At 66.4% G+C, this 55,698-nt stretch carries 50 protein-coding genes and 2 pseudogenes (2 of these 52 running past the window's edge); 14 read left to right on the forward strand and 38 right to left on the reverse strand.

Features of this window, described 5'->3' with window-relative positions; all coding sequences use genetic code 11:
• A protein-coding gene (gene lptC, locus ACZY0R_RS17535) for an LPS export ABC transporter periplasmic protein LptC (protein ID WP_488859946.1) crosses the window boundary here: on the reverse strand, positions 1–542 show its 5' portion. It extends 82 nt beyond the left edge of the window; 542 of the gene's 624 nt are visible here — the first part of the coding sequence; its start codon is at positions 540–542; its stop codon lies off the left edge, out of view.
• Between the two features lie 15 nt (positions 543–557).
• Positions 558–1,541, reverse strand: coding sequence for a KpsF/GutQ family sugar-phosphate isomerase (locus tag ACZY0R_RS17540; protein ID WP_488859948.1), 984 nt, complete (start codon positions 1,539–1,541; stop codon positions 558–560).
• A gap of 150 nt (positions 1,542–1,691) precedes the next feature.
• Between ACZY0R_RS17540 and ACZY0R_RS17545 the strand changes: the two genes are divergently transcribed.
• Positions 1,692–3,671 carry a monovalent cation:proton antiporter family protein gene (locus tag ACZY0R_RS17545; protein WP_045241332.1) on the forward strand — a complete coding sequence of 660 codons (1,980 nt, stop codon included), beginning with the start codon at positions 1,692–1,694 and terminating at the stop codon, positions 3,669–3,671.
• Positions 3,672–3,695: 24 nt separating this feature from the next.
• Here ACZY0R_RS17545 and ACZY0R_RS17550 read toward each other — a convergent pair whose 3' ends face one another.
• On the reverse strand, positions 3,696–4,079 hold the full coding sequence (locus ACZY0R_RS17550; protein ID WP_045241331.1) for a ribbon-helix-helix domain-containing protein: 384 nt from the start codon (positions 4,077–4,079) through the stop codon (positions 3,696–3,698).
• Between the two features lie 61 nt (positions 4,080–4,140).
• Positions 4,141–4,719 (reverse strand): DJ-1/PfpI family protein, encoded by a 579-nt coding sequence (locus ACZY0R_RS17555; protein ID WP_035868352.1) that lies wholly within the window; start codon positions 4,717–4,719, stop codon positions 4,141–4,143.
• A 166-nt stretch (positions 4,720–4,885) separates the two neighbouring features.
• Between ACZY0R_RS17555 and ACZY0R_RS17560 the strand changes: the two genes are divergently transcribed.
• Complete coding sequence (locus tag ACZY0R_RS17560; RefSeq protein WP_045241330.1) at positions 4,886–5,458, forward strand: adenine phosphoribosyltransferase; 573 nt, start codon at positions 4,886–4,888, stop codon at positions 5,456–5,458.
• Positions 5,459–5,678: 220 nt separating this feature from the next.
• Positions 5,679–7,364, forward strand: a complete 1,686-nt coding sequence (locus tag ACZY0R_RS17565) for a Na/Pi cotransporter family protein (RefSeq protein ID WP_045241329.1) — start codon at positions 5,679–5,681, stop codon at positions 7,362–7,364.
• A 21-nt stretch (positions 7,365–7,385) separates the two neighbouring features.
• Here the strand turns inward: ACZY0R_RS17565 and ACZY0R_RS17570 are convergent, their stop codons facing one another.
• From ACZY0R_RS17570 to uvrA (ACZY0R_RS17580), 3 genes are all read right to left on the reverse strand, one after another.
• The gene (locus tag ACZY0R_RS17570; RefSeq protein WP_045241328.1) at positions 7,386–7,871 is read right to left on the reverse strand and encodes an adenosine-specific kinase; all 486 of its coding nucleotides are present in this window, start codon (positions 7,869–7,871) and stop codon (positions 7,386–7,388) included.
• Between the two features lie 106 nt (positions 7,872–7,977).
• Positions 7,978–8,331, reverse strand: a complete 354-nt coding sequence (locus ACZY0R_RS17575; RefSeq protein WP_488859952.1) for a hypothetical protein — start codon at positions 8,329–8,331, stop codon at positions 7,978–7,980.
• 9 nt (positions 8,332–8,340) lie between these two features.
• The gene (gene uvrA, locus ACZY0R_RS17580) at positions 8,341–11,205 is read right to left on the reverse strand and encodes an excinuclease ABC subunit UvrA (RefSeq protein ID WP_488859954.1); all 2,865 of its coding nucleotides are present in this window, start codon (positions 11,203–11,205) and stop codon (positions 8,341–8,343) included.
• A 466-nt stretch (positions 11,206–11,671) separates the two neighbouring features.
• Between uvrA (ACZY0R_RS17580) and ACZY0R_RS17585 the strand changes: the two genes are divergently transcribed.
• Together ACZY0R_RS17585 and ACZY0R_RS17590 are read left to right on the forward strand one after the other, a co-directional pair.
• Entirely contained in the window at positions 11,672–12,928 is a 1,257-nt protein-coding gene (locus ACZY0R_RS17585; protein WP_488859956.1) for an MFS transporter, read from the forward strand.
• Between the two features lie 192 nt (positions 12,929–13,120).
• Positions 13,121–13,666 carry a single-stranded DNA-binding protein gene (locus ACZY0R_RS17590; protein ID WP_488859958.1) on the forward strand — a complete coding sequence of 182 codons (546 nt, stop codon included), beginning with the start codon at positions 13,121–13,123 and terminating at the stop codon, positions 13,664–13,666.
• Positions 13,667–13,791: 125 nt separating this feature from the next.
• Here the strand turns inward: ACZY0R_RS17590 and ACZY0R_RS17595 are convergent, their stop codons facing one another.
• From ACZY0R_RS17595 to ACZY0R_RS17635, 9 genes are all read right to left on the reverse strand, one after another.
• Positions 13,792–15,411 (reverse strand): IS66 family transposase, encoded by a 1,620-nt coding sequence (locus tag ACZY0R_RS17595; RefSeq protein ID WP_488858764.1) that lies wholly within the window; start codon positions 15,409–15,411, stop codon positions 13,792–13,794.
• Between the two features lie 13 nt (positions 15,412–15,424).
• A complete protein-coding gene (locus ACZY0R_RS17600; protein WP_488857125.1) occupies positions 15,425–15,604 on the reverse strand; it encodes a hypothetical protein in 180 nt (59 codons plus the stop codon).
• A gap of 259 nt (positions 15,605–15,863) precedes the next feature.
• Complete coding sequence (locus tag ACZY0R_RS17605; protein ID WP_488859960.1) at positions 15,864–17,051, reverse strand: MFS transporter; 1,188 nt, start codon at positions 17,049–17,051, stop codon at positions 15,864–15,866.
• Between the two features lie 12 nt (positions 17,052–17,063).
• A complete protein-coding gene (gene arsH, locus ACZY0R_RS17610) occupies positions 17,064–17,828 on the reverse strand; it encodes an arsenical resistance protein ArsH (protein ID WP_488859962.1) in 765 nt (254 codons plus the stop codon).
• Positions 17,825–18,247, reverse strand: coding sequence for an arsenate reductase (glutaredoxin) (gene arsC / locus ACZY0R_RS17615; RefSeq protein WP_488859964.1), 423 nt, complete (start codon positions 18,245–18,247; stop codon positions 17,825–17,827). Before arsC ends, arsH begins: the two co-directional genes overlap by 4 nt.
• A 9-nt stretch (positions 18,248–18,256) precedes the next feature.
• Positions 18,257–19,321 (reverse strand): ACR3 family arsenite efflux transporter, encoded by a 1,065-nt coding sequence (arsB, locus tag ACZY0R_RS17620; RefSeq protein WP_488859966.1) that lies wholly within the window; start codon positions 19,319–19,321, stop codon positions 18,257–18,259.
• Positions 19,318–19,830 carry an arsenate reductase ArsC gene (locus ACZY0R_RS17625; protein ID WP_488859968.1) on the reverse strand — a complete coding sequence of 171 codons (513 nt, stop codon included), beginning with the start codon at positions 19,828–19,830 and terminating at the stop codon, positions 19,318–19,320. The genes arsB and ACZY0R_RS17625 overlap by 4 nt, the downstream gene beginning before the upstream one ends.
• A gap of 70 nt (positions 19,831–19,900) precedes the next feature.
• Positions 19,901–20,389, reverse strand: coding sequence for an ArsI/CadI family heavy metal resistance metalloenzyme (locus ACZY0R_RS17630; RefSeq protein ID WP_488859970.1), 489 nt, complete (start codon positions 20,387–20,389; stop codon positions 19,901–19,903).
• Between the two features lie 2 nt (positions 20,390–20,391).
• Positions 20,392–20,721 (reverse strand): ArsR/SmtB family transcription factor, encoded by a 330-nt coding sequence (locus tag ACZY0R_RS17635; RefSeq protein WP_045241318.1) that lies wholly within the window; start codon positions 20,719–20,721, stop codon positions 20,392–20,394.
• A gap of 525 nt (positions 20,722–21,246) precedes the next feature.
• On the opposite strand from ACZY0R_RS17635, the gene ACZY0R_RS17640 reads away from it, so the two are divergent.
• Positions 21,247–22,017 (forward strand): sulfite exporter TauE/SafE family protein, encoded by a 771-nt coding sequence (locus ACZY0R_RS17640; protein ID WP_488859972.1) that lies wholly within the window; start codon positions 21,247–21,249, stop codon positions 22,015–22,017.
• Positions 22,018–22,038: 21 nt separating this feature from the next.
• Here the strand turns inward: ACZY0R_RS17640 and ACZY0R_RS17645 are convergent, their stop codons facing one another.
• The 9 genes from ACZY0R_RS17645 to ACZY0R_RS17685 all read right to left on the reverse strand — a co-directional run bounded on the left by ACZY0R_RS17645 (position 22,039) and on the right by ACZY0R_RS17685 (position 30,433).
• On the reverse strand, positions 22,039–23,664 hold the full coding sequence (locus ACZY0R_RS17645) for a thiamine pyrophosphate-binding protein (protein WP_488859974.1): 1,626 nt from the start codon (positions 23,662–23,664) through the stop codon (positions 22,039–22,041).
• A gap of 8 nt (positions 23,665–23,672) precedes the next feature.
• A complete protein-coding gene (locus ACZY0R_RS17650; RefSeq protein WP_488859976.1) occupies positions 23,673–24,659 on the reverse strand; it encodes a Bug family tripartite tricarboxylate transporter substrate binding protein in 987 nt (328 codons plus the stop codon).
• Between the two features lie 26 nt (positions 24,660–24,685).
• Positions 24,686–26,413 (reverse strand): L-aspartate oxidase, encoded by a 1,728-nt coding sequence (locus ACZY0R_RS17655; protein ID WP_488859978.1) that lies wholly within the window; start codon positions 26,411–26,413, stop codon positions 24,686–24,688.
• Positions 26,410–27,024 (reverse strand): fumarate hydratase C-terminal domain-containing protein, encoded by a 615-nt coding sequence (locus ACZY0R_RS17660; protein ID WP_488859980.1) that lies wholly within the window; start codon positions 27,022–27,024, stop codon positions 26,410–26,412. Before ACZY0R_RS17660 ends, ACZY0R_RS17655 begins: the two co-directional genes overlap by 4 nt.
• 2 nt (positions 27,025–27,026) lie before the next feature.
• Entirely contained in the window at positions 27,027–27,902 is an 876-nt protein-coding gene (locus ACZY0R_RS17665; protein WP_488859982.1) for a fumarate hydratase, read from the reverse strand.
• A gap of 57 nt (positions 27,903–27,959) precedes the next feature.
• Positions 27,960–28,955, reverse strand: coding sequence for a Bug family tripartite tricarboxylate transporter substrate binding protein (locus tag ACZY0R_RS17670; protein WP_488859984.1), 996 nt, complete (start codon positions 28,953–28,955; stop codon positions 27,960–27,962).
• Positions 28,956–29,019: 64 nt separating this feature from the next.
• Entirely contained in the window at positions 29,020–29,373 is a 354-nt protein-coding gene (gene sdhC / locus ACZY0R_RS17675) for a succinate dehydrogenase, cytochrome b556 subunit (RefSeq protein ID WP_156177325.1), read from the reverse strand.
• Complete coding sequence (locus ACZY0R_RS17680; protein WP_276286534.1) at positions 29,370–29,723, reverse strand: succinate dehydrogenase; 354 nt, start codon at positions 29,721–29,723, stop codon at positions 29,370–29,372. Before ACZY0R_RS17680 ends, sdhC begins: the two co-directional genes overlap by 4 nt.
• Entirely contained in the window at positions 29,720–30,433 is a 714-nt protein-coding gene (locus ACZY0R_RS17685; protein ID WP_488859986.1) for a succinate dehydrogenase/fumarate reductase iron-sulfur subunit, read from the reverse strand. The genes ACZY0R_RS17680 and ACZY0R_RS17685 overlap by 4 nt, the downstream gene beginning before the upstream one ends.
• Before the next feature lie 183 nt (positions 30,434–30,616).
• On the opposite strand from ACZY0R_RS17685, the gene ACZY0R_RS17690 reads away from it, so the two are divergent.
• On the forward strand, positions 30,617–31,549 hold the full coding sequence (locus ACZY0R_RS17690; protein ID WP_488859988.1) for a LysR family transcriptional regulator: 933 nt from the start codon (positions 30,617–30,619) through the stop codon (positions 31,547–31,549).
• Positions 31,550–31,583: 34 nt separating this feature from the next.
• Here the strand turns inward: ACZY0R_RS17690 and ACZY0R_RS17695 are convergent, their stop codons facing one another.
• The 5 genes from ACZY0R_RS17695 to ACZY0R_RS17715 are packed head-to-tail and all read right to left on the reverse strand — an operon-like array spanning position 31,584 to position 36,065.
• A complete protein-coding gene (locus ACZY0R_RS17695) occupies positions 31,584–32,567 on the reverse strand; it encodes a Bug family tripartite tricarboxylate transporter substrate binding protein (RefSeq protein WP_488859990.1) in 984 nt (327 codons plus the stop codon).
• A 56-nt stretch (positions 32,568–32,623) separates the two neighbouring features.
• Complete coding sequence (locus tag ACZY0R_RS17700; protein WP_488859992.1) at positions 32,624–33,628, reverse strand: Ldh family oxidoreductase; 1,005 nt, start codon at positions 33,626–33,628, stop codon at positions 32,624–32,626.
• Positions 33,625–34,560 (reverse strand): hydroxyacid dehydrogenase, encoded by a 936-nt coding sequence (locus tag ACZY0R_RS17705; protein WP_488859994.1) that lies wholly within the window; start codon positions 34,558–34,560, stop codon positions 33,625–33,627. The genes ACZY0R_RS17700 and ACZY0R_RS17705 overlap by 4 nt, the downstream gene beginning before the upstream one ends.
• On the reverse strand, positions 34,560–35,735 hold the full coding sequence (locus ACZY0R_RS17710) for a UxaA family hydrolase (protein ID WP_045241303.1): 1,176 nt from the start codon (positions 35,733–35,735) through the stop codon (positions 34,560–34,562). The genes ACZY0R_RS17705 and ACZY0R_RS17710 overlap by 1 nt, the downstream gene beginning before the upstream one ends.
• 48 nt (positions 35,736–35,783) lie before the next feature.
• Positions 35,784–36,065 carry a UxaA family hydrolase gene (locus tag ACZY0R_RS17715; RefSeq protein ID WP_045241302.1) on the reverse strand — a complete coding sequence of 94 codons (282 nt, stop codon included), beginning with the start codon at positions 36,063–36,065 and terminating at the stop codon, positions 35,784–35,786.
• A gap of 163 nt (positions 36,066–36,228) precedes the next feature.
• On the opposite strand from ACZY0R_RS17715, the gene ACZY0R_RS17720 reads away from it, so the two are divergent.
• Positions 36,229–36,981, forward strand: a complete 753-nt coding sequence (locus ACZY0R_RS17720; RefSeq protein WP_447433510.1) for a GntR family transcriptional regulator — start codon at positions 36,229–36,231, stop codon at positions 36,979–36,981.
• Positions 36,982–37,155: 174 nt separating this feature from the next.
• Here the strand turns inward: ACZY0R_RS17720 and acpA are convergent, their stop codons facing one another.
• Positions 37,156–39,309 carry an acid phosphatase gene (acpA, locus tag ACZY0R_RS17725; protein WP_488859997.1) on the reverse strand — a complete coding sequence of 718 codons (2,154 nt, stop codon included), beginning with the start codon at positions 39,307–39,309 and terminating at the stop codon, positions 37,156–37,158.
• A gap of 229 nt (positions 39,310–39,538) precedes the next feature.
• Between acpA and ACZY0R_RS17730 the strand changes: the two genes are divergently transcribed.
• The gene (locus ACZY0R_RS17730; RefSeq protein WP_488859999.1) at positions 39,539–40,888 is read left to right on the forward strand and encodes a cytochrome-c peroxidase; all 1,350 of its coding nucleotides are present in this window, start codon (positions 39,539–39,541) and stop codon (positions 40,886–40,888) included.
• Positions 40,889–40,989: 101 nt separating this feature from the next.
• Here ACZY0R_RS17730 and ACZY0R_RS17735 read toward each other — a convergent pair.
• Positions 40,990–41,218: pseudogene (locus ACZY0R_RS17735) on the reverse strand (LysR family transcriptional regulator); the annotation flags it as partial.
• 122 nt (positions 41,219–41,340) lie between these two features.
• Here ACZY0R_RS17735 and ACZY0R_RS17740 point away from each other — a divergent pair.
• Positions 41,341–41,454 (forward strand): annotated as a pseudogene (locus ACZY0R_RS17740) (DNA-binding response regulator); the annotation flags it as partial.
• 210 nt (positions 41,455–41,664) lie between these two features.
• Here ACZY0R_RS17740 and ACZY0R_RS17745 read toward each other — a convergent pair.
• Positions 41,665–41,787 (reverse strand): hypothetical protein, encoded by a 123-nt coding sequence (locus tag ACZY0R_RS17745; RefSeq protein ID WP_488860001.1) that lies wholly within the window; start codon positions 41,785–41,787, stop codon positions 41,665–41,667.
• Between the two features lie 298 nt (positions 41,788–42,085).
• Between ACZY0R_RS17745 and uvrA (ACZY0R_RS17750) the strand changes: the two genes are divergently transcribed.
• The 3 genes from uvrA (ACZY0R_RS17750) to ACZY0R_RS17760 all read left to right on the forward strand — a co-directional run bounded on the left by uvrA (ACZY0R_RS17750) (position 42,086) and on the right by ACZY0R_RS17760 (position 49,931).
• Positions 42,086–47,965, forward strand: coding sequence for an excinuclease ABC subunit UvrA (uvrA, locus tag ACZY0R_RS17750; protein ID WP_488860003.1), 5,880 nt, complete (start codon positions 42,086–42,088; stop codon positions 47,963–47,965).
• Positions 47,966–48,161: 196 nt separating this feature from the next.
• Complete coding sequence (locus ACZY0R_RS17755) at positions 48,162–48,458, forward strand: hypothetical protein (protein WP_488860005.1); 297 nt, start codon at positions 48,162–48,164, stop codon at positions 48,456–48,458.
• A gap of 279 nt (positions 48,459–48,737) precedes the next feature.
• Positions 48,738–49,931, forward strand: coding sequence for a pyridoxal phosphate-dependent aminotransferase (locus ACZY0R_RS17760; protein ID WP_488860007.1), 1,194 nt, complete (start codon positions 48,738–48,740; stop codon positions 49,929–49,931).
• Positions 49,932–50,031: 100 nt separating this feature from the next.
• Here ACZY0R_RS17760 and ACZY0R_RS17765 read toward each other — a convergent pair whose 3' ends face one another.
• Genes ACZY0R_RS17765 through ACZY0R_RS17785 form a run of 5 tightly spaced genes read right to left on the reverse strand, consistent with a single transcriptional unit; the run spans position 50,032 to position 55,440 of the window.
• Complete coding sequence (locus tag ACZY0R_RS17765) at positions 50,032–51,528, reverse strand: efflux transporter outer membrane subunit (protein WP_488860009.1); 1,497 nt, start codon at positions 51,526–51,528, stop codon at positions 50,032–50,034.
• An 11-nt stretch (positions 51,529–51,539) separates the two neighbouring features.
• The gene (locus ACZY0R_RS17770; protein WP_488860011.1) at positions 51,540–52,703 is read right to left on the reverse strand and encodes an ABC transporter permease; all 1,164 of its coding nucleotides are present in this window, start codon (positions 52,701–52,703) and stop codon (positions 51,540–51,542) included.
• Positions 52,700–53,707 (reverse strand): ABC transporter ATP-binding protein, encoded by a 1,008-nt coding sequence (locus ACZY0R_RS17775; protein WP_488860012.1) that lies wholly within the window; start codon positions 53,705–53,707, stop codon positions 52,700–52,702. Before ACZY0R_RS17775 ends, ACZY0R_RS17770 begins: the two co-directional genes overlap by 4 nt.
• Positions 53,704–54,714: an HlyD family secretion protein gene (locus ACZY0R_RS17780; protein WP_488860014.1), complete on the reverse strand. Its 1,011-nt coding sequence runs from the start codon at positions 54,712–54,714 to the stop codon at positions 53,704–53,706. The genes ACZY0R_RS17775 and ACZY0R_RS17780 overlap by 4 nt, the downstream gene beginning before the upstream one ends.
• Before the next feature lie 27 nt (positions 54,715–54,741).
• Positions 54,742–55,440, reverse strand: coding sequence for a TetR/AcrR family transcriptional regulator (locus ACZY0R_RS17785; RefSeq protein ID WP_488860016.1), 699 nt, complete (start codon positions 55,438–55,440; stop codon positions 54,742–54,744).
• A gap of 209 nt (positions 55,441–55,649) precedes the next feature.
• On the opposite strand from ACZY0R_RS17785, the gene ACZY0R_RS17790 reads away from it, so the two are divergent.
• Positions 55,650–55,698: the start of a carbohydrate porin gene (locus ACZY0R_RS17790; protein ID WP_488860017.1), read on the forward strand. 1,367 nt of this gene lie beyond the right edge of the window; 49 of the gene's 1,416 nt are visible here — the first part of the coding sequence; it begins with the start codon at positions 55,650–55,652; the stop codon falls past the right edge of the window.

Consider the following 55,698-nt stretch of genomic DNA (forward strand, 5'->3'; position numbering starts at 1 on the left):
TTGAAGATCAGCCCGTTTGCCGTCATCACCGACGGGCCGCGGGTCAGCTTGACGGCTTTATCGGTCTTCACGATGTCATCATTGATCAGCACCTGGAAGTACTCCGAGGCGGCTGTCATCCGGGGATCCTTGGCCGGGTCCGGCCCTTGGGCGCGCACGATAAAGGCATTGCCGAACAGGTCGATCACCGAGCCTTCCGCGTTCATCGTGCCGCGATCGGAGTGGCCCGTGACGGGCGGCCGGTCGATTTCGTATGCCCGCATGGCCGGACGCGTCACTTCGTAGGTCTGGTCATCCTCGAAGTGGATCATCTTGTCGCCGGTGAACCGCATCTTGGTGTTGCCGTCCTCGGCCAGTTCGGTGGCGGAGAAGCGGATCATGTAGTAATCGGGCTCATGCTTCTTGCCCACCGGCCCGGTGGCGGCTTCTTTCGGGGAATTGACCTGCACCAGCCAGAAAGTGCTGCCCGCCACTAGCGCCATCAACAGCAGCGGCAAGGCGCGCATTCCTAGCCGGCTCAGGGAGGACAGGATATCCCGCATAGTTTGTGCGTGCCCTCAGATGACCTTGGCGCGGGTCAGGTCGTGGATGTGCAGGGCACCGACCAGGCGCTGGTCGGCATCGACCACCAGCATCTGGTTGATGCGGTTCGCCTCCATGACCTGCACGGCTTCCACCGCCAGCTGGTCCGGCCCCACCGTATGCGGCGAGCGGTGCATCACCTCGCTGATGGGCACGGTCTTCCAGTCGCGAGGGGTTTCCAGCAGGCGGCGCAGGTCGCCGTCGGTGAAGACGCCGATCAGGCGGTCGTCCGGATCCACCACCGCAGTCATGGCCATGCCCTTGCGGGTGATTTCCATCAGGGCCTGCGCCAGCGGCGTGCTTTCGCGTACCTTGGGCACCGCGTTGCCGCTGCGCATGACGTCGCGCACATGGGTCAGCAGCTTGCGCCCGAGCGCGCCGCCCGGATGCGAGCGGGCAAAGTCTTCCTCGCCGAAGCCGCGCGCGTCCAGCACCGCCACCGCTAGCGCATCGCCCATCGCCAGCGCGGCGGTGGTGCTGGCGGTGGGGGCCAGGTTAAGCGGGCAGGCCTCTTTCTCCACTCCGGCGTTGAGGTGGGCGTCGGCCAGCTTGGCCAGCGTGGAGGCGGGGTTGCCGGTCACGGAGATCAGCTTGGCGCCGATGCGCTTGACGATTGGCACGATCGACAGCAGTTCGGCGGTCTCTCCGGAATTGGAAAAGGCAATCAGCACATCGTCGCGCGTGACCATGCCCAGGTCGCCATGGCTGGCCTCGGCCGGGTGCACGAAAAAGGCCGGCGTGCCGGTCGATGCCAGCGTGGCCGCGACCTTGCGGCCGATGTGTCCCGACTTGCCGATGCCCGACACGACGACGCGTCCGCTGCAATTCAGAGTGAGTTGCACGGCCTGCGCAAATTCGCCGTCCAGGCGGCCCGCGAGGGCGGCGACGGCATCGGCTTCGATCTGGAGGGTCTCGCGAGCGAGCCGAAGTGCTCGATCCGCATTGAAATTAGCTATCATGGCGACGAAGTATACCAACGAATGCGATGGCGCTTGGGCTGTTCCTGGGATCGGGCGGCCGGGGCGGCTGCCGTGCTTGCCGCAATCCGCCGGCAGGGCCGCCCGAGCCGGGTTGTCCTGGCCCGGTGGTGGCGTACCCTGATCCTTCCGATGCACTCTCCGCTGGACCTGACCCTTGTGCTGCTGGCCGCCGCCGTGTTCGGCGTGGTCGCCTTTCGCATGCTGCAATTGCCGCCGATGCTGGGGTACCTGGTCGTCGGCATCCTGATCGGGCCGCACGCGCTCGGCCTGGCCAGCGATACCGCGCAGACCAAATACCTGGCCGAGTTTGGCGTGGTCTTTTTGATGTTCTCGATCGGGCTGGAGTTCAGCCTGGGCAAGCTCAAAGCCATGAAACGGCAGGTATTCGGCCTGGGCGGCTCGCAGGTGGTGCTGTCGCTGCTGGTGGTGATACCGGCGAGCTGGGCGTTCAACTGGCTGTTTCCGCTGTCCTGGCAGGCTTCGGTGGCGCTGGGCGGCGCGCTGGCCATGTCGTCCACCGCGATCGTCTCCAAGATGCTGTCGGAGCGGCTGGAGCTGGAAAGCGAGCACGGGCGCAATATCATCAGCATCCTGCTGTTCCAGGACCTGGCGGTGGTGCCGCTGCTGATCGTGATTCCGGCGCTGTCGCGCGAACCCGGCGACATGGCGATGGCGCTCGGCCTGGCCACGGTCAAGATCGTGGCGGCCCTGAGCCTGATCTTTTTTGTCGGCAAGCGGGTCATGAGCCGCTGGTTCCATGTGGTGGCGGCGCGCCGGTCGCAGGAACTGTTCATGCTCAACCTGCTGCTGGTCACGCTGGGCATGGCGGCGCTGACCGAGCGGCTGGGCCTGTCGATGGCGCTGGGGGCCTTCATCGCCGGCATGCTGATCTCCGAGACGCCGTACCGCCATCAGGTGGAGGAGGACATCAAGCCCTTCCGCGATGTGCTGCTGGGGCTGTTCTTCGTCACCATCGGCATGTTGCTCAATATTCACGTGGTGCTGGATCACCTGTGGCTGGTGCTGGTGTTGCTGATCGTGCCGATCATCTTCAAGCTGCTGCTGATCGCCGGCCTGGCGCGCCTATTCGGCTCGCGCCAGGGGGTAGCGATCCGCACCGGCCTGGGGCTGGCGCAGGCTGGCGAGTTCGGTTTCGTGCTGCTTAACCAGATCGACGGCCTGAACCTAGTCGATCCGGTGCTGATCCAGGTCATCCTGGCCTCCATGCTGCTGTCGATGCTGGCGGCGCCGTTCCTGATCCAGTACAGCGACGCCATCGTGCTGCGCTTTGCCGCCAACGAATGGCTGATGCAGTCGCTCAATATGACGCGCATCGCGGCGCAGAGCCTGCAGACCGAAAAGCACGCCATCATCTGCGGCTTCGGCCGCAGCGGCCAGAACCTGGCGCATATGCTGGAGCGGGAGGGCATCACCTACGTGGCGCTCGACCTTGACCCGGATCGGGTGCGCGAGGCCGCCGCCGCGGGCGACACGGTGGTGTACGGCGACGCGGGCCGGCGCGAGGCGCTGATCGCGGCGGGCCTGCATCGGGCGGCTGCCTTGATCGTCACTTATAACAACACGCCCTCCGCCCTCAAGGTGCTGCACCACGTGCAGGAGCTGGAGCCGGCGCTCCCCGTCATCGTGCGTACCATGGACGACTCGGAGCTCGACATCTTGCAGAAGGCGGGCGCCACCGAGGTGGTGCCGGAAAGCATCGAGGGCAGCCTGATGCTGGCCTCGCACGCCCTGGTGCTGCTGGGTGTGCCGATGCGGCGGGTGGTGCGCGGCGTGCAGCAGGCGCGCGATGCGCGCTACAGCCTGCTGAGGGGCTACTTCCACGGACGCGACGACGAGGAGGATATGGTCGAGCGTGAGTCGGTGCGGCTGCAGTCGGTCTCGCTCGGCCCCGAGGCCACGGCGATAGGGCGGCGGCTGGGCGCGCTAGGGCTGGACCGCATCGGGGTGGAGGTGACGGCGGTGCGCCGACGCGGCATCCGCGCGTTCGATCCGCAGCCGGAAACCGTGCTGGAGCCGGGCGATATCGTGGTGCTGCGCGGGCAGCCCGAGGCGCTGGAGGCGGCCGAGCAGCGCATGCTGGCCGGTTGAGACGCCGCGGCAGGGAATGCAGCCTTATGCCGCCGCGCGGCTGGCCGGGCGCGCCGCTTCCGCCCAGGATGGCGGCAGGCCTTCCAGCACGGCCCGCGCATCGAGCGAGCCGACCGGCACGCTCTGATCGGCGGGAATGCGGCCTTCGCCTTGTAGCAGCAGGTAGCGCAGGCAGCACACGCGCAGGAATGACGTGAAGTTCGCCGCCTCGCCCCGGTACGCCGTCAGTTCGTCGTGCAGCCGGGTGATGAGCTGGCCCACGCTCATGCCGTCGCGCCGCGCCAGCGTTTCGAGCACTTCCCAGAACAGGCTTTCCAGCCGGATGCTGGTGGCCACCCCGTGCAGCCGCAGGGAGCGCGACTGGCCCTCGTACGACTGCGGGTTGGCCCGGATGAAGATTTCACACATAGAACAACTCCCGTGCGTGGCGGCCCGCGAGGGTATGCTCGCGGGCCGCGTTCGGAAGTCTCTAATGTACGATCCGGGTGCCCAGGACCGCAAGGAACTGCGCCAGCCAGGCCGGATGCGCGGGCCATGCCGGGGCGGTCACGAGGTTGCCATCGGTGTGTGCCTGGTCGACCGGGATGTCGGCGTACTTGCCGCCGGCCAGGCGTACTTCGGGCGCGCAGGCCGGATAGGCCGAGCAGGTCCGGCCTTCCAGCACGCCGGCCGCGGCCAGCAGTTGGGCGCCGTGGCACACAGCGGCGATCGGCTTGTTGGCGCTGGCGAAGTGACGCACGATCTCCAGCACCCGTTCGTTCAGGCGCAGGTATTCGGGGGCGCGGCCGCCGGGGATCACCAGCCCGTCGTAGGCTGCCGGATCGATATCGGCAAAGCTCGCGTTCAGCGCAAAATTGTGCCCGCGCTTCTCGCTGTAGGTCTGGTCGCCCTCGAAATCGTGGATGGCGGTGGGGCAGCTGGCGCCGGCCGCCTTGTCCGGACACACCGCGTGGACCGTGTGGCCCACCATCTGCAGGGCCTGGAACGGCACCATGGTTTCATAGTCTTCGGCATAGTCGCCGACCAGCATCAAGATCTTTTTTGCCATCGCGGTCTCCTGTATGGTTACGGCTGTCAGGCCGGGGGCCGCACCGGAATGCCCGTGCGGCCCGCCTGAGCCTTGTGCCCATTGTGTTGCCGTTTGCGGCTGCCCGGGTAGTAACCCATTACCGCATTCAGCCTGCCGCCGCGGCTGGCTGTCCGACCGAGTCCCCATGCCCAATACCACCATCCAGTCGTCCGCCCTTGGCGACGTCACCCACTACCTGCGCGAACGCATCCGTACCGTGCCGGACTGGCCGCAGCCCGGCGTCATGTTCCGCGACATCACGCCGCTGTTGCAGGACCCCAAGTCGCTGCGCGTGCTGATCGATGTCTTCGTGCACCGCTATATGGACACCCGGCTTGACATGGTGGCAGGCATCGACGCACGCGGCTTTATCCTCGGCGCCATCCTGGCTTACGAACTCAACCTTGGCTTCGTGCCCATCCGCAAGAAGGGCAAGCTGCCCTTCCAGACCGTGGCGGAGGAGTACGAGCTCGAATATGGCAGCGCCACGGTCGAAATCCACGCCGATGCCTGCAAGCCCGGCGACCGCGTGCTGCTGGTGGATGACCTGATCGCCACCGGCGGCACCATGATGGCCGGCCGCAAGCTGCTGGAACGCCTGGGCGCCACAGTGGTGGAGGGCGCCGCCATCGTCGACCTGCCCGAGCTGGGAGGCTCGCGCCACCTGCTCGACAGCGGCCTGCCGCTGTTCACGGTTTGCCGCTTCGACGGACACTGACGCCTGGCCAGGGATCATCCGCGCTCCGCCCATCCCAGGCGGGGCGCGGTATTGCGGCCCTTCCAGGCCATGCGCCCATGGCGTTGCCCGCACATGCACGCGGGAGCATAATGCCCCATTGACAACGATACGATGGCCGGGCGGAATCGTGCGATCTGCATTTGCTTATCTGCATTTGCGTCTGCAAGCGATGGAGGTACCGGTCACATAAGGGCGGACCATGGGCGTACTACTTCATTTGCTCTCTGGCGTGGCGCTGCTGGTGTGGGGCACCAACATCGTCAAGGTCGGCATCCTGCGCGTGTATGGCGCCAACTTGCGCCACGTGCTCTCCTCCAGCATCTCCAACCGCTTCACGGCGTTTGCCGCCGGCCTCGGCGTGACCGGGCTTGTCCAGAGCAGCAACGCAACCGCGGTCATCGTCAGTTCCTTCGTGGGCCAGGGCCTGATCGCCGTGGCCCCGGCGCTGGCCATCATGCTGGGCGCCAACGTCGGCACCGCGCTCATGGTGCAGGTGTTTTCGCTGGACCTCTCGTGGCTGTCGCCGCTGCTGATTTTCGTCGGCGTGATCCTGCATTTGTCCTGGAAGGGCAACAAGCCCGGCCACGTGGGCCGCGTGCTGATCGGCCTCGGGCTGATCACGCTGGCGCTCGAGCTGATTTCCATCGCCACCCGGCCCGTGGTGCAGGCCGCCGGAGTCAAGGTGCTGTTCGGTACGCTCACCGGCGATCCCACGCTGGATATGCTGATCGGCGCCTTCCTCACCATCCTGTGCTATTCCAGCCTGGCGGTAGTGCTGTTCTGCGGGGCGCTGGCCTCGGCCGGAGTGGTGTCGCTGCATGTGGCGATGGCGCTGGTGCTGGGCGCCAACCTGGGCTCCGGCATCTCCGCGCTGCTGACCACCTCCGGCAATAACCAGCCCGGCAAGCGCGTCACCCTGGGGAACCTGCTGTCGCGGCTGCTCGGCTGCGTGATCGCGCTGCCTTTGCTGGGGCAGGCCGAGCACCTGCTGGAGCTGGTCGATGCCGATCCGCAGCGGCTGGTGGTCAATTTCCACCTACTGTTCAACGTGGCGCTGGCGGTGCTGCTGCTGGGCGCCACCGGTCCGCTGGCACGCCTGTGTGAAAAGGTGCTGCCGGGCCGCAATACCGGCGACAGCCAGGTCACTCCGCGCCACCTTGATCCGGCCGCGCTGCCCACGCCCGCGCTGGCGCTGTCCAATGCCGCGCGCGAAGTGCTGCGCATCGGCGACCGCATCGAGCAGATGCTGGACAATATGCTGCGCGTGCTGCGCACCAACGATGCCAAGCTGGCCACCGCCACCTGCCGCATCGACGACGAGGTGGACGATCTCTATACCGCGATCAAGCTCTACCTGACCCAGATCAGCCTCGAAGCGCTGGACGAGCGCGATGGCCGGCGCTGGACTGAAATCATCTCGCTCACCATCAACCTCGAACACGCCGGGGACATCATCGAACGCATCCTGCAGGACGCGCGCGACAAGAAGATCGCCCATAACCTGGCGTTCTCGGAAGCGGGCATGCAGGAGATCTCGCAGATGCACGCGCGCGTCGTGGCCAACCTGCGCCTGGGGCTGTCGGTGTTCCTCTCCGGTGACCTGAAAAGCGCGCAGCAGCTGATGGCCGAGAAGGCCACCTTCCGCGATCTGGAGCGCAAGTTCGCCCGCAGCCATCTGCAGCGCATCGCCGTGCAGACCGCCGAGAGCATCGAGACCAGCTCGCTTCACCTTGATGTGATCAGCGACCTGAAGCGCCTGAATTCGCTGTTCTGCGCCACTGCTTATCCGGTGCTGGAAGAGGCTGGCGTGCTTAATCGCAGCCGCATGAAGGAAGACGATGGCGAGCCGCCTGCGCGGGCATTGCCGTCCGCGCAGGCGCACTGAAGGGCCTGCGCGAAGGGTCGGCTACAGCTTGTAGCCGATCTCCCGAAGCAGGTCCCGCCGCCACGCAATGTCGAGCTCGGTTTCCAGCCCGAGCGGCGAAGCGCCATCGACCACGCCAAGCACCGCGCGCCCCAGCGCGGTCTGCGCCACCACCACTTCGGTCGGGTTGGCCGTGGCGCAGTAGATCCTGCATACCTCCGGCACCGCGCGCACCGCGGTCAGCACATTGACGGGATAGAAGCCATCGCCAAGAAACAGCAGGAAGCTGTGGCCGGCGCCGATCGCCATCGCGTTCTCGCAGGCCAGGTCGATCATGGCATCGTCGGTGCCGGACCAGCGCACCAGGCGCTTGCCCGAGGCCTCGCAGAACGCCAGGCCGAAGCGGATACCCGGCACCGCGCCGACGAGCGCCTCGTGGATATCGTCCACGGTCTTGATGAAATGCGACTGTCCAAAGATGAAATTGGTCGCCTCGGGCTTGGTGACCGGCACTACGATGAACTCCATGGCCGTGCTCCTGCGTTGGCCTGCGTCAGTCGTCAGATCGGCTTCGAATGGCCCTTCGCAGTCTATGGTAGGCCGGGCAGGGTCGAATGCAAGGTGCCGCGCGGGACTACTTGCCCGGCGGGGACGCGCCGTTGCGGCGCCGGCTTCGCATGTGCCGGAGCATGATTGCGATAGCCGCGAGCAGGAGCGCGCCGCCTGTCGTCAAGGACACGGTAAAACCCTCGCCGCCGGCCTTGCCTGCTGCCTGGGCCGCGCTGGCAGGCTCCGCTGGCCGGGCGGCTTGCGCGGGTGCGGCCGATGCCGCTGGCGCGGCCGGCTCTTCGAGCGCGCGCGCCTGCGGCGCGGCCAGGTCGATCGGTGTGACGGTCGCCTGCGCCGCGGCCGGGCTGGCGGCAATGGCGCCGCCGAGCAGCAGCGCACATTGCCAGGCGCAAAGGATCAGGCGGGTACCCAGGCGCACGGCACCCACTCAGCGGCGCTCGAGCAGCGGCGCCAGGTACTTGCCGGTAAAGCTGGCCTTGCTCCCGGCCACGGCTTCCGGCGTGCCCTTGGCGATCACCTGGCCGCCGCCGGCGCCGCCTTCGGGGCCCATGTCGAGCAGCCAGTCGGCGGTCTTGATCACGTCGAGGTTGTGCTCGATGATGACCACCGTATTGCCCTGGTCGCGCAGCTTGTGGATGACCTTGAGCAACAGCTCGATATCGTGGAAGTGCAGGCCCGTGGTGGGCTCGTCCAGGATGTAGAGCGTGCGGCCGGTGTCGCGCTTTGACAGTTCCAGCGACAGCTTGACGCGCTGCGCCTCGCCGCCCGACAACGTAGTCGCGGACTGGCCCAGGCGGATGTAGCCGAGGCCGACATCGAGCAGCGTCTTCAGCTTGCGCCGCACCACGGGCACCGCCAGGAAGAACTCGTGTGCCTGTTCCACCGTCATGTCGAGCACTTCGTGGATGTTCTTGCCCTTGTAGAGCACCTCCAGCGTTTCGCGGTTGTAGCGCTTGCCGTGGCAGACGTCGCAAGGCACGTACACGTCGGGGAGGAAGTGCATCTCGACCTTGATCACGCCATCGCCCTGGCAGGCTTCGCAGCGGCCGCCCTTGACGTTGAACGAAAAGCGGCCCGGATCGTAGCCGCGCTCCTTGGCCGAGGGCACGCCGGCGAACAGCTCGCGAATCGGCGTGAACAGGCCGGTGTAGGTGGCGGGGTTTGAGCGCGGGGTACGGCCGATCGGGCTCTGGTCAACGTTGATGACCTTGTCGAAGTGCTCCAGCCCGTCGATGCGGTCGTGCGCCGCGGGCTCCGCGGTGGAGCCGTACAGGTGGCGCGCCACCGCGTGGTAGAGCGTGTCGTTGATCAGCGTCGACTTGCCCGAGCCGGAGACGCCGGTCACGCAGGTGAGCAGGCCCACCGGGATATCGGCGCTGACATTGCGCAGGTTGTTGCCGGTGGCATTGATGATGCGCAGCAGCTTTTCCTCATCGGGCGCGGCCCGCTCCTTGGGCACCTCGATGCGGCGCGCGCCGGACATGTACTGGCCGGTGAGCGAGTTGGCCGATTGCTCGATCTGCAGAGGCGTGCCTTCGGCGACGATCATGCCGCCATGCACGCCCGCGCCCGGGCCGATGTCGACCACGTAGTCGCAGGCGCGGATCATGTCTTCATCGTGCTCGACCACCAGCACGGAGTTGCCGATATCGCGCAGGTGCTTGAGGGTGCCGATCAGGCGGTCGTTGTCGCGCTGGTGCAGGCCGATCGACGGCTCGTCCAGCACATACATTACGCCGGTCAGGCCCGAGCCGATCTGCGAAGCCAGCCGGATGCGCTGCGCCTCGCCGCCCGACAGCGTGTCGGCGCTGCGTTCCAGCGACAGGTAATCCAGTCCCACGTTATTGAGGAAGTTCAGGCGCGCGCTGATTTCCTTGACGATCTTGTCGGCGATCTCGCGCTTGGCGCCATGCATGTCCAGCGTAAGGAAATACGTGAGCGCGTCGCGCAGCGGCCAGCCATTGATCTCGTAGATGGCGCGCGCCTGGTCGTTTTCGCCCAGCTTGACATGGCGCGCCTCGGTGCGCAGGCGGGTGCCATGGCAGGCGGGGCAGGGCTGGTTGTTCTGGTACTTGGCCAGTTCCTCGCGCACCGCGATCGAATCGGTCTCGCGGTAACGCCGCTCCAGGTTGGGGATGATGCCCTCGAAGGCATGCTCGCGCACCGTGGTGCGGCCGCGCTCGTTCATATAGGTGAACGGGATCTCCACTTCGCCGGAGCCATGCAGCACGACTTCCTGCACCTCGGCCGGCAGGTCCTCGAAGGCCGTATCGAGTTCGAACTCGTAGTAGGCCGCCAGGCTCTGCAGCATCTGGAAGTAGAACTGGTTGCGGCGGTCCCAGCCCTTGATGGCGCCCGAGGCCAGCGACAGGTTGGGGAAGGCCACCACCCGCTTGGGGTCGAAAAAGGTGATCTGGCCCAGGCCGTCGCAGGTCGGGCAGGCGCCCATCGGGTTATTGAACGAGAACAGGCGCGGCTCGAGTTCCTGGAGCGAGTACGAGCAGATCGGGCAGGCGAACTTGGAGCTGAACACGTGCTCCTGGTTGGTATCGATCTCGAGCGCGATGGCGCGGCCGTCGGCCAGGCGCAGCGCGGTCTCGAACGATTCCGCCAGCCGCTGCTTGATGTCGGGGCGCACCTTGACGCGGTCCACCACCACCTCGATGGAGTGTTTCTCGGTCTTCTTCAGCTTGGGCAGCGCGTCCACCTCGTAGACTACCGCCGGCGCCTCATGCGTGGTGCCGCCGCCCGAACGCACGCGAAAGCGCACGAAGCCCTGCGCCTGCATGGTGTCGAACAGGTCGGAATGCTCGCCCTTGCGGTTGGCCACCACCGGCGCAAGGATCATCAGCTTGGTGTCTTCCGGCAGCGCCAGCGCGGCATCCACCATCTGCGAGACGCTTTGCGCCTGCAAGGGCAGGTTGTGATCGGGGCAGTAAGGCGTACCGGCGCGGGCGTACAGCAGGCGCAGGTAGTCGTGGATCTCGGTGACCGTTCCCACTGTTGAGCGCGGGTTGTGGCTGGTGGCCTTCTGCTCGATGGCGATTGCCGGCGAGAGTCCTTCGATCAGGTCGACGTCCGGCTTTTCCATCAGCTGCAGGAACTGGCGCGCGTAGGCCGACAGCGACTCCACATAGCGGCGCTGGCCCTCCGCATACAGGGTGTCAAAGGCGAGGGAGGACTTGCCCGATCCGGACAGCCCGGTAATCACGATCAGCTTGTTGCGCGGCAGATCGAGATTGATGTTCTTCAGGTTGTGGGTACGGGCACCACGGATTCTAATTTCTTCCATATACCGATTGTCTTCGCCAGGCGGGGCCGCCGGTCAGGTCGACAGGCCGGGTCTCACGGAATTTCAAGAAAAAAGCATGCCAGCAGGGCTGCCGCCGGCTTCAGGCCAGCCCCAGGCCGGGCTTTGCCAGCCTGCGCCGGGGCTTGCGGCGTCCGATCCGGACCCTAAAGCGCAGCGGAGCAAACCTGTTAATATACCGAACTTCGGTTTCCGGGGGTTGCATGGGCCATCAGACGTGTCCTGCAATGCCCACATCCGGCATGCTGCTGAGGGTTGTCAGGCAAGGATGCTTCCGTCTTGGCGGGCGCCCGGCGCAACGGTGACAGAAGGGGCCGCAACTTCCGGGGCCGCAACTTCCGCTCCGGCCATGGATCGAAGTTGTCGCCGCCCCGTCAGCACTGGGGTGATGCGGTACGTGCGCGGTGCACGAGCCGGCAATCCGTCAGAGAAACTCCCCACGATCGCAATGTCGTCGATCCATAGCTCCTCCCAAGATGCGGCCAAGGCCGACGATTCCAAGGTTCAGCCCGCTGCCGGGCGCGACCGCATGACCCGTATGGAACTGCGGGCCAGCATCTCGCTGGCCAGCATCTTTGCGCTGCGCATGCTGGGCCTGTTCCTGATCCTGCCCGTCTTCGCCGAATACGCCAGCGGCCTGCCCGACGGGCACGACGCCCAGCGCGTGGGCCTGGCCATGGGCATCTACGGCCTGATGCAAGCTTTTCTGCACATTCCGCTGGGCTGGCTGTCCGACCGCGTCGGCCGCAAGCCGGTGATGGTGGCGGGCCTGCTGCTGTTCATCGCCGGTGGCCTGGTGGCGGCCGGCTCGGACACGCTCACCGGCATCATCCTCGGCCGTTCGCTGCAGGGTATGGGCGCGATCTCCGCCGCCATTACCGCCTGCATCGCAGATCTCACCCGCGAGCAGCACCGCACCAAGGCCATGGCCATGGTGGGAGGCAGCATCGGCCTGACCTTCGCGCTGTCGCTGGTGATTGCCTCGCCGCTGCTGCACAGCATCGGCATGCCGGGCATCTTCACGCTGATGTCGGTGCTGGGCGTGATCGCGATCCTGGTGACGCTGTTCCTGGTGCCCACGCCGCCGCCGCCCCATCCCGTGCGGCTGCCGTTCCGCGCCGTGCTGCTCAATGCGGACCTGATCCGGCTGAACGTCGGCGTGCTGGCCTTGCACGCGTCCCAGGTGGCCATGTTCATGGTCGTGCCGGCCATGCTCAGCGACGCCGGCATGCCGCTGGATCAGCACTGGAAGGTCTACCTGCCGGTGGTGCTGGTCTCGTTCGTGCTGATGCTCGGGCCGATGATGGCCGCCGAGCGCTACGGCAAGGTGCGCCCGGTGCTGCTCGGCGCGGTTGGATTGATGACCGCGGTGCAATTGATGTTCGCCGCCGTGCACGGTTTGTGGGGAATCGTAGGCGTGCTGCTGCTGTTCTTCGTGGCATTCAACGTGCTGGAAGCCATGCAGCCTTCGCTCGTGTCGCGCTATGCTGCCGCCGCGCGCGGGGCGGCACTTGGCGTTTACAACACCACGCAGGCGATGGGCCTGTTCCTGGGCGGTGCGGTCGGTGGCTGGTTGCTCAAGCACGAAGGCCGCGGTGCGGTCTTCCTCGGCTGTGCCGTGATACTGCTGCTCTGGCTTATAATCGCCTGGAACATGAAGTCGCCGCCGGCCCGAAAGAGCAGTTCCCCGGCCGTCGCCGCCTGAAGTTGGCGGCCAGCGTGGCGACCGGCCCGAAAGGGTCGGCCGCATCACTTCGTAAAGCTTTTTGCCGCAAATAGGCACTAGCATGACCGCGCGTCCGACTTCTTGGCCGGGGGCGCGTTATTCGTTTACGCATCAGTCAAGGCATTGCCACGCCGCTTGCAGCAGAGGGCGTGGCCCTGGGAGAACATTCACATGGCATCGATCAACAAAGTCATCCTCGTCGGCAACCTGGGCGCGGACCCCGAAACCCGCTACCTGCCCAGCGGCGACGCCGTGAGCAACATCCGCCTGGCGACCACCGACCGCTACAAGGACAAGACCAGCGGCGAAATGAAGGAAGCCACCGAGTGGCACCGCATCGCCTTCTTCGGCAAGCTGGCCGAGATCGCGGGCCAATACCTGCGCAAGGGCTCGCAGGTCTATATCGAAGGCCGCATCCGCACCCGCAAGTGGACCGACCAGTCCGGCGTTGAAAAGTACAGCACCGAGATCGTCGCTGAGCAAATGCAGATGCTGGGCTCGCGCCAGGGCATGGGCGGAGGTGACCGCGGTGGTGACGACATGGGCGGTGGCGGTTACGGCGGTGGCCGTGAATCGTCGGGCGGTGGCGGCTACGGTGGTGGTGCGCGCAGCGGTGGCGGCCAGGCGGCTGGTGGCCAGCAGGGTGGCGCTGCGCGCCGTCCGCAGCAGGCGCCGTCGAACGGGTTTGAGGATATGGACGACGATATTCCCTTCTAATGGTCCGTAAGAAAAAAATGTAAAGATCAACCCCGCTTACAAGCGGGGTTTTTTCTTTTGGATCAGCATCTTATGGGCGGTGGGGGTAGCTTCTCAATAAAGCGGGGCAAACGGCGGCACGCGGCTCAGGTGGAGAGAGCGATGCGCTGTCCGAGGATGTGGGGAAGGAGGGGAATGTGATTGGTGTGTGAGATGCGGTCGGCCAGGTATTCCCAGAACGAGATTCCCAGCTTTCGACAGGTCTTCTTCAAGCTCGAGAAGGTGTCACGGCATTGGCGACCGAGTTCGCTGCGCGTGCCGCCACTGATCTTCTGCTTTTTCACGTGGTCGCGAATGTCGCGTTCACTGCCGTTGGTATGCAGTGGGATCTCGGGGCGTTCGAGCACCAAGAGCAGCTCGGACTTGTTCTTGTGAAGGCGTCTGAGCAAACGGTCCAGCGTCGCGTAACGGGTCTTTTGGATGAAGACTGCGTCAAAGCGTTTTTGCAGTTCGGCTTTGCGCTGGATCGTCGGATTCTGCTTGTATTCCTTCAGATCCGCATAGAGCGACCAGATATCGCCGCGCACACGGGCAATATCCTCGCGATGTAGGTCATTGAGCGGCAGCAGCTTGTGCACGAGACGCTCGGCGTGGACCCAGCATAAGCCGTGAATCAACACATTGAACTGTCCCGCATCATCGCTAATGATGGCCAGATCCTGGGCGACGCCACGTCGCCTCAGGCTGCCCAGTAACGCCCCTTCGGTGGCGATGTTCCGGTGGCGGGTAACGTCCATGCCCAGGCTGTCCAGGTGAGACAGCCACGCACTCTGGTCGGCAAAGCTCGCGCACTCATGCTGACGCAGCCCATCAACGAACGCCTGTGGGAGCCCACGCTTTTTCATGGAGGAGAGGGCCTCGTCGTTGACCTGGTAGCCATGTCCCGCCGCGAGCAGTTCGAGGAAATTGATGCGGCTCTTCGTGCTTGTGCTTTTGAACCAGGCGAAATGTTCGTTACCGATGTGGGTGACGTAGCCGTTGCGGCCCTGATGCCGCGTGCCGGTGTCGTCGACCGTCACATACGCCGAGAGCGCCAGCCCCGTCGACAGCAGATCCTCCTTTTCCTCGTGGAATCGCCCCTTGTCCTCCTGCAGCAGCGCATTCATCTGCCCGGACGAGATCTCGATACCCCATTCCCGCAACTGCTCGCACAGCAGCGGCTGCGTCACGTGGCAGTGGTGATATTGGTACAGCACGTAACTGACCAGTGTCGCGCCAAAGTGGCTGCCGGCAACGGCCTTGGGCAGTTGCCCGGTCAGCGTTTGACAGTCCGGGGTCTGCCAGCGTGCGAGCCGGTAGCGCGTATTGTGTGTCCCCATCACGAGGTCCTGGACCACGAAATCCCGGTAGCCCTTGAACCGCGAGCCAGACGGGATCGACTCGGCCGGCTGGATGACTTGCTCGCAATCGATCTTCAGCTGCCCCGTCTTGCTCCTGGCGGGCGAACCGCGTCGTCTGGCTGGTTTGCCCTGCTGCTGCCGATTGGACTCGCTGGTTTTGCCGGCCTCCTCATGCATACGGCTTGGTTTGAACGTAGGGCGCTTCTTCTCTCCCTTGAGCACCGCGACTTCGTCCTTCATGTGCCCCGCGTTCTCCACCAGACGATGGATGAGCTCCACCAGACCTTCACCCCAGGCCAGCACCTTCAGCACCGCCGGCGTGCGTTCGGCCTCGGCAATGAACGGCGCAACAAGTTTCTTCTTCACGGCCGCAGTCAGGCTACGCGCGCTTTTCCGCTCTTCTCAACTCGGCGAGTTCCTGTTCCAGTTGCTCCGTCTCCTGCTGCAAGCCATTGGCCATGTCGACCAATCCCTCAACCCATGCCAACACCTCAAGTTCTTTTGGCGTCAATCCTTCTCGCGCGATGTCCGGCGGCGTGAATTTTTGGCAAGTGGTCATGATCGGGCAGCGTGAATGGCGACGGCGAAAGTTAACATCCCCACCCAGCGTTTACAAGTGGAACGCGTTGCGGCTTGCGGCAAGCTCGCGCCGATATTTCCACGCCGACATTCCAGTCACCGGCCACGCCTCACCACCTGGCCTTGCCCCGGCTTATTGAGAAGTTACCGGTGGGGGTGTGGAAAGATTCGAGATGCCGTTAGTGCAAGCGGACAAGATCTTTGTCAGTAAGGCGTTCTGTAAACTTTCGGGCGGCAGGTCACGAAAAGCTGGCACGAGGCTGCTTGACCTGGCCGAGCATCATCAGCATGACAACGGCTGCGACGCCGAGCCCCGATGACAGCCACAGAGCCCCGACGCCGAATGCGTCAAGGCAAATGCCGAAAAGCCATGGCGCCAGCGCTTGGGCGATCCGCGCCGGGACCATGAGAACACCCTGGCGATGGCCGTAGCCGCTCGGGCCGAAAATCACCAACGGCAGCGTGCCCTTGGCGATCGTCAGAATGCCATTGCCCGCACCATGCAAAACGCCGAACAGGGCAGCAGCGGGCGCGCCGAATAGGCCGAATGCAATGGCGCCGAGGGGGTGAAGAGCGGCGGCGATGCGGGCAGACAGCAGCGGATGAATCTTGCGCAGCAGTCCAAACTCGAGAATCCGTGCGCCGACCTGCGCGGGGCCGATCATGGCGCCAACCATCACTGCTGTGGCCAGCGTGGCACCGCCGGCCTGAAGCAATCGTGGCAGGTGAGCCGCCATGGCCGTACTGATGAACCAGGTGGCGGCGAAAACAAAGGCGAGCGCGAATGAGGCAAGTCGCTGAGACGGCGCCTCATCGTCAAGAGGTTGTGACGAAGCCGCTTTGACGGGTGATACGCCAACGACCGTACTGCGTGGCATGCTGAGATTGAGCGCCAGTCCCAAGGTCGCATGAAGGGCGGCCCAGGCAAGGCAGGCGCCGCGCCATCCGATGTGCGATTCCATGAACGTCGACAGTGGCCAGCCAATGGTGCTGGCGAAGCCCGCTATCAGGGTGATGCCAGTGATCGCGCCGCGCGAACGATTGCCATACAGCGCAACGAGCGTGGCGAAGGCAGCTTCGTAGAGGCCTGCGCCCATGCCGATACCGAGTATGAGCCAGGCGGCGAAGAGTCCCATGACGCCATGGGCGATGCCAAGTCCCGCCAGCCCAATAGCAAAAATGCCGCTGGTAGCGGCTAACACCATGCGTCCGCCGGTGCGGTCGATCATCCTCCCAGTGGAAGGACCGATCAACGCCGACACGATGAGCGCCGCGCTGAATGCCGCGAAGATCGTGGGCGGCGATACGCCGAGATCCCGGGCCATGGGCGTGGCCAGCATGGCTGGCAGATAGTAGGTTGAACCCCATGCCATTGTCTGGGCAATGCCCAGCCTGGCGATCACACTACTTGTTGGCGCCATGGCCATCCCGTTCGTTGATTATTCGACTTCGCCGCTATCGGTATCGCTGACCTGAGCGTCCTTCTCATGACTCATTGCTGCCGCAGCGAGCGTGGCGGCGATAGCTGGCGCTGCTTCCTTGCGCTCGCTGTACCGGTCCGTCAGGTAGTCGCTGCGATCGCGAACCAACAGCGTGAACTTGTAGAGTTCCTCCATGACATCGACCAGGCGGTCGTAATAGGAGGACGGTTTCATGCGGCCGTTGGCGTCGAATTCCTGGTACGCCTTGGCGACAGAAGACTGGTTCGGGATCGTCACCATTCGCATCCAGCGCCCCAGCACGCGCAGCGCGTTGACGGCGTTGAACGACTGAGAGCCGCCGCAGACCTGCATCACCGCCAGCGTACGCCCCTGTGTGGGCCGAATCCCGCCCATCTCCAGCGGCAGCCAGTCAATCTGGTTCTTGAAGACGGCAGTTAGCGTGCCGTGGCGTTCGGGACTGCACCACACCTGACCCTCCGACCACTCCGAGAGCTTGCGCAGTTCGACCACCATCGGATGATCCGCCGGCACGCTGTCCGCCATGGGCAGGCCATGTGGGTCGAACACGCGGGTCTCCGCGCCAAAATGCTGCAGAATCCGTTCGGCTTCCCGCACGAGCAGGCGGCTGTACGACGTCTCGCGCAGCGAACCGTAGAGCAGCAGGATCCGGGGCGGATGGGTGCTGATGCGTGCGGGATCCAGCTTGTGCAGGTCCGGAGTGTCGAGCACAGCGGACACGATGTTGGGCAAGTCCGTGCTCATTGGACATTCCGTCCTTGCGCATCGATCACGACCTCACCGTCCTCCTTGGCGAACGCGCCTTGCTGAGGCGAGGACAAGATGTCGAGCACGACTTCCGACGGCCGGCACAGCCGCACGCCAAGCTCCGTGACGACGAAGGGCCGGTTGATCAGGATAGGATGGGCCAGCATGGCATCGAGCAACTGGTCATCGGTCAGCGCCGGATCGGAGAGGCCCAGTTCGGCGTAGGGCGTGCCCTTCTCGCGGACAGCTTCGCGCACGGTAAGGCCAGCATCGCGGATCATCGCCTGCAACGTCTGTCGGTCCGGTGGCGTGTTCAGGTATTTGATGACGATCGGCTCGATGCCCGCATTGCGGATCATGGCCAGAGTGTTGCGCGACGTGCCACACGCGGGGTTGTGATAGATGGTGACGGACATGTTGGTTCCTCAATGCGATTCGTACCAGCGCTGCGAGCGGTTGACCACGCCCACAACGAAGAGCATCACGGGTACTTCGATCAGCACGCCCACGACGGTGGCGAGCGCCGCGCCGGATTGAAAGCCGAAGATGCTGATGGCGGTAGCCACGGCCAGTTCGAAGAAGTTGCTTGCGCCGATCAGTGCCGATGGGCCAGCCACGCAGTGGGCTACGCCGAGCTTGCGGTTCAGCAGGTAGGCCAGGCCGGAGTTCAGCAGTACCTGGATCAGGATTGGCACGGCCAGCAACAGAATGATCAAGGGCTGTTCGACGATTGAATTGCCCTGGAAGCCGAAGAGCAGCACGAGCGTGGCGAGCAGTGCTGTGATCGAATAGGGTCCCAATGCGCTGACAACGCGCCTGTATGTGGCTTCGCCGCGAGCCAGCAGCGCCTTGCGGATGAGCTGCGCGATCAGCACCGGAATGACGATGTAGAGCCCGACCGAGGCGATGAGCGTATCCCACGGCACGGTGATCGACGAAAGGCCCAACAGCAGGCCGACGACAGGCGCGAAGGCCACGACCATGATCGCGTCGTTGAGCGCCACCTGCGACAGAGTGAAATATGGATCGCCCTTGCAGAGCTGCGACCAGACGAAAACCATCGCGGTACAAGGCGCCGCAGCCAGCAGAATCAGGCCGGCTATGTAGCTGTCGAGCTGGTCGGCCGGCAGCCATGCCGCGAAAAGGTGGCGCACGAAGATCCACCCCAGCAATGCCATCGAGAACGGCTTCACGAGCCAGTTCACGAAGAGCGTCACGCCGATACCGCGCCAGTGGCCCGCGACCTGGCCCATCGCGCCGAAGTCGATCTTGATCAGCATGGGAATGATCATGATCCAGATCAGCACGCCCACCGGCAGGTTCACCTGCGCCACTTCCATGGCTCCGATCGCATGGAACACCGCTGGCAGCCATTGGCCGAGCAGGATGCCGGCGACGATACAGAGCGCAACCCAGACGGTCAGGTAGCGCTCAAAGAAGCCGATGGCACTGGGTTGCCTTGCCCCGGCCGTCCGTTGCGCCGTGCTCATTCCTCTGACTCCACGGGTTGTTCGCCGATGGCGCGCATCTCCTTCTGGATGGCATTGCGGTCCAGCACGTGCAATGGCAGGTTCACGAACTGGCGCACGCGATTCAGGATCTGGCGGAACACCTGGTCGAATACCTTGCGCTTCTCTTCGTCGGAGCCCTGAATGGCTGCGGGATCCATGAAGCCCCAATGCGCCGTGATGGGCGTGCCAGGCCAGACCGGGCAGACCTCGCCGGCGGCCTGGTCGCAGACGGTAATGACGAAGTCCATCTTGGGCGCGCCGGGTACGGCAAACTCGTCCCAGCTCTTGCTGCGCAGGCCCGAAGTGTCGTAGCCGATCGACAGGCAGCGCTCGATGGCAAAGGGATTCACCGTGCCCGACGGATGGCTGCCGGCACTGTAGGCGTGGAAGCGGCCTTTGCCGAGCACATTGAACAGTGCTTCGGCCATGACGCTGCGGGCGGAGTTGCCGGTGCATAACACCAGGACATTGAAGATCTTGTCGGACATAGTGGTCGTTGGGGCGAGCAGGGGGCCTCCTCGTCCGAGGATCGGTAGCGGAGGCTTTGTTAGCGAAAGCTCAGCAGCAGCCGGATTCCGGCGCGCAGCGGGTGGTCCTTGCAGGTTGCTTCGGAGCGGTGTTCAACTGGGCCGGCGCGCAACAGGCGGCGGCTTCAGCGCTGCGATCATGCGATTCGCCATACGTTGGCGCACTGCCGAGCGTGTGGAAGAACTCCCACGCGATGCCTTGCGGGTCGACAGACCAATGCTTGTTCGAGGTCGCGTAGCAGCAGTTCGTCGCGGCCTGCGATTGCATTGGCAGGTCGGCATTAGCCAGCCGCGTCTGCATCTCCGCAAGTTCCGCGTCCGTCTCCACCTGGATACCCAGGTGGTCGACGCCGTGCTTCTCGGTGCGATTGGAGATGGCGAAGTTCACGCGAGGGTCTTCCAGCGCCCACTTCGCATAGTCGTCCCTGACGACGGTCGGTTCCGCGTCGAACAGCGCGGTGTAGTAGCGGATGCTTGTGGGCAGATCGGCCACGCTGACGTGGGCGTGAAAGCGCTTCATGGTCAGGACTCCGTGGCAACGGAACAGGAAGACACCGGCGAACACGGCGCGCCGCCGCAGCAGTTCTCGGTGAGGTAGCCAAGCAAGGCATTCATGGTCTCGAACTGAGCCATGTAGATGATCGACCGGCCTTCCTGACGGCTTGCCAACAGGCCGGCCCGGTGCAATTCCTTGAGGTGGAACGACAGCGACGAGGCTGGCATCTCCATCAATTCAGCAATGCGGCCCGCCGGCAGGCCTTCAGGCCCCGCCTGCACGAGTAGGCGGAACACGGCCAGACGGATGGCGTGAGCAAGTGCGGAGAGCGCTTCGAGGGCGTTATCGGTTTCCATAATTCGACTATAGTCGAATTATGGAATTGTTGCAATCGCCAGTTCGTGACACGGAAAAGTCGCAGACACCACCTATGGTGATTCGGACGCTTCGGCCGAGGGGAAATCTATGCACACCCGACTCCATGTGGTGACCGTGCGGCATGCGCAAGCTCGTCGACTCGCCAACTACCGTAGCGCAGCGCCTGCAGGTCGTCACCCAGTTCATTCGTTGGCACTTGGAATGTGCCATGCCGAAAATGCCGATGGCAGCCCGGAACTGAGCGACATCAGGGAGCGGATTGCCACGATGTGACACGCCTTGGCCACGGCGGGGCGAAGGCGTGTCACTTGAGCTCGAAGGGGGGGCTGCGCTCCCGCTCACCGCATTCCGTGCTCGCCCTCGAATCCTTGGCAACCTTGTGGCCACAGGCATCTCATGACTGCCTCCTGATTCCACAAATCATATATATGAGTTAGTTGACTTGGGGCGACGCTGCCTACTATGATGGGACCGCCCCCGCATCGTTCACGCACCCTCTCATTTTGCTGATCGAATCCGTCCTTTCGCAGACGCAGCTCACGCCCCTTGAACTCGCCTGCCTGGCGCCCATCGTGCTGTGGGCCTATACGATCTTCGGGCTGACAGGGTTCGGTTCTTCCATCATGGCGATGCCGCTGCTCACACAGATCGTCCCGCTGCGCACGGCGGTGCCGATGATCCTGTTCTTCGATCTTGTCGCGGGGACCCTGCTGGGCATGCGCAGCCGCAGCCATGTGCATGTGGGTGAGTTGCGGCGGCTGCTGCCGAGCGTCGTGATTGGCATGGTTGCAGGCCTGGCGCTGCTGATGTTCGCGCCGGAGCGTCCGCTGCTGCTGTTGCTCGGCTCGTTCGTGCTGCTGTATTCCGCGTGGAACCTGCTGTTCAAACGCGGCTTCAGCGAACTGGATACGCGGCTGTCGGTGCCATTCGGCGTAGTGGGCGGCATGCTGACCGCGATGTTCGGCACTGGCGGCCCGCTCTACACGATCTACCTGGCAGGGCGCTTGCGAGACGCCGCGCAGTTGCGGGCCACCACCAGCACGCTGATCGTGCTGACGGCGTTCGGGCGGCTGATACTGTTTGCGCTAGCGGGGCTGTACGCCAATGCCGCCATCTTCACGCTGGCGGCGCTGCTGATGCCGTGCGCCATTGCCGGCTACTTCGCGGGCGGCTGGCTGCACCGGCGCATCGCGCCGGCGAAAGTCATCCGCTTGGTATGGACGATCCTGATCGCTGCGGGGCTCGGCCTGGTTTATCGCAGCGCGCTGGGATAGGGCACCGGCGCGCTGCGCCTCTCAGTTGCGTGCCACCACCGGCGCGGGCACGCCTTCCATCTGCACATTGACGCAGGCCGGTCGGCCCGACGCGATGGCGCGCTGCACGGCTGGCAACAACTGCTCCGGCGCCTGCACGAATTCACCATGTCCGCCAAATGCCGCGCAGACCTGATCGTATCGCGTGGGCAGCAGTTCGCATCCCACCAGCCTGTCCTTGCCGTAGCTGTTGAGCTGGATCTGGTACTCCGCATTCCAGCGCGCGTCGTTGCCAACCACGGCGACGAAGGGCAGCCCGTAGCGTACCGCCGTGTCGAACTCGGCGATATGAAAGCCCGTGGTGCCGTCGCCCATCATGGCGATGACCGGCGCGTCCGGCTTGGCCAGCCGCGCCGCCAGCGCCATCGGCAGGGCGCTGCCGATGGCGCCCGCCGGACCGTTGATGACGCGGTGCGGCGCTTGCAGGCAGGCTTGCGCCCACTGCCCGAATTCGCCGCCGTCGGAGACCAGCACCGCCTCCGGGTGGCTGTCCAGGATCGGCTGCAGGGGACTGCACACCTGGACCGGGTGCAGCGCGTGCGTCGACGATGCGGTCTTCCATGATTCGGGACGATGGCGGATTGCAGCCTTCACATCCTCGAGCCATGCGTGATGCTGCTCCCGCCCGGCCGCGCAGGCGATCAGTTGCGCGAAGGCGCTGCCGACATCCGCGCGCCGTGCGAGCAGCAAGCGGGCGCCGGCCGCACGGCGGCTTCGCTCCAACTCGGCATCGTCCGCATCGACCTGCAGGAAGTTGCAGCCGGCCGCGAAGGCGGGAGACTGGCCAAACTTCAGCGTGAAGTCGAGGCGCTTGCCCAGCAGCAATATGCAGTCGGCCTGCGCCAGCATCTGCGCGAAAGCGCCGAGGCTCGGATCGTTGTTGCCACGGGGGCTTTCCATGCCGACGACGGGAATGCCGGTGCGCGCTTCCAGTTCCGCCATGCCGCTGCGCCCGCGCGCCGTGAGCCACGCGGGACCGGCGAGGATCAGCGGGCGCTTTGCCGCCGCCAGTGAAGCCAGTACGTCGGAGGTCGTCTGCGCATCGAGCGCGGGCGCTTCCTGCGGCGTAGCGATCGAGGCCGGCTCGCCGGCATGCGTCACGGCATTTTCCAGCGCATCGGTGGGCAGGCTGAGGTGCACCGGGCCGGGCCGCCCGGATGCCGCGATGCGCATGGCCAGCGCGATATCGGCAGCAACGGTGTCCGCACTGGCGCAGGCCCACGATGCCTTGGTGACGGGTGCGGCCATCTCGGCCTGCCGCATTTCCTGGAAGGCCCCAAAACCGCGCAGGCTGTTTGGCGCATGGCCAGACAGCAGGACCAGCGGCGACTCCGACATCTGCGCGGTATAGAGCGCGGATACCGCGTTGGCGTGGCCGGGTCCGCCGGTGACCATTGCCACGCCGACTTCGCCCGTGATGCGCGACCAGGCATCGGCCATGTGCACGGTGGCGGCTTCATGGCGCGTGTGGATCAACGCGATTTCCGCGTCGAGGCAGGCATCGAACACCGGCATGATGTGATTGCCCGACAGGGTGAATATGCGCCTGGCGCCGGTCTTGGCCAGCGTGCCGGCCAGCGCATCGGCGCCGCGATGGGACTTCGCCATGGGAGTTCCTATTTGAGCTGGATGTTGAGGGACTTGCCCAGTTGTTCGTACATCGCCACCTGGGCTTCGACAAACTTGTGCGTCTCGGACGGCGACAGGATCATGGGGATCGAGGCAATGGTGAGGACCCCGGTTTTCCACTGCGGATCGCTCGCGACTTTCGGTAGCACCGCGGCCCATCGTTCCACCAGGGCGGGGTCCATGCCCGGCGGGCCGTACATCGCGCTCCAGCCATTGAGCGCCTCCAGCCGGGGATGGCCGGTCTCGCTCGCGGTCGGTACGTCGGGCAGGTCCGGCAGGCGCTGCGGCGAGGTGGTCACCAGCGCGCGCAGTTTTCCGCCCTTGATATTACCGATCAATGCGGTCAGGTTGTTGCAGGTGAAATCGACCTCGCCGGAGAGTACCGCCGCAGTAGCCTCGCCACCGCCCTTGTAGGCAACCTGCACCACCGCCTGTTTGTCGAGCCGCGCCGATTGCAGCAAGGCCTGGGATGTCAGGTTCAGCACCGTGCCAGGGCCGGAGGTGCTGTAGTTCAGCTTGCCGGGCTGGCTGCGGATGACGGCGAGCAGGTCGTCCAGCGTCTTGTAGGCGGCTGCCGTTCTGACCACGCAGACCACCGGGTTCAATTCCAGCAGCCCGAGCAGCGTGAAGTCATTCCACTTGTAGCCCAGGTCGGGCTGCAGCGCCGGCAGGATCGCCTGCGCGCCGACGCGGCCGAGCAGCAGCGTCTGTCCGTTCGGCTTCGCGTCGCGCACGAACTGCGAGCCGATGGCGCCGCCGGCCCCGGCCTTGTTGACGACCACCAGGGTGTCGCCAGTCACGTTCCTTACCCCGGCGGAGAGGTTGCGCGCTGAGAGGTCCGCATCTCCGCCCGCGCTGTAAGGCACCACAACGGTAATCGGCCGCGCTGGGGCGCTTTTGGCCGACGCAAGGCTGCCAACGCAGAGCAGCATAACGGCGAGCGCCGCCGCGCGCAGTGTCTTCTTCTTGTTCATTGAGTCTCCTCCACCTACGCACTACATCAGGCCGCCTCCTCCAGGATCGTCTGCCCCGGAGCGACGCGGGTAAATTGCACGGGAGAGCGGGTCAGCTGCAGCATGCCGCCGCGCTGGCGCACCACGGTGAAGCTGGACCCGAGCAGGTCGCCGGTGGCCGGGAAATCCTCGCGGAAATGCGCACCGCGCGAATCCTCGCGGGACAGGGCGGCTTCCACGATGACCTGGCTTACGCCGATCAGGCTGCCGAGGTTCATCCAGTCGTGCCACGTGACATTGAAAGCGCGATGACCGTCGGCGACGCCGGTTGCCTTCAGCGCCTGTCCCAGTTCCGCCAGGCGTTGACGAGCCCGCAGCAAGCCGTCGCGCGTGCGCATGATGCCGACGTGATCCCACATGCAGTCGAACAGCGCCTCGCGGATCGGTTCCAGGCCGCCAGCGGGCTTGCCGAATGGCGCTTCCATGGCGGCGATGGCGGCTGCGATCGCGGCTTCATCGGGCGCGCGCAGCGTGTTGTTGCGCCGCGTCCAGGCGGCCATGGTGTCGCCGGCGATGCCGCCGAACACGGTCGAGTTGGCGACGCCGTTGCCACCCAGGCGGTTCGCGCCATGCACGCCGCCCGTGTCTTCGCCGGCGGCAAAGAGGCCGTGCAGCTCGGTGCTGCAGTCGGGGCGGAACTGCACGCCGCCCATCATGTAGTGCGCGGTTGGCACCACCTCGACGAGATCGCCGGCAAGGTCGAAGCCGCAGTCCCCGCAGCGCTCGACCATGCCCTTGAACTGCTTGCGCACCTTGTCGGGCCCGAGGTGGCCCATCTGGATATACACGCCGCCATTGGGCGACGTCCGGCCCGCCCGCATCTCCGCATAGATCCCGCGCGACACGATGTCGCGCGTGGCGCGTTCGCCGCGCGGATCGTAGTTGTGCATGAAGCGCTCTTTGTCGCCGTTGAGCAGGTAGCCGCCGGCGCCGCGCAAGCCCTCTTCCAGCACGGTGCCCGTCATGCGCGTGTCCTTGCCCGCCAGCAGCCCGGTGGGGTGGAACTGCACCATCTCCATATCGCGCAGGGGCAGGCCGGCGCGCAGCGCCATCGCCAGGCCGTCGCAGCTCTTGTCTCCCGAGGGCGTGTGGAACTTGTACATGGTCGGCCCGCCGCCCGTGGCCAGCAGCACGGCCTTGGCCTGCACGAACACGAATTCGCCGCTGCGCATGTCGATCATCAGCACGCCGGACAACGACTTGCCGTCCGGCGTCTTGATCAGTTCGACGGCACGGTGTTCTTCCAGCCGGTTGATGCCGCGGCTCCAGACCTGCTCGGCCAGGCGGTTGATGATCTCGATGCCGGTCAGATCGCCCTTGTGCACGGTGCGGTCGAAGGTCTGCCCGGCGAAGGCCTTCTGGTGGACCGTGCCGTCCGGGTTGCGGTCGAAGAAACACCCCAGCTCGTTCTCGAGTTCGTGGATGCGCTCGACCGCCTTGGTGACCAGCGTCCACGCCAGGTCCTGGTCTGACAGCCACTTGCTGCCTTCCACGGTGTCCATGAAATGGCGCTCGACCGAATCGCCCTGCGCCAGCGCCACGTTGTAGCCGCCCTGGACCATGCGGGTGCAGCCGCATTTGCCCAGCAGGCCCTTCACGGCCACGGTGATCGACAACTCCGGCGCTTGCTGGTGCGCGTGCAGCGCGGCGAACAGCCCGGCGCCGCCGGAGCCGAGGATCAGCACGTCGGTCTGCAGTCGCTTGATGGTCTTCATGGTTTTGCCACTCCCAGGCTGGCCAGCACGGCAGCGCGCTGGTCGGCGGTGTTCTGTTTGACGGCGGTGTAGAGACTGTTGCCGTGGCTGTCCATGGCCACCAGCAGCGGGCCGAAATCGCGGATGCGGAAGCGCCACAGCGATTCGGGGTTGAGGTCGTCGAGATCCACGTCCTCGATCTGTTCGATCCAGGTGGTTTCCAGCGCCGCCGTGCCACCGATGATCGCCAGGTAGACGCCGCCCAGTGCCTGGAATGCCAACTGCGAGCCTTCGCGCATGCCGCCCTTGCCGACGATCATGCGTACGCCGTTCTGCGTCATCAGCGGGCGGGTGAAGCGCTCCATGCGGTCGGAGGTGGTGGTGCCGATGCAGATCGGCTGGTAGCCGGCGGGATGCTCGGCGCTGGCCGGCACTTTGCGCACATTGGGCGCGGTATGGATGACCGCGTGGCCGCCGAGATCGAAACGCGTCGCGCGGCCGCGGTCGAACATATGGATCTGCGTGGCGTCGCGGATGCCGAACAGGGTTTGCTGCAAGGTCACGGTGTCGTTGACGCGCAGCTGACGGATCTGTGCCTCCGTCACGGGCGTGGAGAGTTCGTAGTGCGCCATGGTCAGAATCCGTAGCTGATGCCGTCAGCGGTGAAGGTGGCGCAAGCGCGCCGCGCGGAATGGCACTGCATGTTGACGGCAATGGGGTTCATCGTGATATGCGTCGAGGCAAGCTCGATATGCACTGCGAAGGCAGTCGCATCGCCGCCCAGGCCTTGCGGGCCGACACCGAGCCGGTTCACTGCCCGCGACAGATCCGCTTCCAGCGCCGCGCCGTCGGGATCGGCGCATTGCGTGCCGAGCGCGCGCGTGGCTGCCCGCTTGGCCAGCGCCACGCACAGGTCCGAGGTACCGCCGAGGCCCACGCCGACGATGGTCGGCGGGCAGGTCTTGCCGCCCGCGGCGATCACGCTGTCGATGACGAAGGTCTTAATGGCATCCATGCCTTCGGCGGGAATCGCCATCTTGAGGAAGGAGTTGTTCTCCGAGCCGCTGCCCTTGGGCACCATCTCCAGCGTCATGCGCCCCGGCGTGTCGTCGAAGTCGATATGGATCACCGGCACCTCGATGCCGCAGGAAGTGTGGTTGTTCTTGCGGGTCAGCGGATGCACCACGGAAGAACGCAGCGGGTGCTCGCGCGTGGCGCGCTCGCAGCCGCGCCGGATGGCCTGCTTGAAGGCGTGTCCGTCGACTGCGACGCCGGTGCCGATCGTCATGTTGTAGATCGGCACGCCGGTGTCCTGGCACAGCAGGTTGTTGGTGTCCTCCGCGATGCGGATGTTCTTGCTCATGGTGGCCAGCACGCTGCGCGCCGTGGCGGAGGTTTCGTGTTCCTGCAGTTGCGCGATGCCGTTCTTGACGTCGGGCGGCAGTATCTTCAGCGCGCGGATATACAGTTCCCTGGCCGCGTCTTCCAGGAGGGTGAGATTTATCTTCATGCTTGTCCTCGATGCTCGGCCTCGGCCTGGATGGGCCGGGGCGCGCTCAGTTGGCGCTCAGTTGGCCGTCAGGTTGCGGTTCTTGACGATCTTTTCCCATCTCTGCGATTCCGTGGCGATGGCTGTGCTCAGTTGCTGGGGCGTGTTGCCGACCGGCTTCATGCCCTGCGCGAGCAACCGTGCCTGGGTGTCCGGGTCCGCCAGCACCTTGACCGTGTCCTGCTGCACCTTGCTGACGATATCGGGTGGCGTGCCCGCCGGCATCACGAAGCCGAACCAGCCCGTCACGTTCTCCATGCCCGTGAGGCCGGCTTCCGCGACGGTCGGTACGTCGGGCAGCATGGGCGAGCGCTCGTTGCCGGTGACCGCGAGCGCGCGCAGCTTGCCGCCCTTCACGAACTGCGAGGCTGCGGCGATATTGCCGACCATCAGCTGGAGCTGCCCCGCCATCAGGTCGTTGTAGGCCAGCGATTCGCCCTTGTAGGGCACATGCGTGATGTTGATCCCGGCGGCGTCGGCGAAGGCCTCGCCCGCCATGTGCACCTGGCTGCCGGTGCCGGCGGAGCCGAAGTTGAGCTTGCCCGGCTGGGACTTCGCCAGGCTGATCAGTTCCTTCAGGTTCCTGGCCGGCACACCGGGATTGACGACGACCAGCATCGGGCCGCTGGCCACGTTGGTGATGAAGGTGAAGTCCTTGGCGCTGTAGGGCAGCCGCTGGTAGATAAACGGGTTGACCGTGAACATGCTGCCCGAGGCCAGCATCATCGTATAGCCGTCGGCCGCCGCCTTGGCCGTGACCTGCGCGCCAACGGCACCGCCCGCGCCCAGACGGTTCTCGACCACCACGGTCTGCTTCCACATCTCACTCAGCTTCTGCCCGATCACGCGGCCGAGCACATCGGTGCTGCCGCCTGCGGCGAACGGCACGATCATCGTGACCGGGCGGGTCGGCCATGCATCCGCCCGCGCATTGCCGGCCGCAACCACTGCGGCGGCGCCGAGGCAGAGCGCAAGGCAGCGCCGGCGGATCGTGGACTTCGGGGAAAGCGTCATGGTGGTCTCCTTTGGGGTTGTGGGCATGGCGACGCTTCAGCCGGCGGCGCTCATGGTTGTTGGCCTACGAAAACAGCGAGAGCATGAATGCCAGGCCCGCGCAAAGGCCCGCACCGAGACTGAACGCGACCCAGTCCTTGCGCAGGCCCGTCCACGGCCGGAACTCGATCAGCAAGAGCCGCACGCCGCCCATCATGTGCAGCGAGAGCAGGATCACCAGCCCCCACTCACCTGTCTTGAACAGCGGGTTGTCGGTGAGTTTCAGGAAGCCGTCGAGCGCCGCCTCGCCCTGGATGGCATGGCCCAGCGCCCAGAAATGCACCGGCAGGAACAGCGCCAGCGCGAGGCCGGAAAGCCGGTGGATCAGGAAGGCCCAGTAGGCGGCATGGTTGCGGGCGCGCATGTCGTTTCTCTTCATGGCATCACCACCGCGTAGACGGCGCGCAGGCCAGCCAGGCCCAGCACTGCGGCAAACAGCCATGCAGCCGTCACCACGCCGCGCGAACGCCATGCCAGCCATTCCTCGGCGATCCGCATCAAGCCGATCGGCACGTGCACGGTGCAGGCGAGCACGAAGCAGGCGTAGAAGGCGCCGAAGGCCCAGTTGCCACGCGTGCGCGCCAGCACTTCCGCCCCGGAGAGCCCGCCGCGCACGGCGACCATGATGACGATGAGGTGTCCCACCACGCACAGCGCCAGCACCATGGCGCTCAGACGCTGCCAGTACCAGAGCCTGGCCTGGGTACCGACCGAAATCGCTTTGTTCATAGCTCCCCCTTGATGGCGGCCTTGGCGACAATGCGCTTGAGTCCGGCGATGCCCGCCGTCGGCGCCAGTTGCTTGGGGCAACGCTCGGTGCAGGAGCCCTGCGTATGGCAGCTGTGGCATCCGGCGTCGCCGGCAACGGCGCGCAGGCGTTCGGTGCCCGCCACGTCGCGCACATCGTTGACCAGCGTCCACGCGCGGTTCATCGCGGCCGGGCCGAGATAATCGGGGCGCCAGCTGACCACATCGCAAGAGGCGTAGCAGACGCCGCAGCCGATGCACTCGATGCCGGCATCGGCGGCCTTGCGCGCGGGGGAGGCGGGCTCGACGCTGGCGAATGCGTCGTGGCGCGTGGTGGCACCCTTGAACTGTCCTTTGGCCGCTGCCCACTTGTCGAAGAAGGCCGTCATGTCGGTGGCGAGGTCCTTGATGACAGGCAGGTTCGAGAGCGGGGCGATTTCCAGCGCGTCGCCCTGCACGACCTTGGCGACGTGCGTGCGGCAACTCCAGCGCGCCTTGCCGTTGACGGTCATGGCGCATGAGCCGCACATGCCGACGCGGCAGGCGAAGCGGTAGCCGAGGTCCGGCTCGAGGTGACGCTGGATGTAGGTCACCACGTCGAGTACCGTCTGGCTGGCGTTGCGCGGCACCTGGTAGGAGACGAATTCGCCGTCTTCATTGCCGCGCCATACACGAACGTTGAGAGTAGTCATGGGGTCGATTGGGGGAGGGTTTCGGTGCGCCGCCGAGCTGTCCGCGGCGCTTGTCGATGCGGGCGGTCCGTTCGTATTGTTCCGGATTGCATGGCGAGCAAAAAGCTAGTAATTCTCTGGTCCAGATAAAGGAATTCTTTCTCTGCACCGCCGCTTTCCCCGCACCGCCATCCCGGAGCCGCAATGTCTTCCATCCGCACCCTCAAGACCTTCCTGGCCGTGGCCCGGTGCGGGACGTTCGCGGCGGCTGGCAAGCAGATCGGCCTGACGCCCGCCGCGGTCGGATTACAGATCCGTGCGCTGGAGGAAGACCTGAACTGCCAGCTGTTCGACCGCAATGCGCGCGCGGCGATTCTCAATCCCGCCGGCCGCGCGCTGGTGCCGGAACTCGAAGCGCTGGTGCAGCGATATGAAGCACTGGCCTCCGGACAAGAGGATGGCCTCTCCGGAACAGTGGCGATCGGTGCTCTGGTGTCGGTGCTGATGGGCGCGTTCGCCGATGCCTTGTGGGCGATCAAGCAGGAGCATCCGCGCCTGGACGTGCGGCTCTTCGCCGGCCTCTCGGCCGATTTCGCGCTCAAGGTGGAACACGGCGAACTGGATGCCGCGGTGGTCACGCGCTCGCCGCGCCCGCTGCCGCGCAACCTGGTGTGGACCGAGCTATATACCGAGCCGATGGTGCTGATCGTGCCGCGCCATCCGCACTTCTTCCTGCCCGACGATAGCCGCGAGATGCTGGCCGAAGCGCCGTTCATCCGCTTCGAGCCGGGCACCTGGACCGGCAACCTGGTGCAGGAGGTGCTGGACCAGTGCGGCGTGACCGTGAACGAGAGCATGCAGCTGAATTCGAACGAGGCGATCATCGAACTGGTGCGGCAGGGGTTCGGCATTTCGATCGTGCCGCAACTGGCCAACGTCATCTGGGAGGGCGACAGCCTGTTGCGCCTGGTACCGCTCGACGGCGTCGACGTGCGGCGCCGCGTCGGTCTGCTCGAACGCTCGACGCATGCGCGCCTGGCATTTACGGATGTCATCAAGGGATACTTCCGGCAAAGCGGTGCGATTCGCGGCGGCAGGCAGCCGGAGGCCGCACGCGATCAGCGTGCAGCCCCTTGAGGACCGAGGGACCAAGGCGGCAGCGCCGCCTCTCTCAGTCGGCGTGGATGTCCTGTTCCTTGATCAGCTTGGCCCAGCGCGCCACTTCGCCATTGAAGTAGGTGGTGAACGCGGCGCTTGCCATCGGCGCCGGCGTGAAGCCGCCGGCGATGATGCGCTCGCGCACGCTCTTCGTCTCCAGCATGCTGGTCACCGAGCTGCCGACTTTGTCGATCACGGCCTGCGGCGTGCCGGCGGGCATCATCAGGCCGGTCCAGTTCTCCACGATGAGATCGGGAAAACCGGCCTCGGCCACCGTCGGCACATCCGGCATCAGCGGATGGCGCTCGCGCGTCGTCACCGCCAGGGCGCGCAGCTTGCCACCTTTGACGTTCTGCAGCGATTCCGGGAAGTTGGAGAACACCACGTCGATCTGGCCGCCGATCAGGTCGGTCATGGACGGCGTGCCGCCCTTGTAGGGCACATGGGTGATGGTGGTCTTGGTGATCCGCTCGAACAGTGCAAGCGCCAGGTGCGGCGGCGTGCCGTTGCCGCTGGAGCCGGCGGTCAGGCGGCCCTTGCGCGCCGCTTCCGCCAGATCCTTCAGCGACTTGATCGGCGAGCTGGCCGGCACTACCACCATCATCGGCGACGAGGCGATGCGCGCCACCGGCACCAGGTCCTTCTGCATATTGAATGGCAGGCGGGGAAACAGCGTCACGTTGGACGAATGCGCCAGCGTCACCGCCAGCCACGTGTAGCCGTCCGCGCTGGCGCGGGCCACCTGCTCCGCACCGATATTCGCATTGCCGCCGGGCTTGTTCTCCACCACTACCGGCTGCTTCCATTCCTCGGCCAGGTACTGGCCAACCTGCCGTGCCGAGATATCGGTGAGGCCTCCGGCGGCAAACGGAACGACATAGCGGACCGGCTTGGCCGGGAAGGCTGCAGGTGTGCTGCTGGCTGCGGCCGGTCCGGCGAGCAGCGTGAGCAACAGCAGCGACGGGCCGGCGATGCGCCGGAGGAAGGTGCAGTGCATGGTGTCTCCTTTGGTGGGACCGGCGCCTTCTGGCGGGCGCCGTGGATGCGGTGCGGTCAGGCTTGAGCTAGCGTGCGCAACTCCTTTTCCAGTGCTTCGGGGATCTCGATACCGTGCTCCCGGGCTTTGGCCTGCGCGTCGACGCGCCGTGTGCCGGGCAGGCGGGTGCCGCTATCCGAAAGCATGGTGGCGATCAGGGCCTCGAGGCGGGCGTGGTACGCGGCATCGCCTGCGAAGCCGCGCGGATTGAATGCCAGGAACAGCTGGCCGATACGTGGCTGGTTGCCGGCGTCCTCGAAGAAGGAATCGGCTTCCGCGCCAAAGTGGGCGCCGGCCAGCGACACGATCAGCGTCTCCACCAGCAAGGCGAGCATCGCGCCCTTGACACCGCCCGCGGGCAGCATCGAGCCGCGCAGCGCGGCCTGCGCATTGGTGGTGGGCTTGCCGTCGGCATCGAGCGCCCAGCCCAGCGGGATCGGCTTGCCTTGCCGGGCGGCGACCATGATCTTGCCGCGCGCCACTTCCGAGAGCGACAGGTCGATGACCAGTGGATCGGCATCCTTGCGAGGAAACACGGCAGCGATCGGATTGGTGCCGAACAGCGGCGTGCGGCCACCCCAGGCCGGCATGGCCGCCGGCGAATTACCCATGGCGATGCCGATCATGCCGGCTTGCGCCACAGGGTCCAGATGCAGCGCCGCCGCCCCGAAGTGATGGCTGTTGGTCACCACACCGGCGCCAATGCCGCATTCGCGCGCGCTGGCGATGGCGGCCGAGACCGCCTGCGCACAGGCGGGAAAGGCGAAGCCGGATTGCGCGTCGATCAGCGTGGTGCCCGGCGTCTGTCGCGCAACCGTGGGCTGGGCGTTCCCGTTCACGCGCTGGTGGCGCAGGTGCGCCACATACATGGGCACGCGCGAGACGCCGTGCGACGGCAGCCCGGCGAGGTCGGCCTGCACCAGCGCGCGGGCGGTGGGGCCTGCCTGCGCCGCGCTAGCGCCCGCGCTGCGCAGGGCGCTCGCGGCGAGTTGTTCCAGTTCTTCTGCCCGGTAGGCGGTCATGCATGCACTCCCAATGCGTTTTTGACTGCGTCTGCAATCATCATGGAAACGCGCACGTTGGCCTCGAAACTGACGCCGGCGATATGCGGCGTCAGCACCAGGTTCGGCGCGTCCGCCAGGATACCGCCGGCCCCCAGTGGCTCCGCTTCGAAGACATCGAGCGCCGCGCCCGCCAGCGATCCCTCGCGCAGCGCCGCCGCCAGCGCAGCCTCGTCGACCACGCCGCCACGCGCGGTGTTGACGAGGACCGCGCCGCGCTTCATGCCGCGCAGGCGCTCCGCGTTGATGAGATGGCGCGTAGCCGGCACCAGCGGCACATGCAGGCTTACGGCATCCGCGCTGGCCAGCAGTGCCTCCAGCGTCATCGGTGTCACGCCGGTTTCGCGCCACACCGGATGATCGTCAGGCAGTGCCGGATCGTGCGCTGCTACCTGCATGCCCAGCGCCTGCGCAAGCCGCGCGGTCAGCCGCCCGATATCGCCAAAGCCAATCAGGCCGAGCGTCTTGCCTAATGCCTCATGCCCCTCCGACAGGCGCGCGCGCGGCCACTTTCCGGCCACCATGCCGGCATGGCTCAGATAGGCGCCGCGCAACAGCATCAGCGCCGTCGTGACCACGTACTCGGCCACCGAGCGCGCGTTGGCGCCGGTGGCCGGAATCACGCGGATGCCGCGCGCCTCGCAGGACTTGACGTCGATATTGTCCAGTCCAACCCCAAGCCGGCCGACCACCCGCAGCGCGGGCGCGGCGTCGAGCAGTTCGGCATCGACCCGGGTGCGGTTGCGCACGATCAGCGCATCGGTTTGCGCCAGCGCGCCAAGCAGGGCGTCGCGCTGGTCGACCCAGGCCGGTTCGTAGCGCAGCCGCACGCAGGCGTCCAGCGCCGCCACGGCATCGGCGTCCATGAACTCGCTGATGCAGACCTGTTTCATCAGGCGGACTCGTGGATGCGCGTGAGCACGAACTCGCGGTGGCCCAGCGCTTCCGCGGCGGTCCAGCGGCCGTTGATGGTGGCCATCATGCATTCGAGCAGCTTGTCGCCGGTCTGGTCCAGGGTCTGTTCGCGCTGCAGCAGGCCCGAGCAGTCCACGTCCATATGCTCGCTCATCAGGCGCACGGTGCGCGGATTGGCGCACAGCTTGATCACCGGCACGATCGGGTTGCCGATGACGTTGCCCTGGCCGGTCGGGAAGAAGTGCACGACATAGCCGGAAGCGGCGCACAGCGTGACCATTTCCGCCGCGGCCGAGGACGAGTCCATGAACCACAGGCCGGGACCGGTCGGCTCTTCGGCCTTGTCCAGCACGCCGTCGACGGTGCATTTCTTGCCGATCTTCTGGATATTGCCGAGCGCTTTTTCTTCGATCGTGGTCAGGCCGCCGGCGATATTGCCCTTGGTCGGCTGCGATTCGGACAGGTCGGTGGTCTTCCAGCGGTCGATCATGCCCTGGTAGCGGTTGAACATCTTCATGAAGTCCTGGCGTACCTTGTCGTTGGCGCAGCGCGCGGCCACGATATGTTCGCCGCCGGTGAGCTCCGAGGTCTCGCCGAATACCAGCGTGGTGCCCAGCGGATGCAGCTTGTCGAAGGCGTTGCCCACGGTCGGGTTGGCGCCGCAGCCGGAGGTGGTGTCGGATTCGCCGCACTTGGTCGAGATCCACAGGTCGCTGATCGGGCATTCCACGCGGTGCAGGCCGGTGGCGTACTGCACGAACTCCTTGGCGGCCTTGGAGGCGCGCATGATGGTGTCGTGGTCGCCGTGGCCTTCGATGCCGAAGCCTACCACCGGCTTGCCGGTCTTGGCGATGCCGTCCACCACCTTCTTGGTCCAGCCATCCTCGATGCCGATCACCACCACGGCCGCCACATTGGGGTTGCTGCCAGCGCCGATCAGGGTGCGGAAGTGCAGGTCCAGGTCGGGACCGAACTGCAGGCGGCCGTACGGGTGCGGAATCGCCATGGTGCCCTTGATGGCGGCGGCAACGGCTTCGGCAGCGGCGTTGGAGAGGTCGTCCAGCGGCAGGATGATGACGTGGTTGCGCACGCCGACGCGGCCGTTGTCGCGGCGATAGCCCCGGAAGGTGGTCTGGTTGTCGATGACGGACATGGATGTTCTCTCGGTAAGTTGTATTGGGGGACGGGGGAGCGGCGCGGCTTACCAGCGCTTGGTCTTGATGTTGTGGACGTGGGCGTGGTCGCCGGCCTTGATGGGCGCGACCACCTTGCCGATGTCGATGCCGTACTTGAATACGGTCTGGCCCACTTCCATGTCGCGCAGCGCCACCTTGTGGCCGATCGGGATGGGCTGCTTGGCAACCACCGTGATGACCTTGTCCTCGTCCATGATCCAGGCGTTCAGTTCGGTTCCGGCCTCGATCCCCTCGACCACCGCTACGGCGACCGTGTCTTTTGCATCGTGCAGCACTACGTGAATCATTGCTCCTCCTTTGGGGGTTTTTGTTACGGTGCAGCAAGCGGTGAGCGGCAACCGATGGAACAAAGGATAGTTTCCGAATTCCTTCATGTCAACTATGTCATATGTATGAGTTGTATGAGTTATTCTCTGGTACATTCCAGTCATCCAGAGAAAGCACCAAGCCATGAGCAACCTACGAGATATCCCTCCGCCGGGTGGCGTCCTCTACAAGGACGTCAAACGGCATGTATTGCAGGCGCTGGCCGATGGCGAATGGAAGCCCGGCGAGGCGATCCCGTCGGAGAAGAAGCTGACCGAACGCTTCGGCGTGTCGATCGGCACGCTGCGCAAGGCCATCGACGAACTGGTGGCGGAAAGCCTCCTGATCCGGCATCAGGGGCGTGGCACCTTCGTGGCCACGCACCGGCGCGACGATCATTTCTTCCGCTTTTTCAAGGTGGCTCACCAGGACGGCCATCGCGGCTATCCGACCGTGGAGCTGGAGTCGTTCCGCAAGATCAAGGCGGACAAGAGCGTGTGCGCGTTGCTGGGGCTGGAGGCAGGAGCGCGGGCGTTCCAGTTGACCAACGTGCTGTCGCTGGACGAACGGCCGATGATGATCGACGAGATCGTGCTGCCGGAGCGGTTGTTTGCCGGGCTGACCGAGGCGCAGTTACGTAGCCGGCCAAATACGCTCTACAACTTTTACCAGGAGTCCTTCGGCGTCAATGTGATCCAGACCGAGGAGCGCTTGCGTTCGGTGCTGGCCACCGAGCGGGAGCAGGCGCTGCTCGGCGTGGCGCCGGGCGCGCCGCTGATGCGCATCCACCGCGTGGCATTCACCTACCACCGGCAGCCAGTGGAGTGGCGGGTGTCGACGCTGAATACGGCGGAGCACGAGTTCATCGTGTCGCAGATGCCGAAGGAAGAGAGCTGATCGGCGGTACGCCGCGCGGGATGGCTGTAACCGCTTAACCTCGGAGTCAGCTTCAAAGGCCGGTTTGCTCCCCTCTCCCACGAGTGGGAGAGGGAGCGACAGCCGTCGTCATTCCAGATGGCTTTGGCGCATCCGCTCGGCTTCGGCCAATGCCTCAGGTTTTTTCCGGCACCATCAGTGCGGCATGGCCGTGAAGTCCAGCGCGTTGGTCAGGTCGCCCATCGCCTTGCCCTTGTTGGCAAGCAGCGCGGTGTCGCGTTGCTGCAGGCCGGGCAGGGTCGGCAGGACGAAGCGGCGGGTGATGAAGCGCAGGGCGGAGGCCGTGTCGTATTGCGTATGGTCGACGAAGCCTTTCTTCGCGTACGGCGACACCAGGATGGCCGGGATACGCGTGCCAGGGCCCCAGCGGTCGCCGGTGGGCACTTGCGCGTGGTCGTAGAAACCGCCGTTTTCGTCGTAGGTGACCAGGATCAGCATGTTCTTCCACTGCGGGCTCTTCTGCAGCTGCGCGATCACGTCGGCGATATGGCCGTCGCCAGCGGTCACGCTCGCGTAGCCGGGGTGCTGGTTCAGGTTGCCCTGCGGCTTGTAGAACGCGACTGCCGGCAGGGTGCCTGCCGCGGCGTCCTGCAGGAACTGGCTGTCGAAGTCCTTCAGGTGCGCGCTGCGGTTGGCGGCCTGGGTGACCGGATCGAAGTTCGCGTAGTAGTTGAACGGCTGGTGGTGCGCCTGGAAGTTGGGCACCGTGTTGTTGTAGATGGCGGTCGGGTCCTGCGTGGCCTTGGCCCAGGCGCCGGCATACCATGCCCAACTGATGCCGCGCGCGCTCAGCAGGTCGCCGATGGTGGTCTGGGTCTGCGGCGGCAGCGTGGTCGCCTTGGCGGGGTCGGCGTAGAGGCCCGTGGTATCGGTGGCGGCGGGCTTGTTGCCGCTCGGCTGGTAGTCCGGCTGCATGGTGTTGACGGCGTAGAACATGCCGCTGGCGTCCTTGGGCGTCAGCGTGCTGTCGTTCAGGTACACCGCCTTGCCGGCGAGGACTGAGGCGGGATTGCCGGTGCCGGGCGTCATGCGCGCGAAGTTGCCATTGGCGTCGACATCGATCGCCGAGATCGAGCCCTTGGCGGGCGAGCTGGCGGCGTCGGCGTTCGGGTACCGCGGTGCGCAGGCGCAGATCAGGTATTGGTGGTTGAGGAACGAGCCGCCAAAGGCACCCATGTAGAAGTTGTCGGCCAGCACGTACTGCTTGGCGAGTTGCCACATCGCCATCTTGCTGCCGTCGTAATAGCCCATCGTCAGGCCGCCTGCGTCCGAGAACGCGGCGTACTTGTCGTTCTTGCCGCCATTGATCTGCATCTGGTTGTTGTAGAAGCGGTGCACCAGGTCGCGCGTGGTGACGGATTGCGAGATTTCCACGCCGCTTCCGTTGACGCCGCCAGACGCAAGCGGGGTGTCGATCTGGAACGGCTTGTTCGCCCAGTTGGCGGTGCTGGCCTGTGGCAGCTGCACGGCTTGCCCTGCCGCGGTGAGCCCGCCCCAGGTCGGCGGCAGCACCGGCAGCACGGAGCCGTCGAAGTCCTTCTGCGGCTCTACGGTGCCGGTCGAAGTGGGGTTCACGCCGGGGATGCCATTGGCGCCGGGGAACAGGCCGTAGAGATTGTCGAAGCCGCGGTTTTCGGCATAGATCACCACCACGGTCTTGATGTTGTCGAGGGCGACCCGCCTGCCGACGCCGTCGCGCAGCGCCTGGCCGATGTCGCCGCCGCCGGCGACCGAGTCCGCGATGAGGTCGATGGTCTGGTCGATCTCCGCCTGCAGGGTCGTCTTGATGGTCTCGTCGGTTTCCTTGTTGTGGTCGGCGAGCAGCTTGTCCGCCGTCACCCCGATGCGTGCGGCCAGTCGTGCCTTGGCCGCGGTGAGGTCGCCGCCGTTGGTCTCCATGATGGAAACCAGCTCGGTCGTGATGGCGCTGATCACGCCGTTGGCGCCGGCCGGTGCGCGGAACACCAGCGGCCGGGTCACGGCAGCGTGGCCGCCGGCGTCGTCGTTGCGGAAGGCGTCGCTGCCGATTTCCGCGGCGATCGCGCCCTGGCCGGCCAGCTTGAAGGCGCCGTCCTTACCGGTGTACGTGCTGGTCTCGCTGCTTTCGCACTTGCCATTATTGTTGGCATCGATGCACACTTTGGCATGTTCGAAATAGCTGCCGGTCACGACGCCCGACGTGGTGACGGCAGCAGGCGTACTGGCGCTACCGGAGTCGCTGCCACCGCAGGCAGCCATGGCCGCGGCGGCCATTGCCGCAAGGGGATAGAGTCTCAAAGCTCGGCGCATGGATTTTCCTGTTTGGTTTCTTGTGAGGAGGTTCTTGTCGGACTGCGTCGCGATTCTCGCGCCGCTCCATGTCAGATTGATGATGGCAGCCGGGCGGAAATCCGACGCAAGGCCCCGCGTCTGACACGCCAATGTCATGCGAGGGTGCTAGCTTGGCGGGCCATCCTTGAACACTTGTGCCTGGGCTGCCGCACCATCCACGCCCTCGCCATGCCACCGTCCCGCAGAGATGCCACCGCGCTCCGGCTTGTCGCCAGTTCCTTCCCCGATCCTCCGATTCGCCGCTGGTGCCTCGCTGCTGGCGTTCGCGCTGACACTGCCGGCCTGCGGCAAGTCCGGGCAGGAAGCGGCGGCCGCGCCCGCGGCGCCCGCATCCGCGCCGGCCGTGGGCCGGGAGGCCCCCGCGCGGCCTGCTTATGCCAATGCGTTCTACAACCTGATGGCGACGCGCCGGCCCTCCGTGCCGGCGATGGCGGCGCTCGGCAAGGCGCTGTTCTTCGATCCCGCGCTGTCCGCGTCGGGCCGGCTCGCGTGCGCGAGTTGCCATAGCCCGGACCACGCCTACGGCCCGGGTAACGATCTTTCCGTGCAACTGGGCGGCACCGATATGCGGCGCACCGGCGCGCGCGCCGCGCCCTCGCTGCGCTACGTGCAGAACGTGCCATCGTTTTCCGAGCACTTCCACGAGAACGACGGCAACGACAGCGAAGACCAGGGTCCAACCGGCGGCCATAACTGGGACGGGCGGGCTGCTTCCACACACGAGCAGGCGGGCATTCCGCTGCTGTCGCCCCATGAGATGGCGAACGCCGATGTCGCGGCGGTGGCGGCCAGGCTGCGCGGCGGCAAGCACGCGCAAACGTTCCGCGAGGTGTTCGGCGCCGATATCCTGGCGCGTGACGAGCTTGCCTTCAAGGCGGCGCTGATGGTGCTGGAGGTATTCCAGGAGACGCCGTCCGAGTTCTATCCCTACACCAGCAAGTACGATGCGTTCCTGCGGCGGCAGGTCAGGCTGACCGAGCAGGAAGCGCGCGGCCTGCGCCTGTTCAACGACCCCGCCAAAGGCAACTGCGCGTCGTGCCATCCGAGCGCGATCAGCGCCGATGGCGTCTTTCCCGCCTTCAGCGACTTTGGCTTTATCGCGCTGGGCGTGCCGCGCAACCGCAAGCTGGCAGCCAACGCCGACCCTGCCTTCTTCGACCTGGGACTGTGCGGGCCGGATCGCACCGACCTGAAGGACCGGGCCGAGTACTGTGGCCTGTTCCGCACCCCAGGGCTGCGCAACGTGGCGCAGCGCAAGACCTTCTTCCACAACGGTGCTTTCCATTCGCTCGAAGACGTGCTGCGCTTCTATGTGGAGCGGGACAGCCGGCCAGGCAAGTGGTACCCGCGCAAGGCAGACGGCAGCATCGACAAGTTCGACGACCTGCCCGCCCGATACCGCGAAAACGTCAATATGGAACCGCCGTTCGGCGGGGCGCCCGGCGGCAAGCCCGCCCTGTCGGAGGCCGAGATCCGCGATGTCATCGCGTTCCTGAAGACGCTCAGCGACGGCTACCGCATTCCTGCAACCCATTGAGGATCCTGGCAGGAATCCTGGCCCCAGCGGCTGTCCACCGGCACGCACAGCAGCACGCTGGGCGTCAGCGCGACCATGCCACCCGGTTTGGGATCCTTGGTGAAATCGCAAGGGAGCGTCTTGGAGATGCTGCGCGCCATGCCTAGGCTGACATAGCCGGACAGGCGCACCAGCTGCACGGCGTCACCGGCGTGGCGGATCGCCAGTTGCGCCTGCCGCCAGAAGGCCAGGCCCGCGTTCGTGGGGACGCGCCCGCTCGCCTTCGAACCGGCTGATCTGCTGGCTCAGCGCCGATGTGACCACGCCTGGCTTCCGGGCCGCCTGTTCCATGCCGGCGAGATAGTCATCTTCTTCCGCTTCTTCAAGGCGGCGCACAACACGCTGGCCAAGCACGGCATCCGGACATTTTGGATTTATATCCTCCGATGGATTTGATCGTCATCGCGATAATCCGGAGTGTGCAAACGATCAGTACGCAGAAGCTCAGCGCGATGAAGAAACTGGGCTTCAAGCGTGATTCCGAGTTGTTCAAGTACGCAGGGAGCTGGCACGATCAATCGGGATGACGCCGCTTCCCTGACATCGTTTCTCATACTGATGGCCTGTTGTCTGCCGATCACGATAAGGATGGACGCATGGCGCGCTATAGCGCCCACGCGATCAGACAGGACTCCAGCGCGGACTGCGCGGTGTCATAGCGTGTGCTGACGAACCCTGGCGCCGTGCAGCATTCCTGCAACTCCATGTCCTCTACCATGCGCGCGGCCCGCGCCTGTTCAGCGATCCACCAAACGCAACTGCGCAGCCTGCCACTCGAGCGCGATCAGTGCTTTAGCACCTTCTGAAATCGCGCCCCGCAGCGGCCTTGCAAGGCGCGCGGGGGCTTTGATTCCCGTCATGTGTCCCCATTTCCTCCTGACACCGTGCTGTCAGGAGACGTCAGGGCCACACATTGCCGCGCGGCACGCCGCCGCCCTTCGGGATACGATAGCGGCCTGACCGTACCAATGCCGCGATTTGCGGCGGCTTTTCGCCGCGCCTTTGAGGTGCGCGGTGCTGTGGGCAGTACCCGGCGCAGCGCCAGGCGGGCGCAACGGGATTGTCCGTCTGGCACCCGCGCCCGGCCCTCCGCCGCCCGCACGTCGCATCCCGCTCGCAAGCATTCCGCCAGCCACCCGCATCAAAAGGACGCAATCCATGTCATCCGGTGTCATCCGTATCCGCGGAGCCCGTCAGCACAATATCAAGAATCTCGACCTCGACCTGCGCACCGGCGAAATGACCGTGGTGACCGGGCCGTCGGGATCGGGCAAGTCGAGCCTGGTGTTCGATACGCTCTACGCCGAAGGGCAGCGGCGCTACGTCGAGACCTTCAGCGCCTACGCGCGCCAGTTCCTGGACCGCATGGACCGGCCGCAGGTGGACCGGGTCGACGGCGTGCCGCCGGCCATCGCCATCGACCAGACCAACCCGGTGCGCAGCTCGCGCTCCACGGTCGGCACCATGACGGAGCTCAACGATCACCTGAAGCTGCTGTACGCGCGCGCCGCCGAGCTGTTCGACCGCCAGACCGCGCAGCCGGTGCGGCACGACTCGCCGGAGACCATCTACGCCGAGCTGCAGGCACGCGCCGCGCAGGCGCCGGACGGCGACCCCCGTCTGGTTGTGACCTTCCCGGTGGAACTGCCGGAAACCACTACGGACGCCGAGATCGAGCAGTGGCTGTCCGTCAGCGGCTATACGCGGGTGCAGGCGCAGCGCGTGGTGGCGTCGCCCACCGGGCCGCGCAAGGTGCTCGACGTGGTGGCCGACCGTTTCCGCCTCGGCAATACCGAGAAGGTGCGGGCGCTGGAAGCCATCGAGGCCTCGCTCAAGCGCGGCAGCGGCCGGGTCAACGTCTATGTGCCCGACACTGCCAATGAGGGCGCGGAGCCCCAAGTGTGGCGCTTTTCCACCGGCCTGCATAGCCCGGAGAGCGATATCCGCTATGCGGATCCGCAGCCGGCCTTGTTCTCCTTCAACTCCGCCTACGGCGCCTGCGAGACCTGCCGCGGCTTCGGCCGCGTGATCGGCGTCGATCTCGGGCTGGTGATTCCGGACGAGCGCAAGACGCTGCGCGGCGGTGCCATCAAGCCGATGCAGACGCCTGCCTGGAAGGAGTGCCAGGACGACCTGATGCGCTACGCCGCCAAGGCGGGCATCCCGCGCGATGTGGCCTGGTCCGGCCTGACCCCGGCAGAGCGGGCCTGGGTCATCGACGGCTCGCCGGACTGGAACGGCAAGTGGAATACGCACTGGTATGGCGTCAAGCGCTTCTTCGACTACCTGGAGTCGAAGGCGTACAAGATGCATATCCGCGTGCTGCTGTCCAAGTACCGCAGCTATACGCCGTGCGAGACTTGCGGCGGCGCGCGGCTCAAGACGGAGGCGCTGCTGTGGCGCCTGGGCAGCAAGCCGGGCGCCGACGCCGTGTGCGCGCCGGAAAAGCGCTTCCTGCCGCGCGGCGTGGACTGGGACCGCACGCAGCTCGAAGCGCTGCCCGGCCTGACCGTGCACGACCTGATGCTGATGCCGATCGAGCGCATCCGCAGATTCTTCGACGAACTCACGCTGCCGAGCCTGATGCTCGACGACGCGCTCAAGCTGCTGCTGGCCGAGGTGCGCACGCGCCTGAAATACCTGTGCGACGTGGGCCTGGGCTACCTCACGCTGGACCGCCAGAGCCGCACGCTGTCCGGCGGCGAGGTGCAGCGTATCAACCTCACCACCGCGCTGGGCACTTCGCTGGTCAAGACGCTGTTCGTGCTCGACGAGCCGAGCATCGGCCTGCACCCGCGCGACCTGAACCGCATCGTCGAGGCCATGCATCGCCTGCGCGATGCCGGCAATACGCTGGTGGTGGTGGAGCATGATCCTTCGGTGATGCTCGCTGCCGACCGCCTGATCGACATGGGCCCCGGCCCGGGCGAGCGCGGGGGCAACATCATCTTCGACGGCACGCCGGCCGCTATCCGCGGTTCGGGCACGCTTACCGGCGAGTACCTTGCCGGACACCGCCAGGTGACCGATCTCTCCCGCTGGGAACCGCGCGCGGTGGATGCCGCCACGCCGCGCATCGTGCTGGAAGGCGCGAGCGAGCACAACCTGCGCGACGTCACCGTGGAAATTCCGCTGCAGCGGCTGGTGTGCGTGACCGGCGTGTCCGGTTCGGGCAAGTCCACGCTGCTGCAGGACGTGCTCTATCCCGCCATGGCGCGCCAGTTCGGCAAGTCCACGGATGCCCCCGGCGCCTTCCGCAGCCTGACCGGCGCGGAACAGGTGGCCGATGTGGTGTTCGTCGACCAGTCGCCCATCGGCAAGACCGCGCGCTCCAACCCGGCCAGCTATGTCGGCGCCTTCGACGAGATCCGCAAGCTGTTCGCCAAGGCGCCGATGGCGCTGCAGCGCAGCTATACCGCGGGCATGTTCAGCTTCAACTCCGGCGACGGGCGCTGCCCCACCTGCGGCGGCTCGGGCTTCGAGCACGTCGAGATGCAGTTCCTCTCCGACGTCTACCTGCGCTGCCCGGACTGCGATGGCCGGCGCTACCGCGCTGAAATCCTTGAAGTGAAGATCGAGCGCGCACTGCCGGACGAAGCGCCGCGCGCGCTCAGCGTGGCTGATGTGCTTGAGCTGACCGTGAGCGAAGCCGTGGCGTATTTCGCCGGCGATGCGGCGGTGCTGCGTGTGCTGCAGCCGATCGTCGACGTGGGCCTGGAGTACGTCAAGCTGGGCCAGCCGGTGCCCACGCTGTCGGGCGGCGAGGCCCAGCGCCTGAAGCTGGCCGGCTATCTGGCCGAGACCGCGCAGGCAAGCAATACGCGCGTCAAGCCGATGCCGTACGAGTGCAAGCTGTTCATGTTCGACGAGCCCACCACGGGGCTGCACTTCGACGATATCGCCAAGCTGATGCGTGCCTTCGGCAAGCTGCTGGACGGTGGGCATTCGCTGATCGTGATCGAGCACAACCTCGACGTGGTGCGCGCAGCCGACTGGATCATCGACCTTGGTCCCGAGGGCGGCGACGCCGGCGGGGAAGTGCTGTGCGTGGGCACGCCGGAAGATGTCAAGCGCTGCGCGGACTCGCATACCGGCAAGGCGCTGCTGCAGTACGACCGCGCCGTGGGCCATACCTTCGTGGCCGAAGATGCTGGCGTGCCGTTGCAGGCCGCCTTGCGCGCGGCGCGCGCGCGCCGCGCCATCGAGGGCGAGGACGTGGTGCGCATCGTCAACGCGCATGAGCACAACCTGAAGGCGCTCAACGTCGATATCCCGCACGGCAAGTTCAACGTCATCACCGGGGTGTCAGGCTCGGGCAAGTCCACGCTCGCGTTCGACATCCTGTTCCACGAAGGGCAGCGCCGCTACCTTGAATCGCTCAATGCCTATGCGCGCTCCATCGTGCAGCCCGCCGGGCGGCCGGAGGTGGATGCGGTGTACGGCATCCCGCCCACGGTGGCCATCGAGCAGCGCCTGTCGCGCGGCGGCCGCAAGAGCACGGTGGCGACCACCTCCGAGGTCTGGCACTTCCTGCGGCTGATGTATGTGAAGCTGGGCATCCAGCATTGCATCCACGACGGCGCGCCGGTCACCTCGCAAAGCCCCGAGTCCATCGCCGCGCAGTTGCTGCGCGACTACAAGGGCCAGCACGTTGGCCTGCTGGCGCCGCTGGTGGTCAACCGCAAGGGTGTCTATACCGACCTGGCCAAATGGGCCAAGGCGCGCGGCAATACGCACCTGCGTGTCGACGGCGAGTTCCTGCCGGTGGACCCGTGGCCGCGCCTGGACCGCTTCCGCGAGCACACCATCGAGCTGCCGGTCGGCGACATCATCGTGTCCGCGGACAACGAAGCCGCGCTGCGCGCGATGCTGGGCCAGGCGCTGGAAGCCGGCAAGGGCGTGATGCACCTGCTGGCGCCGCTCGACGGCCTGCAGCACGCGATGGGCAATGGCGGCACCGCCCGCGTCGGCAGCACCACCGTGTTCTCGACCAGGCGCGCCTGTCCGGTGTGCAGCACCAGCTATCCCGAACTGGACCCGCGCCTGTTTTCCTACAACAGCAAGCACGGCTGGTGCGCCAGCTGCGTCGGCACCGGCCTGACCCTCACGCGCGAGCAGCGCGCGGTCTACGACGATACCGTGATGGCCGACGACAATCGCGGGCGCGAGCAGACCTTGCCTTCGGAGCAGCAAGAGCCCGATGACGTCGCCGATACGCCGTGCGCGGATTGCGGCGGCACGCGGCTGAACCCGGTGGCGCGTGCGGTGACGTTCGACGCGCACCCCATCGTGGAAGTGGCGCAGTGGACGGTCTCCGATACGCACCGCTGGGTGCAAGGCCTGCACCTCGCAGGCCGCGAAGGCGAGATCGCGCGCGACGTGGTGAGCGAGATCCGCAGCCGCCTGCAGTTCCTGGAAGAAGTCGGCCTGGGCTACCTCAGCCTGGACCGCGCCGCGCCCAGCCTCTCCGGCGGCGAGGCGCAGCGCATCCGGCTTGCGGCCCAGCTCGGCAGCAACCTGCAGGGTGTCTGCTACGTGCTCGACGAGCCCACCATCGGCCTGCATCCGCGCGACAACCAGATCCTGCTCGACGCGCTGCGCAAGCTCGGCGAGAAGGGCAATACGCTGGTGGTGGTGGAGCATGACGAGGACACCATCCGCCGCGCCGACCACATCATCGACATCGGCCCCGGCGCCGGCAAGCGTGGCGGCACGCTGGTGGCGCAGGGCGGCGTGGCCGCGCTGTCGGCCAGCCCGGACTCGCTGACCGGCCAGTTCCTGGCCCGGCCGATCCTGCATCCGCTGCAGCCGCGCCGCGCGGTGAAGCCGGAGGGCAAGGACGGCGAGGCCGTGCCCGGGCGCTGGCTGACCGTGCACGGCGCCCGGCTGCACAACCTGCGCAACGTCACCGCCAGCATCCCGCTGGGGCGGCTGGTGGCCGTCACCGGCGTCAGCGGCTCGGGCAAGTCCACGCTGGCGCGCGATGTGCTGATGGCCAACCTGCTCGACGCGGTGGGCCGTTCGGTAATGTCGTCGCCGGCCACGCGGCGCGCGCGCAAGGCGGCCGGCAGCGAGGCGCCCGCGCGCTCGCAGGCCACGGCACGCGCCGAGCCGCGCCGCAAGCTGGAGGTCACGCACGACTGGCAGGGCTGCGACAGCATCACCGGCTTTGAGAGCATCGACCGCGTGCTGGAAGTCGACCAGACCCCGATCGGCAAGACGCCGCGCTCTTGCCCGGCCACGTACATCGGCGTGTGGGACACCATCCGCAAGCTGTTCGCGCAGACGCTGGAAGCCAAGGCGCGCGGCTATTCCGCCTCGCGCTTTTCCTTCAACACCAGCGACGGCCGCTGCCCGGCCTGCGAAGGCCAGGGCGTGCGCACCATCGGCATGAGCTTCCTGCCCGATGTGAAGGTGCATTGCGACGTCTGCCACGGCCAGCGCTTCAACCCGGAAACGCTGGCGGTCACCTGGCGCGGCAAGAATATCGGCGACGTGCTGACGATGGAGATCGACGAGGCGGTGGAGTTCTTCTCCGCCATGTCCAATATCGCGCACCCGCTGCAGCTGATGAAAGATGTGGGCCTGGGCTACCTGACGCTGGGCCAGCCGTCGCCCACGCTGTCCGGAGGCGAGGCGCAGCGCATCAAGCTGGTGACCGAGCTGTCCAAGGTGCGCGACGACATCACGCGGCGCGGGCAGCAGGCGCCGCACACCTTGTACGTGCTGGACGAGCCGACCGTCGGACTGCATATGGCCGACGTGGCCAAGCTGATCCGCGTGCTGCACCGGCTGGCGGACGGCGGCCACAGCGTGGTGGTGATCGAGCACGACCTCGATGTGATCGCGGAAGCCGACTGGATCCTCGACCTGGGTCCCGAAGGCGGGGTGGCTGGCGGCGGCATCGTTGCGGCTACCGACCCGGAGGGGCTGGTGCGGGTGCGGGCCAGCCATACCGGTGCGGCGCTGGCGCCGGTGCTGGCGCGTGGCAGGCAGGAGGGCAAACGGGGCAAGCAAGCCGGCAAGGCGGCCGCCTGAGGCAATGGCGGGTGCCGCAATATGGCAATGCCGGCGCTCGCCGGCCTTCCGGAAAGCGAGGCCCCGGGCGGTTTTCACCCGGCGGTCCCGGTAGCTGACACAATGCGATATTCAGCAACTGGTGGCCGCCGCCGGTCCTGCCGTTCGCTCATGCGTGGGCCTCCGGGCGGATTCGGCATCGCCGCCGCGTGACAGTGTGACCTCTAAATCCCTTTTTCCTATCATGGCGTTGCTATGGCTCGCCCTGGCCAGCCCGGCCCTGCTGGCGGCGCCCGCCGCGTCCGAGGCCGGCGGCGCCCGCGCGCCAGCCAAGGCAGGCACGGGCACGGGCCGGACGCCAACTTCGCCGGCCGTCCAGCAGGCCACCCAGCAAGCCACGCAAGGCAACCACGACCAATACGCGCTGCGCCCCGAGCGCGATGTCCAGCCGCGCAGCAGCTTCGGCCTGCGGATGAAACCCGGCTGGCAGCAGCAGGACGATCCGGGCCGCTAGAGGGCCACTCCCGGGCCACTCCGGTGCTGCGATGCCGCGCATCGCATGCCACGCCAGCGCCGTGCTCAGCCCCTGGCAAGGGCGCACGGTCAGGTCGAGTGAACCTTCGATATGGAGCAAATGTCCGGTCATCAGCGCGGTGGCGTTGGATGCAGGCGCGGTCATTCGCGGCATTGACCCGCACGGGTGCCTTTGCGGTACGCTTTCTCACCTGCCGCAAAACGGGCCGACTCCCACGGCATCCGGACCGGCATGACCCGCACACCACAAGGAGTCCAGATGTCCGTCAGCCCGACCGGCTTTGCGCCTGCCCCGGCCGCAGCCCGCGCCACCGTCCATGACCTGCGCGCTTCGCGCATCCGCGAGGTGGCTAACGCCGGCATCGGCCTGCCCGATGTGCTGCCGTTCTGGTTCGGCGAATCCGACCAGGTCACGCCCGCCTTTATCCGCGATGCCGCCAGCCATGCGCTGGCCGGGGGCGCCACCTTCTACACGCACAATCTCGGCATCGCCCCGCTGCGCGGCGCGCTGGCCGAGTACGTCAGTGCGCTGCACGGCGCGACGGCGCTCGACAACGTGGTAGTCACCAGCGCGGGTGTCAACGCGCTGATGCTGGCGGCACAACTGGTGGCCGGGCCCGGCGACCGCGCCGTTGCCGTCACGCCGCTCTGGCCCAACCTGGTGGAGATTCCCAAAATTCTCGGCGCCGAGGTGGAAACCGTCTCGCTCGATTACGGCGAGCATGGCTGGACCCTGGACCTCGACAAGCTGCTGGCCGCGCTCACGCCCGAAACGCGCCTGCTGATGATCAACTCGCCCAACAATCCCACCGGCTGGGTGATGTCGCGCGCGGACCAGCAAGCGGTGCTGGCGCATTGCCGCCGCCACGGCATCTGGATCATTGCGGATGAAGTCTATGAGCGGCTGTATTACGGTGCAGGCGATGGCGCCGTCGCGCCGTCCTTCCTGGATATCGCCAGCCGCGACGAGCGGGTGATCTGCGTGAACTCCTTCTCCAAGGCGTGGCTGATGACCGGCTGGCGCCTGGGCTGGATGGTGCTGCCGGCGGCGCTGACCGACGATCTCGGCAAGCTGGTCGAGTACAACACGTCATGCGCGCCTTCCTTCGTGCAGGAAGCCGGCATTGTGGCGGTGCGCGAGGGCGAGGCTTTCACCCGCGAACTGGTCGGGCGGCTGCGCGCGGCGCGCGATCACCTGGTGGGTGCGCTGGCGGCCGTGCCGGGGGTGGATGTGCATGCGCCGGAAGGGGCGATGTATGTGTTCTTCCGGCTTGCGGGCGCGGGGGACAGTCTTGCGCTGTGCAAACAGCTGGTGCGCGAGGCGCGGCTGGGACTGGCGCCGGGGAGCGCGTTCGGGGAGGAGGGGGAGGGGTTTGTGCGCTGGTGCTATGCCTGCGATCCGGCGCGGCTGGATGAAGGCGTGCGGCGGTTGCGCGGGTTCCTGGGACGCTGAGCAGCTTCGCTGCGATATGGCGTGGTTGCGGGCACGATCCGCCAGCCCCGGCGCGAAGCGATCTGCCACGCTCCTTCTCGCGGGCGCCACTGGGCGTCGACTATCGCGCGGCTGACTCCTGCGGTTGCCACCAGCCGCCGCCCAGTGCCTGTAGCAGCGCCGCGGAATCGGTGAAGCGGCTTGCGGTGGCCTGCGCCAGGGCGAGCGCAGCCTGCCGGTATTGCCGTTCGGCATCGAGCAAGGCAAGCTGGCTGACACCGCCAAGACGATACTGGCCCGACACCACGGCAAGCGTATCGGCCGCCTGCCTGGCGCTGTCCGCGCGTGCTTGCAGCGTGTTCGCATCCGCCTCCAGCGCGCGCAGTGCATCGGCCACTTCGCGCAGGCCCGTCAGCACTGCTTGCTGGTAGGCCGCCAGCGATTGCTCGTAGGCGGCCTCGGCGGCGCGCTTGCGCGCCACCAGCTCGCCCCCGCGGAACACCGGCTGCACCAGCCCCGCGGCCAGCGACCACACGTTGAGGCTGCCGAACAGGTCGCGCGCGGACAGGGACTGCGAGCCGGCGTTGCCGGATAGCGTCAGCTGCGGATAGAGCTGCGCCGTGGCCACGCCGATATTGGCCGATGCCTGGTGCAGCAGCGCTTCGGCCGCGCGGATGTCGGGGCGCCGTTGCGCCATCGTGGAGGGCAGGCTGAGCGGCAGCGTGGCGGGCAGCGTGAGATCGGCCAGGCGGAATTCGGGCAGGTCGGCGCTGGCCGGCGCTTGTCCCAGGTACACCGCAAGCTGATGGCGCGTGGCCGCAAGTTGTTGCGCGAGGCCTGGCAGCAGGGCCTGGCTCTGCGCCAGTTCGTTGCGCTGGCGCTGCACGTCGACCTCTGCCACGCCGCCGGCGCGCAGGCGCTGCCCCGCAATGTCGAGCTGGCGCTGTTGGGCCTGCACGATGGCCTCGGTGTCGGCGATCTGCGCGCGCAAGCCTGCCTCGCGGATCGCGGCGGTGGCTACGTTGCCGGCCAGCGTCAGGCGCGCGGCCTCCAGTTCGAAACGCTGGTAGTCCACCGCCGCGCGCAAGCCCTCCAGCTCGCGCCGCTGGCCGCCGAACAGGTCGAGCGTGTAGGAGATTTCCACGCTGGCGCCATACAGCGTGAACGGCCCCGGACTGGGAAAGGCGGTAATGCCCAGCGAGGTGAAATTGACCTGCTCGCGGGTAGTGTTCAGCCTGGCGTCCACGCGCGGCAGCAAGCGCGCGCCGGTGGTGGCCGCCAGCTCCTGGCGCGCCTGCTCGATGCGGGCCTGTGCCTGCGCCAGCGTCGGGCTGGCATCCAGCGCCGCGCGGATGGTGCGGTCCAGCGCCGGGCTGCGGAACAGCGCCCACCATTGCGCCGGCACGTCGGCGCCGCTCTCCAGCGCCTGCGCCTGGCCGTGCGGCACGTCGGCGGCGCTGGTGCGCTCCGGTTGCGTGCCGGCGGTGTAAGCCGGCACCGCGGGCGCGGCCGGCACGGTGAAGTCGGGGCCGACCGCGCAGGCCGTCAGTGCGGCCGCCGCCAGCATGGCGAGGGCCGTGCGGTGCGATCCGATCCGGCGTTGTGGCGAGGCTTGCATGGCAGGCTCCCTCAGTCGAGCGTGCGGCGATAGAAGCGCACCGCGATGGTCATGACGACTAACGTGAACAGCGCCATCGGCCACACGTTCGGCCATAGCTCGGTCCAGCCGTTGCCCTTGAGCAGGATGCCGCGGACCAGGCGGTTGAAGTAGGTCATCGGCAATACGTTGCCGATGACCTGCGCCCAGCGCGGCATGCCCTGGAAGGGGAACATGAAGCCCGACAGCAGGATGTTCGGCAGGAAGTAGAAGAAGGTCAGCTGCACCGCCTGCAACTGGTTCTGCGCCAGCGAGGAGAGGGTGATGCCCACCGTCAGGTTGGCGGCGATAAACAGCAGCGCCGACAGGTAGACCGCTACCACCGAGCCGACGAAGGGCACGCCAAACACCCAGCGCGCGGCCAGCAGGATGATGGTGGCCTGGATCAGGCCGATGAAGATGTAGGGGATGATCTTGCCGGTGATCACTTCGAGCGGCCTGACCGGCGTGGCCAGCAGGTTCTCCATGGTGCCGCGCTCGCGCTCGCGGGTCATCGCCAGGCCCGTCATCATGACCATGGTCATGGTCAGGATCACCCCCATCAGGCCGGGGACGATGTTGTACTGCGTGAGGCCTTCCGGGTTGTAGAGCCGCTGCACCTGCACGTCGAAGGGCGGCTTGCCGCCTGCCAGGTGCGCCAGCGCGCCCTGCAGGTCCCTGTCCGCCACCGAGAGCGGCAACTGCGACAACGCGGAGATGGCCATGCCGGTGGCGGAAGGATCGGTGGCGTCCGCCTCGACCAACAACGAGGGGCGCTCGCCGCGCAGCAGCCGGCTGGTGAAATCGGCCGGGATGCTGAGCACGAACTGCACCTCGCCCTTCATCAGCGCCTCGCGCCCGGCGGCCTCGTCGGGCAGGGTGCGCACCACGTCGAAGTAGGTGGACGTCTGCATGGCGGCGACGAAGGTGCGGGTGAACTCGCTCTGGTCCGCGGCGATCACCGCGGCGGCCATGTGGCGCGGATCGCTGTTGATGGCGAAGCCGAACAACATCAGCTGGATGATCGGCAGCCCGACGATCATGCCGAAGGTCACGCGGTCGCGGCGCAGTTGCAGGAACTCCTTGAGCACGATGCTCCACCAGCGGTCCAGGGAGAACGAGAAGCGGGCGCCGTTGCTTGCATCGTCGCGCTTCATGTTCTGGCCCCCTTGCGGCTGGCCTGGCTGGAGACGCGCATGTTGTCCTCGGCCCGGCTCATCATGTGGATGAAGACATCTTCCAGGCTGGTTTCGATCGGCTCGATCCGGTGCTGCGGGCCGGCGACGCGGCGCAGCGTGGCTTCAAGCGCCGGCGCGTCGTGCCCGGTGACATGCAGCGCGCTGCCGAACACCACAGTTTGCTCCACGCCGGGCGCGCCCTGCAACTGCTCCGACAGCGCGGAGAGCTGTTCGCCCAGCACGCTCCAGGTGACCAGCTTCTGGCTGGCGACCACTTCATTCGCCGTGCCTTGCGCCAGCAGCTTGCCGTAGGCGATGTAGGCCAGCTTGTGGCAGCGCTCGGCCTCGTCCATGTAATGCGTGCTGACGAGGACCGAGATGCCGCGGGCGGCGAGCTGGTGCAGGTGCGCCCAGAAGTCCCGGCGCGCCTTGGGGTCGACCCCGGCGGTGGGTTCGTCGAGCAGCAGCAGCCGCGGCTCGTGCAGCAGGCAGGCGGCCAGTGCCAGGCGCTGCTTCCATCCGCCCGAAAGCGAACCGGCCAGTTGCTGCGCGCGGCTGGCGAGGCCGAGGTCTTCGAGCGCCCGGTCCACCACCTCGCGGCGCCCCGGCATGCCGTACACGCGCGCCACGAAATCCAGGTTCTCGCGAATGGAGAGGTCGTCCCAGTAGGAGAACTTTTGCGTCATATAGCCCACGCGCCGCTTGATCTCGGCGGTCTCGCGCAGGATGTCGTAGCCCAGGCAGGTGCCGGAGCCGGAGTCCGGCGTCAGCAGCCCGCACATCATGCGGATCGAGGTGGTCTTGCCGCTGCCGTTGGGGCCGAGGAAGCCGAAGATCTCGCCGCGCGCCACCTGCAGGCTGAGGTTGTTGACCACGTGCTTGTCGCCGTAGTGCTTGTTGATGTCGTGCACGTCAATGGCCAGGCCGGTCGTTTCACCGGGCTGGCTGTTGCGCGGTGCGGTGTCGGCAAGGGGCGCGCTCATGGCCTTGCCACCTCGACCGGCTGGCCCGGATGGAGCTTCGGCGCATCCGCCGGCGCGGGACGCGCTTCCACCAGGAACACCAGCTTGCGGCGTGTTTCATTGCTGTAGATCACCGGCGGCGTGTATTCGGCCTGGTTGGCGATGTAGCTGATGGTGGCCGCGACGGGCGCGGCGCAGCCATCGCAGCGCACGCGCACCGTCTCGCCATGCTTGAAGGCGCCGACCACCGTCTCCGGCACGTAGAAGCGCACCTTCACGTTGCCCGGCGGCAGCAGCCGCACCACAGGGCTGCCGGCCGGCACCCAGTCGCCCAGGCGGAAGGGCGTGTCGTAGACCAGCCCGGCCTGCGTCGCGCCGACGGTCTTGCGCGACAGCTTCCACTGGGCCTGCGCCAGCGCGGCGCGCGCGGCGGCCACCTGGGCTTGCTGCGCGGCCTGCTGGGCGGTACGTCCCGGCAGCAGGGCCACGTCGATATTGCGCTGCAGTTCGCGCACGCGGGCGGCATCGGTCGCGGCGGTGGCGCGGCTGTCTTCCAGCTGCGCCAGCGCGATCCCGCCGATGGCGTACTGCGCCTCGTCGCGCTTGCGCTGCGCGGCGCTGCGTGCCGCGGCGGCCTGAGCCTGCGCGAGCTGGGCGCGGCTCACGTCCACTTCGGGCACGCGCTTGCCGGTTTGCAGGTCGGCCAGCTGCGACTCTGCCGCGCGCATCTGCTCCTCGGCCTGCTGGCGCGCCGCGCGTTCGTCTTCGGCTTCCAGCGCGAATAACGGCGCGCCGCTGGCGACCTGCTGGCCGCGCTGGACCGAGAGCTGGTCCAGGCGGCCGGCGAAGGGCGAGGCCACGCTGACGAATTCGCCTTCCACATAGCCTTGCCATGAAGGCGGCGCCTTTTCGCTGCAGGCACTCAGCAACGCGGCGCCGATCACCGCAGCCGGCGCGGCTGCCCGCCACGAGTGCGCGGCCCGGCGCGTGGCGAATGCGGAGGGATCTGGGGAATGGTGGCGTGGCATACGGGCTCCGTGGCTGGCGGGCTGGATTCAGGCAGAGGGCGGCGGCGCGATTTGCGCCTGCGGCGACACGGCCAGGCCATGCGCCAGGAGCGCGCTGACGTGGCGCACCAGGGCCTCGCTGTCGATGGTTTCGGCACCGGGCAGGCGGCGCCAGATATGGGTGGTGGCCAGCGGCAGCAGCGTCAGGCCGATCAGCGACACCATCAGCAGCGCAGGCTCCAGTCCGGGGTTGATCTCGCCGCGCGCGCGCGCGGCGGCCAGCGGGGCGATCACGAGCCCGGCGCGCTGCATCGCGATCTTCTGCAGCACGCGCTGGTGCAGTTGTCCGTCGGCACCGACGATCTCGCGGATCCACAGGCCCGGGAACCATGGGGTAGCGGCCGCGGTGCGGATCAGCCGGCCGGCGATGCCCACCAGCATGGCGGCGGGGTCGGCGCTGTCGGCCGCGGCGGGCAGGAACACTTGTTCGACCAGGGGTTGCAGGCGCTCGTCGACCACCGCATCGAGCAACTGGTCGCGGTCGCGGAAGTAGTAGTGCACCAGCGCCGGCGTGACGCCGGCATGGGTGGCGATGGTCTTGATCGCCGTGGCGGCCACGCCGCGTTGCGCGAACAGTTCGGTGGCGGCATCGAGCAACTGCTCGCGCTGGCCGGCGTTCCCCGCTTTGGTGGCGGCGGGGCGGCCGGGACGGCGGCTGGTGGGCGGGTTGTCTGCGGCAGGGGGCATGGCGGGCTCCAGGCTATGCAGATAATATTAATTTTTGAATTAATTAATTCAAGAGCGGTTACAAAGTCAACAGACCGCAACTTTGGGAATGGATATGCTGCGTTGCAGCAATGCAAGGTAGACATGTCATACAGGCTTGGCTATGCTTCGTGCGCCAGCCAGCGGGCACTTATCCTTCACCCGCCCGCCGCTGTTCCTCCGGATTTTTCATGTTGCTTCGTCGATTCCCAGCCGCCCCGGCGCGGCCACGCCTGTCTT

This window comes from Cupriavidus sp. F041, from assembly GCF_057814235.1.

Excerpts from the sequence above, each read along its gene's own strand:
- ACZY0R_RS17770 (WP_488860011.1), bottom strand. The coding sequence starts at position 52,703 with ATGAAGCGCGACGATGCAAGCAACGGCGCCCGCTTCTCGTTCTCCCTG.
- ACZY0R_RS17730 (WP_488859999.1), top strand. The coding sequence starts at position 39,539 with ATGCCACCGCGCTCCGGCTTGTCGCCAGTTCCTTCCCCGATCCTCCGA.
- ACZY0R_RS17665 (WP_488859982.1), bottom strand. The coding sequence starts at position 27,902 with ATGAAGATAAATCTCACCCTCCTGGAAGACGCGGCCAGGGAACTGTAT.
- arsC (WP_488859964.1), bottom strand. The coding sequence starts at position 18,247 with ATGTCCGTCACCATCTATCACAACCCCGCGTGTGGCACGTCGCGCAAC.
- ACZY0R_RS17690 (WP_488859988.1), top strand. The coding sequence starts at position 30,617 with ATGTCTTCCATCCGCACCCTCAAGACCTTCCTGGCCGTGGCCCGGTGC.
- ACZY0R_RS17635 (WP_045241318.1), bottom strand. The coding sequence starts at position 20,721 with ATGGAAACCGATAACGCCCTCGAAGCGCTCTCCGCACTTGCTCACGCC.
- ACZY0R_RS17630 (WP_488859970.1), bottom strand. The coding sequence starts at position 20,389 with ATGAAGCGCTTTCACGCCCACGTCAGCGTGGCCGATCTGCCCACAAGC.
- ACZY0R_RS17720 (WP_447433510.1), top strand. The coding sequence starts at position 36,229 with ATGAGCAACCTACGAGATATCCCTCCGCCGGGTGGCGTCCTCTACAAG.
- ACZY0R_RS17760 (WP_488860007.1), top strand. The coding sequence starts at position 48,738 with ATGTCCGTCAGCCCGACCGGCTTTGCGCCTGCCCCGGCCGCAGCCCGC.
- arsB (WP_488859966.1), bottom strand. The coding sequence starts at position 19,321 with ATGAGCACGGCGCAACGGACGGCCGGGGCAAGGCAACCCAGTGCCATC.
- ACZY0R_RS17540 (WP_488859948.1), bottom strand. The coding sequence starts at position 1,541 with ATGATAGCTAATTTCAATGCGGATCGAGCACTTCGGCTCGCTCGCGAG.
- ACZY0R_RS17650 (WP_488859976.1), bottom strand. The coding sequence starts at position 24,659 with ATGAACAAGAAGAAGACACTGCGCGCGGCGGCGCTCGCCGTTATGCTG.
- ACZY0R_RS17715 (WP_045241302.1), bottom strand. The coding sequence starts at position 36,065 with ATGATTCACGTAGTGCTGCACGATGCAAAAGACACGGTCGCCGTAGCG.
- ACZY0R_RS17560 (WP_045241330.1), top strand. The coding sequence starts at position 4,886 with ATGCCCAATACCACCATCCAGTCGTCCGCCCTTGGCGACGTCACCCAC.
- ACZY0R_RS17550 (WP_045241331.1), bottom strand. The coding sequence starts at position 4,079 with ATGTGTGAAATCTTCATCCGGGCCAACCCGCAGTCGTACGAGGGCCAG.
- ACZY0R_RS17565 (WP_045241329.1), top strand. The coding sequence starts at position 5,679 with ATGGGCGTACTACTTCATTTGCTCTCTGGCGTGGCGCTGCTGGTGTGG.
- ACZY0R_RS17655 (WP_488859978.1), bottom strand. The coding sequence starts at position 26,413 with ATGAAGACCATCAAGCGACTGCAGACCGACGTGCTGATCCTCGGCTCC.
- ACZY0R_RS17660 (WP_488859980.1), bottom strand. The coding sequence starts at position 27,024 with ATGGCGCACTACGAACTCTCCACGCCCGTGACGGAGGCACAGATCCGT.
- ACZY0R_RS17585 (WP_488859956.1), top strand. The coding sequence starts at position 11,672 with ATGTCGTCGATCCATAGCTCCTCCCAAGATGCGGCCAAGGCCGACGAT.
- acpA (WP_488859997.1), bottom strand. The coding sequence starts at position 39,309 with ATGCGCCGAGCTTTGAGACTCTATCCCCTTGCGGCAATGGCCGCCGCG.
- arsH (WP_488859962.1), bottom strand. The coding sequence starts at position 17,828 with ATGAGCACGGACTTGCCCAACATCGTGTCCGCTGTGCTCGACACTCCG.
- uvrA (WP_488859954.1), bottom strand. The coding sequence starts at position 11,205 with ATGGAAGAAATTAGAATCCGTGGTGCCCGTACCCACAACCTGAAGAAC.
- ACZY0R_RS17745 (WP_488860001.1), bottom strand. The coding sequence starts at position 41,787 with ATGACGGGAATCAAAGCCCCCGCGCGCCTTGCAAGGCCGCTGCGGGGC.
- ACZY0R_RS17600 (WP_488857125.1), bottom strand. The coding sequence starts at position 15,604 with ATGACCACTTGCCAAAAATTCACGCCGCCGGACATCGCGCGAGAAGGA.
- ACZY0R_RS17785 (WP_488860016.1), bottom strand. The coding sequence starts at position 55,440 with ATGCCCCCTGCCGCAGACAACCCGCCCACCAGCCGCCGTCCCGGCCGC.
- ACZY0R_RS17545 (WP_045241332.1), top strand. The coding sequence starts at position 1,692 with ATGCACTCTCCGCTGGACCTGACCCTTGTGCTGCTGGCCGCCGCCGTG.
- ACZY0R_RS17765 (WP_488860009.1), bottom strand. The coding sequence starts at position 51,528 with ATGCAAGCCTCGCCACAACGCCGGATCGGATCGCACCGCACGGCCCTC.
- ACZY0R_RS17780 (WP_488860014.1), bottom strand. The coding sequence starts at position 54,714 with ATGCCACGCCACCATTCCCCAGATCCCTCCGCATTCGCCACGCGCCGG.
- sdhC (WP_156177325.1), bottom strand. The coding sequence starts at position 29,373 with ATGAAGAGAAACGACATGCGCGCCCGCAACCATGCCGCCTACTGGGCC.
- ACZY0R_RS17605 (WP_488859960.1), bottom strand. The coding sequence starts at position 17,051 with ATGGCCATGGCGCCAACAAGTAGTGTGATCGCCAGGCTGGGCATTGCC.
- ACZY0R_RS17710 (WP_045241303.1), bottom strand. The coding sequence starts at position 35,735 with ATGTCCGTCATCGACAACCAGACCACCTTCCGGGGCTATCGCCGCGAC.
- uvrA (WP_488860003.1), top strand. The coding sequence starts at position 42,086 with ATGTCATCCGGTGTCATCCGTATCCGCGGAGCCCGTCAGCACAATATC.
- ACZY0R_RS17570 (WP_045241328.1), bottom strand. The coding sequence starts at position 7,871 with ATGGAGTTCATCGTAGTGCCGGTCACCAAGCCCGAGGCGACCAATTTC.
- ACZY0R_RS17670 (WP_488859984.1), bottom strand. The coding sequence starts at position 28,955 with ATGACGCTTTCCCCGAAGTCCACGATCCGCCGGCGCTGCCTTGCGCTC.
- ACZY0R_RS17625 (WP_488859968.1), bottom strand. The coding sequence starts at position 19,830 with ATGTCCGACAAGATCTTCAATGTCCTGGTGTTATGCACCGGCAACTCC.
- ACZY0R_RS17590 (WP_488859958.1), top strand. The coding sequence starts at position 13,121 with ATGGCATCGATCAACAAAGTCATCCTCGTCGGCAACCTGGGCGCGGAC.
- ACZY0R_RS17775 (WP_488860012.1), bottom strand. The coding sequence starts at position 53,707 with ATGAGCGCGCCCCTTGCCGACACCGCACCGCGCAACAGCCAGCCCGGT.
- ACZY0R_RS17555 (WP_035868352.1), bottom strand. The coding sequence starts at position 4,719 with ATGGCAAAAAAGATCTTGATGCTGGTCGGCGACTATGCCGAAGACTAT.
- ACZY0R_RS17700 (WP_488859992.1), bottom strand. The coding sequence starts at position 33,628 with ATGACCGCCTACCGGGCAGAAGAACTGGAACAACTCGCCGCGAGCGCC.
- ACZY0R_RS17685 (WP_488859986.1), bottom strand. The coding sequence starts at position 30,433 with ATGACTACTCTCAACGTTCGTGTATGGCGCGGCAATGAAGACGGCGAA.
- ACZY0R_RS17705 (WP_488859994.1), bottom strand. The coding sequence starts at position 34,560 with ATGAAACAGGTCTGCATCAGCGAGTTCATGGACGCCGATGCCGTGGCG.
- ACZY0R_RS17645 (WP_488859974.1), bottom strand. The coding sequence starts at position 23,664 with ATGGCGAAGTCCCATCGCGGCGCCGATGCGCTGGCCGGCACGCTGGCC.
- ACZY0R_RS17680 (WP_276286534.1), bottom strand. The coding sequence starts at position 29,723 with ATGAACAAAGCGATTTCGGTCGGTACCCAGGCCAGGCTCTGGTACTGG.
- ACZY0R_RS17695 (WP_488859990.1), bottom strand. The coding sequence starts at position 32,567 with ATGCACTGCACCTTCCTCCGGCGCATCGCCGGCCCGTCGCTGCTGTTG.